The organism is Streptomyces sp. NPDC038280, from assembly GCF_055600045.1.
Genome location: NZ_JBVJYZ010000004.1, coordinates 391,151 through 445,366 on the forward strand (window position 1 = coordinate 391,151; position 54,216 = coordinate 445,366).

Here is a 54,216-nt window from a genome sequence, read left to right on the forward strand (position 1 = left end):
CGGCTTCGGAAAGCCGCTCTCCGACGACACCGCTCCGTACGACGAACTCTGGTGGATCAAGGGCAAGTTGCACCGCGAAGGAGTCTCGGTCCTGCCGCCCGCGCTCGCGCTGCGCAAGGAGGCCGAGGACGCCCGAGAGGCGGTCGCGAAGGCCACGACCGAGGCGGCCGTACGGCGCGTCCTCACCGGGGTCAACGAGAAGATCACCGCCGCGATCCACCGCCCGCCGCCGGGTCCACCGCTCAATCTCCAGCCGTTCGACGTGGACGCGATGGTCGACGCGTGGCGCGCGGCGCGGGACCGGTAGCGGCCCCCTCACTCTTCGTAGCATGCCCGGTGGTACACCTCTCACGACACCGGAGGAATGGCGATGAAGACCGCAGACCTGCTGACAGACGCGTTCGGACGCATCCAGGAAGCCGTCCACGGCGCGGTCGAGGGGCTGTCCCCGGAGGACCTCGCCGCCCGGATCGACGACGAGGCGAACTCCATCGCCTGGCTCGTCTGGCACCTGACCCGCATTCAGGACGACCATGTGGCCGGCGTCGCGGACCTCGACCAGGTCTGGCTGGCCCAGGACTGGGCGGCCCGCTTCGACCTGCCGTTCGCGAAGAAGGCGACCGGTTACGGCCACAGCAGCAAGCAGGTCGGCGAGGTCCGGGCCACCGAGGAGCTCCTGCTCGGCTACTACGACGCGGTCCACGAGCAGACCCTCGAGTACGTCGCCGGGCTCACGGACAAGGCCCTGAGCCGGGTCGTGGACGACGCGTGGGACCCGCCGGTCACCCTGGGCGTCCGACTGGTCAGCGTGATCGCGGAGGACAACCAGCACGCGGGCCAGGCGGCCTTCGTCAGAGGAATCCTGGAACGCCGCTAGCACCGAGCGGGACGGTGGCCCAGACGGTCTTCCCGACGGTCCGCGCCCTGACCCCCCAGGCGGTGGCGAGGGCGGCGACCAGCAGGAGCCCGTACCCGCCCTCGTCGGGAACCCGCGCTTCCGGCCCGCGCTCACCCCGCGCGTCGGAAAGCTCGACGCGTACGTGATCGTCCCCGAGCGCGAGCCGCACCTCGAAGTCCCGGCCGGGCACGCGACCGTGCGTGACGGCGTTACTGGCGAGCTCGGCGACGACCAGGGCGACACGCTCGATGTCGTCGGGACCCGGGACCTGCCAGGTGCGGAGCTGCTCCACGGCCAGGAGGCGGGCGAGCCGGGCGCCTCGGCGGGTGGCGGAGAGCCGCAGGGCGAACTCCCCCGTCGGAGTGGGGATTTCCGTCTTCATGTGACCGAGCGTGGCGGGTTGGTCGTACGCTGACCAGGAGCGACGCCACGACGCTGCGTAGCGGTACGACCACGCCAAGAGGGCGGTACGGATGTCGGGGAACGAGGAGGAGCGGCCGGAAAGGCCGTCCGAAGTCGATGGAACGGCGCACCTGTTCAGTGCGCTCGGAAAGCAGATCAAGGCCCTGCGGGGGAACGCGCGCCTGAGCCAGGCGGAACTGGCGACAGCCACGCACTGCAGCGAGGACCTGATCTCCTCGGTGGAGCGCGGGGTACGGACGCCCCAACCGGACTTCCTGCTGCGGGCGGACAAGGCGCTGGGGGGCAGGGGCGTACTGGCGGCGGCGGTGGACGACGTACGGGAGGCGCTGGCGAGGGCGCGGACGCGGCACCCGGACTGGTTCCGGGACTTCGCGAAGGCGGAGGGGGAGGCGGTGGCGCTGCACTATTACGCGGTTCAGGCGGTCCCGGGCATCCTCCAAACCGAGGCGTACGCGCGAGCGCTCTTTCAGCACCGCCGTCCCATGCTCGACGAGGAAACAGTCGAGAAGCGGGTGGCCGACCGCCTCGCCCGTCAGGTCATCCTCGACAAGTGGCCGGCACCGACCATCAGCTTCGTCTTAGAGGCGGCAGTGCTGCTCCGGCCCTTCGGTGGCACTGACGTTCATCGGGAGCAACTGCTACGCATCCTGGAAATCGCCATGCGGAGGACGATCGACCTTCAGGTACTGCCCCAGGACCGGCCGGAACACCCCTATCTGGATGGCACCTTCACGCTGCTGACTCCGCGCGGGCGACGAGAGGTCGCGTACACCGAGCTCTACGGGCATGCTCGACTCATCACCGACCCGGAAGAGGCGCGTACCTACGCCGAGCGCTATGGGATCATCCGGGCGCAGGCACTCACCCCTCAGGAGTCCCTGGCCTGGATCGAGAAATTGCTGGGAGAGCGATGAACACCATGGAACTGGCCTGGTTCAAGAGCAGCTACAGCAGCGGCGAGGGCGGCAACTGCATCGAAGTCGCATACAACTGGCGCAAGTCCAGCTACAGCAGCTCCGAAGGCGGCGAGTGCGTCGAGGTCGCCGCCCACCCCGCCGCCGTCCACGTCCGGGACTCCAAGAACGTCGACGGCCCCGTGCTCACCCTCACGCCCTCCACCTGGGCCGCCTTCACGAAAGCCCTGCCCAGCCACTCGGGCTGAACGGGACCGTTTCGGCCGGACAACACGGAAGGGCAGCCCCGGACTCACGTCCGGAGCTGCCCAGTGAGCCGGCCTCAGCACCTAGAGCAGGCCGCCGCCGAGAAGCCCGTTCAGGAAGCCGACTTCAGCCGACGAGTCGGCACTGGCCCCACTGGCGGCAGTGCCGTCGCCGCAGACCTGCGACACCGCCGTGGCCTGCGCCGGACCGGTGCCGAGGAGCGTGATGTTGATGTGCGACAGGTTGATGAGGCCCGAGGAGTTGTTGAGAGCCACCCGCTGGTCGCACTCGATGCCGTTGCCGCCGCCGCCCCCGGTGTTGTGGGCGTTCGTGGCGGAGGCAACGGAGGCCCCGAACATGGTGACACTTCCGACCATGGCAGCCACGAGAGCAGCCTTACGAAGCTTGTGCACTACATCTCCACTTCCGTCAGAGTCGACGTGATCCGTTGTCGAGCGATTCGTGCGAAAGTGGACGCTAGGCGCGATATGCGGCTTTCGTCCTGCAACACGCCGAGTCACTCACATCAACCCCGGCACCACCACCCGTGTGCCCCAGCCCCAGGGCAGCCGAGCCGGGTGGATGGTGCGGCCACGTAACGCCCCCGACGCCCCCTTACGCGTCCGGGTTCTGCCCCTCCGCCGTCGTCTTGATCCGGTCGATCTGGAGCTTGGCGAGCGACTGGTAGTCGGGCTCCTCCTTGAGGTCACGGCCCCGCACACGGACGACCGACGCGCCCATGCGCATGATCACCTCGGTGTCGTCCGTGCCCTTGAACGCGTCGGTCTCGTCGGCGCCCGCGTCGACCTCCACGGACTTCGGGGAGGTGCCCGCCTTACGGCGCTCCTCGACCACCAGGCTCTTCATGGCGGCCGACGCGTCCTCCGGGGTGTTGAAGGAGTAGATCATGAACTCCACCTCGCCCTCGCCGTCTGCGGGATCGATGTCCGTGCCGCCGACGGACGACAGCCCTCCGCAGTTCGACTCCGTGTGGCTCTCGCAGGCCTCCAGGGCCTCCTCGCCCACCTCGACCTCGACGTCGCTGCCCTCCCACCCCTTGGGGGTGCCGGCCTTGCTGACAAGAGCCGTGCGCACCTGGTCCGGGGCCAGGACGATCGGATCTCCGGCCCCGCACGCCGTGAGCGTCGCGAGTGCCGCCACGAGCGCCGAGCCCGCCGCCATCCCCCGTACTGCCTTGAACACCCTCAACACCTCGTACTCATAGATCAAGTTGGCGTGGACACTTAATCCCATGAGGCCTGAACCTGCCAACTGAGGATCACAGAGGGTCCGTTCACCGAGCACCCGTCGGCCGACCGCCCCCGCCGCAAAGTCGCGGCGCGCGGCACGAACGTCAGGGCACGGTCAGCGCGGGGACCAGCGCTTCCCGTCCATGAGGTTGCCCAGGCCCGCCCAGGCGAAGTTCATCAGGGTCGCGGCCGCCTCCTTGGCAGTCATGCCCGGGGTCTCGTTCGCCCACCCGGCCAGCGACTCGGCGGCCCCCACCAGCGCCTGGGCGAGGCCTGCCACATCGCGGTCGGCCAGCTCGGGCGCGCGGTCGGTGCGGTGGTGGGTCTCCTCGGCCGCCGCCCCGATCAGTACGGTCACGAACGCCACGACCTCGTCGCGCATCACCATGACCTCGGTGGTGAACGGCTCGCCGTGGGTGCGTGCCTGACGGTGCAGTACCGCCCATCCGTCCGGGTTCTCCGCCGTGTGCCGGAAGAAGGCCGCGAGCCCCGCCCACAGCTGCCGGTCGGCGGGGAGGCCGGGCTCGACGGCCCCTCGCACCGCGTCGAGGAGCGCGGCGGCCTCCCGGCGGATGCACGCGGTGAAGAGGTCCTCCTTGGAGTTCAGGTAGAGATAGACCAGCGGCTTGGAGACTCCGGCCAGTTCGGCGATCTCGTCCATCGACGCGGCCCGGTACCCCCGCTGCCCGAACGTCTGCACGGCGGCGTCCACCATCTGCCGCTCGCGCACCTCGCGCGGCATCCGCTTGGCCTTCGTCGCACTCACCTGGACTTCCCTCCACCCCCCGCAGTCCTGCTCTGCGGCCGGCGCCAGCCTACGGCGCCCCCCGCACGACTGTGCCCCCTGCCCGGCGGGGCAGGGGGCACATCCACTCACGTCGTTCAGGCGGTGGCCGGAACCTTCACGGCGCTCTCGGTGTCCCGGGCGTCGTACTCGTCAACGGGCGACGAGGAAGCGGCGTTGTACGCGTCGAGGTCGAGGATCTTCTCGCGCGAGGCGACAACGACCGGAACCAGCGCCTGGCCCGCGACGTTCGTGGCCGTGCGCATCATGTCGAGGATCGGGTCGATCGCCATCAGCAGACCCACGCCCTCCAGCGGGAGGCCCAGCGTGGAGAGGGTCAGGGTCAGCATGACGGTCGCGCCGGTCAGACCGGCGGTGGCCGCCGAGCCGACGACCGAGACGAAGGCGATCAGCAGGTAGTCGCCGATGCCGAGCTGTACGTCGAAGATCTGGGCGATGAAGATCGCGGCGAGAGCCGGGTAGATCGCGGCGCAGCCGTCCATCTTGGTCGTGGCGCCGAACGGCACCGCGAAGCTCGTGTACTCCTTCGGGACGCCGAGGCGCTCGGTGACCTTGACGGTGACCGGCATGGTGCCGACGGAGGAGCGGGAGACGAAGGCCAGCTGGATGGCGGGCCAGGCGCCCTTGAAGAACTGGATCGGGTTGACCTTGGCGACCGTGGCCAGCAGCAGCGGGTAGACGCCGAACAGGACGAGCGCGCAGCCGATGTAGACGTCGGCGGTGAAGGTCGCGTACTTGCCGATGAGGTCCCAGCCGTAGTCGGCGATGGCGTAGCCGATGAGGCCGACGGTGCCGAGCGGCGCGAGCCGGATGACCCACCACAGGGCCTTCTGGAGCAGCTCCAGGACGGACTCGCTGAGGGTGAGGATGGGCTTGGCCTTCTCACCGAGCTTCAGCGCGGCGATACCGGCGACGGCGGCCATGAAGACGATCTGCAGGACGTTCAGCTCGGTGAAGGGCGTGATGACGTCCGTCGGGATGATGCCGGTGAGGAAGTCGATCCAGGTGCCCTCGTGCTTGGGCAGCTTGCCGTCCTTGGGCGTGAGGCCGGTTCCGGCACCCGGGTCGGTGAGCAGTCCGATGACGATGCCGATGGCGACCGCGATCAGCGACGTGATCATGAACCAGAGGAGGGTCCTGGTGGCCAGCCGGGCGGCGTTGTTGACCTTCCGCAGATTGGTGATGGACACCAGGATCGCGAAGAAGACGAGCGGCGCGACGGCCAGCTTCAGGAGCTGGACGAAGATCGAGCCGATCTGCTCGAGGGTGTCCTTGAGCCAGGCGACATCCTGGCTGCGGGTGACCCATCCGAGCAGCACACCGAGCACGAGACCGGCGACGATCTGAACCCAGAACGGGATCTTCGATATGCGGAAACCGGAGCCGGACGGCTGCCCGGTGGTGGCGGACGCGGAGTTCGCGGACACGAACACACTCCATGGGTGCGTATCGGAAAAAGGGGGACGAGATGCGGCGCCCGCGCGCTCAAGGGCGACGCCGCTGCATGATGCCGGGTCAGACAGCGCGGCAACAGACCGCGGACATACAGCGGCACAGATCGACGTGCAGGCGCGCCACGAGCGGGATGCTCACGGCTTCGGGGCGGCGCACTGCTGTCTTCATGTCGACACGTTAACACTTGAACTTTGAGATGCTCAAAGCACTTCTTTGGGCAAGGGGCATGGAACACCGGCCATGGAACGCCGAAACCCCGGCGCGGTGACCGGGGTTGGGTGCGGGCGGGCGAGCGGTGTGAGGAACCTTACGCCGCGTCCTCCCGGGACTTGCTGGTCTCCAGGCGCGTCTTCGCGTGGTCGACCCTGGCGGCGATCTGCGCCGACATGGCGTCCCGCTGCTTGCGCAGCAGGACGAAGCTGAGCGGGGCGGAGATCACGACGGAGAGGACCAGGACCCACAGCAGGTTGGAGTCGCCGAGGCCCCGCGGCACCACACCGAGGTAGACCAGACCCCACAGCGCGAAGAAGCAGCCGGCGAAGACGCCGATGCGCAGGAGGGTGTACCGGAGCGTTGCGGCGCTCGTCCCGTTCTCGGACACGACGGCCCCTTTCTCTTCACTGGGTTGCCCGTCCAGTGAAGCACGGGACAAATGGATCAATTCAGGGGGCTCCGCCCCGGACATCAGTACAGCGGCAGCAGCATGGTGATGTCGTCGCGGTCGTCGCCGTCGGCGACCCGGATGGCGCCGGGCACCCGGCCGACCTCCTTGTAGCCGCAGGCGGCGTAGAAGACGTCGGCACCGGTGCCGCCCCGGCAGGTCAGCCGGATCGCGTCGATGCCGTCGAAGCCGCGGGCCGCCGCCTCGGCCGCGGCCATCAGATCGCGGCCGTAGCCCTTGCCCTGGTGACGCGGGTGGACCATGACCGTGTAGAGCCAGACCCAGTGCTTCATCAGACGGTGGGTGTTGTGCGTGAAGAACGCCGTGGCGGCCACGGCGCCCTCCTCGTCGTACCCGACCAGCAGCCGGGTGCGGCCGTCCGCCATGGCGGAGAGGTGCTTGACCCATTCGGGCCGGACGTCCTCGGCGGTGACGGGCGGCACGAACCCCACCGCGCCGCCGGCGTTGGAGACGTCCGTCCACAGGTCGACGACCCCGTCGGCCAGAGCTCGGTCGGCCGACGGGTCGAGGCGGAAGGTCAGCGGCATGGTCGCGCCCTGCCTCAGATCCGCATGGGCTGGGGCGACTCGCGCAGCCCCGCGTCCGGACCCGGGTACTCGCGGATGATCTCGTAGCGGGTGTTGCGCTCGACGGGACGGAAGCCGGCCTCGCGGATCAGGTCCAGGAGGTCGTCACGCGTCAGCTTGTTGGGCGTGCCGTAGTTGTCCGCGTCATGCGTGATCTTGTACTCGACGACCGAGCCGTCCATGTCGTCGGCGCCGTGCTGGAGCGCGAGCTGGGCGGTCTGCACGCCGTGCATCACCCAGAAGACCTTGACGTGCGGGACGTTGTCGAAGAGCAGCCGGGAGACGGCGAAGGTCTTCAGCGCCTCGGCGCCGGTCGCCATCGTGGTGCGCGCCTGGAGCCGGTTGCGGACCTTGCCGTCCTTCATGTCCACGAAGTCGTGCTGGTAGCGCAGCGGGATGAAGACCTGGAACCCGCCGGTCTCGTCCTGCAGTTCACGCAGCCGCAGCACGTGGTCGACGCGGTGGCGGGGCTCCTCGATGTGCCCGTACAGCATCGTGGAAGGGGTCTTGAGGCCCTTCTCGTGCGCCAGCCGGTGGATGCGCGACCAGTCTTCCCAGTGGGTGCGGTGGTCGACGATGTGCTGCCGGACCTCCCAGTCGAAGATCTCGGCGCCGCCGCCGGTGAGCGACTCCAGACCGGCTTCGATGAGCTCGTCGAGGATGTCCGAGGCGGACATGCCGGAGATCGTCTCGAAGTGGTGGATCTCCGTCGCCGTGAAGGCCTTCAGCGAGACGTTCGGCAGCGCCTTCTTCAGCTCGGAGAGCGAGCGCGGGTAGTAGCGCCACGGAAGGTTCGGGTGCAGGCCGTTGACGATGTGCAGCTCGGTGAGGTTCTCGCCCTCCATCGCCTTGGCGAGGCGGACGGCCTCCTCGATGCGCATCGTGTACGCGTCCTTCTCGCCCGGCTTGCGCTGGAACGAGCAGTACGCGCACGACGCGGTGCACACATTGGTCATGTTGAGGTGGCGGTTGACGTTGAAGTGGACGACGTCGCCGTTCTTCCGCGTGCGCACCTCGTGGGCGAGGCCACCGAGCCAGGCCAGGTCGTCCGACTCGTAGAGGGCGATGCCGTCCTCACGCGTCAGCCGCTCGCCGGAGCGGACCTTCTCCTCCAGCTCGCGCTTGAGCCCAGCGTCCATGTACCGGTCGCCTCCTCTATATGTCCTGCAACCCTGACCAACCGTACTCCCCCACTTTTCGGGCGCGAGGGGCGCCCGTGTGCCCGGCGGGCTAGCCCTCCTCGGGCAGCTCACCGACCCTGTTCTCCCACTTGGTGGAGAGCACGATCGTCGTGCGCGTACGGGAGACGCCCTTCGTGCCGCTCAGCCGGCGGATCGTCTTCTCCAGGCCGTCGACGTCGCTGGCCCGCACCTTGAGCATGAAGGAGTCGTCACCCGCGATGAACCAGCAGTCCTCGATCTCGGCGAGGTCCTTGAGCCGGCGTGCCACGTCCTCGTGGTCGGCGGCGTCGGAGAGCGAGATGCCGATCAGCGCGGTGACACCGAGGCCGAGCGAGGCCGCGTCGACGGTGGCGCGGTAGCCGGTGATGACCCCGGCGGCCTCCAGCCGGTTGATGCGGTCGGTGACGGAGGGCCCGGAGAGCCCGACGAGTCGGCCGAGCTCGGCGTACGAGGCCCTGCCGTTCTCCCGCAGAGCCTGGATGAGCTGCCTGTCCACGGCGTCCATATGCCTGAAGCCTTCCATTGTCCAGCGATACCGCGAGTCTAAGTGTAGAAACTAAGGCATGCAGGGCTAACACCCTGTGAATCTTTTACCTGATCAAGGGCGATCTCAGGAATGATCGCCCAGAGAGCCCAGCTCTCCCTCCCAGCGGCGGTACAGGCCGTGCGGCACCCCGGCCGCGTCCAGCACCCGTCCGGCGACGAAGTCCACCAGATCCTGGATGTGCCTCGCCCCCGCGTAGAAGGCGGGGGAGGCGGGCAGGACCACCGCGCCCGCCTCGTCCAGCGCCACCAGCTGCTTGAGCGTCTGGCCGTTCAGCGGGGTCTCCCGCACCGCGACCACCAGGGGCCGCCGCTCCTTGAGCGTCACGCTCGCCGCCCGCTGGAGCAGATCCTTCGACAGCCCGAGCGCCACGCCGGCCACGCACGCCGTCGACGCCGGCACGATGAGCATCCCCTTCACGGGGTACGACCCCGAGGACGGTCCGGCGGCCAGATCCCCCGCCGCCCAGTACCGCACCCCATCGACGTCCGGCCGGAAGGTGTCCGGCTTCCCGTCGGCTCCACGGGCCAGCCAGGCCCGAAGGTCGTCCCGCCAGTGCGCGTCGCGAAAAGCGATGCCGGTCTCGTCGAGCAGGGTGAGCCGCGAGGCCCGGCTCACGACGAGATCCACGCTCTCCCCCGCGTCGAGCAGCCCCCGCAGCACGGCGGCGGCGTACGGGGTTCCTGACGCCCCGGACACCCCGACGACCCAGGGACGACGCTGTTGCTCTACCGGCTCCACGCCGATGAGCCTATCCGGCGGCGCGCACCCACGAATGAGTCAGGTGGCGCTCGGGTCCGGTGGTACGTCGGCCTCCCTGCTTCTGCACTCGATGGCAGGCCGCAAGCTACGCGAACGGCCGGACTCGCACCCGGAGATCGAAGAAGGCGCCCACGACCGGGTCACACCGTCAGGCCGCGCACCAGGAGGTCCAGGAGGGCGCAGATGAAGAGGGAGATGCCGATGAAGCCGTTCGTCGTGAAGAAGGCGCGGTTCAGGCGGGACAGGTCGTGGGGCTTGACGACGTTGTGTTCGTAGACGAAGGCCGCCGCCACGATCGCCAGGCCCGTCCAGAAGAAGACACCCGCGTCCGTCGCCACGGCGTACCAGGTCAGCAGGGCCGTGGTCAGGACCGCCGACGCCCGGGCGCCGTACAGCGCCGCCGGGATGCCGAAGCGCGCCGGAACCGACATCACGCCGTGGGCGCGGTCGGCCTCCACGTCCTGGCAGGCGAAGATCAGGTCGAAGCCGCCGATCCAGATGCCGACGGCGAGACCGAGGATCACCGCGTCCCAGGACCAGCTGCCGGTGATCGCCAGCCAGGCGCCGATCGGGCCGATGGCCTGGGCGAGGCCCAGGATCGCGTGCGGGAAATTGGTGAACCGCTTCCCGTACGGATAGACCACCATCGGAACGACCGCGAGCGGCGCGAGGGCCAGGCAGAGCGGGTTGAGCAGCGCGGCGGCGCCGAGGAAGATCACGACGGCGACACCCGCGCCCGTCCACGCGGACTTCACCGACATCGCGCCGGTCACCAGCTCGCGGTTGGCGGTGCGCGGGTTACGGGCGTCGATCTCGCGGTCGATGATCCGGTTGCAGGCCATCGCGAAGGTGCGCAGGCCGACCATGGCGACGGTGACGAGCAGCAGCTTGATCCAGTGGACGTTCCCGTCCAGCTGGAACATCGCGCTGAGCGCGGCGATGTAGGCGAAGGGCAGCGCGAAGACCGAGTGCTCGATCATCACCAGCCGTAGGAAGGCTTTGGTACGGCCCGGCTGCGCGCCGGGCACGGCGGCCGTGGTCACAGCCCGTACTCCTTCCACCGGCGGTCGACCTTCGCCGCCGTCTCGGGGTCCGACTCGACCATGTCCGGCCAGCCGCCGTCGCGCGTGTACCCCTCCTCGGGGAGCTTCTTCGTGGCGTCGATGCCCGCCTTGCCTCCCCAGAACTGCTGGTACGAGGCGTGGTCGAGGTGGTCCACCGGACCCTCGACGACGGTCAGGTCGCGCGCGTAGTCGGTGTTCCCGAGGGCCCGCCAGGACACCTCGTGCAGATCGTGCACGTCACAGTCGGCGTCGACCACGATGATCAGCTTGGTCAGCGACATCATGTGCGCGCCCCAGATGGCGTGCATGACCTTCTGCGCGTGCTTCGGGTACTTCTTGTCGATCGAGACGATGGCGCAGTTGTGGAAGCCGCCCGACTCGGGCAGGTGGTAGTCCACGATGTCCGGGATGATGATCTTGAGCAGGGGCAGGAAGAACCGCTCGGTCGCGCGCCCCAGCGGGCCGTCCTCCGTCGGCGGCCGTCCCACCACGATCGACTGGAGCAGCGGGCGCTTGCGCATCGTCACGCAGTCGATCGTCAGCGCGGGGAACGGCTCCTGCGGGGTGTAGAAGCCCGTGTGGTCGCCGAAGGGGCCCTCGGGGAGCGTCTCGCCCGGCTCCAGCCAGCCCTCGATGACGACCTCGGCCTGCGCGGGGACCTGGAGCGGGACGGTCTTGCAGTCGACCATCTCGATCCGCTTGCCCTGGACGAAACCGGCGAACAGGTACTCGTCGATGTCACCGGGCAGCGGCGCGGTCGACGCGTACGTCACGGCGGGCGGGCAGCCGAAGGCGATGGCGACCGGCAGCCGCTCGCCGCGCTTGGCGGCCACCGCGTAGTGGTTGCGGCTGTCCTTGTGGATCTGCCAGTGCATGCCGATGGTGCGCTTGTCGTGGCGCTGGAGGCGGTAGAGACCGAGGTTCCGTACGCCGGTCTCGGGGTGCTTGGTGTGGGTGAGGCCCAGGTTGAAGAAGGACCCGCCGTCCTTGGGCCAGGTGAACAGCGCGGGCAGCTGGTCGAGATCGACGTCGTCGCCGGTGAGGACGACCTCCTGGACGGGGGCGTCCTTCACCTTCTTCGGCGGCACGTGGACCATCGAGCCGAGCTTCCCGAAGGCCTCGCGGACACCGATGAAACCCTGCGGCAGCTCCGGCTTGAGCAGCCCGCCGATCTTGTCGCTGATCTCCTCGTAGGACTTCAGGCCGAGTGCCTTGAGCAGGCGGCGATCGGTACCGAAGACGTTCATGGCGAGCGGCATGGAGGAGCCGCGCACGTTCTCGAAGAGGAGAGCGGGACCGCCGGCCTTGTTCACCCGGTCGACGATCTCCCCGACCTCCAGGTAGGGGTCGACTTCGGCCTTGATGCGCTTGAGGTCGCCCTCGCGCTCCAGCGCTCTGAGCAGCGAGCGGAGATCGTCGTAAGCCATGGGGCCCAGTATCCCTGAGGCACTCGGGCCGCTGCGCGCGCCCCGGGAGGACAGCGCCCTCACGGGCCTTGCGGGCGCCGCGCGCGGCCCGGCGCCCGACCGCTAACCTTGGGCCGTCACCGGGGCCGGTCAGTACGGTCCGCCAACGCTTCCAGGGGGCTGTTCCACATGCTCAGGGCACTGATGTACATCCTGCCGCTGGCGTTGACGATCTACGCCTTCATCGACTGCCTCAACACCCCCGAGGACGAGGCCAAGCACCTCCCGAAGGTCGCCTGGGTCTTCATCATCCTGCTCTTCTGGGTCGTCGGTCCGATCGTCTGGCTGGCCGCCGGCAAGATGCGCCACGTCCCCTCCGGCGGCCGCACCCCCTCCGAGTGGCACCGCAACCACCGCCAGGAGTGGGTGGCTCCGGACGACAACCCCGACTTCCTGAAGTCGTTGCGCGAGGAGAACAAGAAGGACGAGTCGCTCCTCAAGGACTGGGAGGCGGACCTGCGCCGCCGCGAGGAGGAGCTCAAGCGCCGCGAGCAGGACGACGACCCGAAGTCCTGACGTGGAACTCCGCCTGCTGGTGACCTTCGAGAAGGTCGCCACCGTCCTCAGCTTCACCCGGGCCGCCACCGAGCTGAAGTACGCCCAGTCCAGCGTGACCAGCCAGATCCGTTCGCTGGAGACCTCGCTGGGCGCCGAGCTCTTCGACCGGCTGGGCAGCCGCATCCGCCTCACCGCGGCCGGTGAACGGTTCCTCCCGTACGCCCGCCAGATCATCGAGCTGAGCGACGAGGCGCGGGCCGCCGTCGCGGACGCGGGAGAACCGGCCGGCTCGATCACCATCGGCACGATGGAGTCGCTCACCTCCTACCGGCTGCCGCCGCTCCTGGAGTTGTTCCACCACCGCTACCCCAAGGTGCGTCTGTCGCTCCGCCCCACGCTGGGCGACGAGACCCGGCAGGCCCTGCGCCGGGGGACCTATGACATCGGGTTCCTGATGGAGCCGGTGACCGAGCACGCCGGCCTGGAGACCGAGGTCCTGACGGCCGAGCCGCTGGTCCTGGTGAGCGCGCCCGGCCACCCACTGGCCGGCCGGCCCGGGCTGACGACCGCCGCGCTCGCGGCCGCGCAGCTGGTGGGGACCGAGCCGGGCTGTCCGTACCGCGACCTCTTCGAGGACGAGGTGCGCGAGCGTACGGGGACGCCGCCGCCGTTCATGGAGTTCGGGACGATCGAGGCGACCAAGCGCGGGGTGGCCGGCGGCCTCGGGGTGGCGCTGCTGCCTCGCGTCGCCGTGGCGGCGGAGCTGACGGCCGGGACGCTGGTGGAGCTGGACTGGGAGCCGCCGTTCACGCTCGTCACCCAGCTCGCGTGGCGGAGGGGGAAGCGGCTGCCGGCGCATGTGCGGCTGTTCGTGGAGCAGGCGCGCCGACTGGTGTCGGAGCAGGGGTCCGCGCCGGAAGCGTGACCCTGAGGCTCGCGAGCACGATCAGCGGGACGCCGAGCGCCTGGACGAGAGAGATGTGGTGGCCGTAGACCGCCCAGTCGGCGACCATCGCGACGGCCGGGTAGGTGAACGCGAGCACGGCGATCTTGGCGGTGGGCAGCTTCTGGTAGGCGGCGTACATCAGGACGTACATCAGGCCGGTGTGGATGAGGCCGAGGCCGACCAGCCACGCCCATCCGGAGCCGAGGGTGGCCGCCTCGGCGAAGTTGGCGAAGGGCAGCAGCAGCGGGATGCCGACGAGTACCTGCACCAGGGCGACCAGGTGGGGACGGACGCCGGTGACCCGCTTGGTGATCACCGTGGAGATCGCGTAGAAGACGGCGGCGAGCAGCGCGAGGCCGAGGCCCTTGAGCGAGCCGGTGTCTCCGGGGCGGATGCCGGAGACCAGGATCAGGCCCGCGAAGGCGACGACCAGCCAGCCGAGCCGACGGGCGGTGAGCCGCTCCCGCAGGAGCACCGCGCCGAGCAGCACCACGTAGAACGGCTGTGTGTGGTAGACGACGGTGGCGAAGGAGATCGAGGTCGCTTCGTACGCCTCGAAGAGGAACGCCCAGTTGAAGACGATGAAGACACCGCCGAGCGCGGCGAGGGCGAACTTTCGCGGGGTGAGGCCGTGGTCGGTGAAGTAGCCGCGGGCGAGGCTGTACGCGCCGAGGGCGAGCGCCCCGAACAGGCACCGGAAGAACACCACGTTGAAGGGCGACGCCCCGGATTCGACGACGAAGACGCCGAGGGTGCCGGAGAGCACCATGGCGAGGGTGAGTTCGATGCTTCCCCTGGTCTCGTTTCTCATGACGCCGACGCTACGGACGGAGGCCTGGGCCGGTCCACGGGCCACTGGGGCGTCCTGCCGATGGGTCCATCGGCGCAGCCGATGGGGGACGGCGGCGCGTCGTGGGTGATGTCGCCGTCCCTCCGGGGAAGGGTCGTGGCATGGATCTGGAAGAGGCACGGCGCTGGCTGGGGACCGCGCTCGCGGAGGCCCGTGCCGGGCTCGCGGAGGGCGGGATTCCGATCGGGGCGGCGCTGTACGGCCCCGACGGCACCGTCCTCGGGCGCGGGCACAACCGGCGCGTCCAGGACGGGGATCCGTCCCTGCACGCGGAGACCGCCGCGTTCCGGGACGCCGGGCGGCAGCGCTCGTACCGGGGGACGACGATGGTGACGACACTGTCGCCCTGCTGGTACTGCAGCGGTCTGGTCCGGCAGTTCGGGATCTCCCGGGTCGTCGTCGGCGAGGCCGAGACCTTCCACGGCGGGCACGACTGGCTGGCGGAGCACGGGGTCGGGATCGTGGTGCTGGACGACCCGGAGTGCACCGCGCTGATGCGGGACTTCATCGAGGAACATCCGGCCCTGTGGAACGAGGACATCGGCCATGGCTGAGACGCGCATTCCGACCATCGACCTCTCCGGGGCGCCCGAGGCGGCGGCCGGGACCATCGACCACGCGCTGCGGACCGCCGGATTCCTGCTGGTCACCGGGCATGGAGTGGATCCCGCGCTGCGGCACGAGATCCGGGAGACGGCCCGGGGCTTCTTCCGGCTGCCCGCCGCCGCCAAGGAGCCGTACGCCGTGAAGGTCGGCGGGCGCGGCTGGCTCGGGCCGGGCGCCGAGGCCAACGGGTACGCGGAGGGGACGGCGACCCCGCCCGATCTGAAGGAGTCGCTGTCGTTCGCGGCGGACGAGCCGACCGGGGAACGGGCGGTGGACGAGGAGTGGTTCCTGCCCAACACCTGGCCGGCCGAAGTACCCGGCCTGAAGCCGCTGGTGACGACCTACCTCGCGCAGATGCGCGTCCTCTCCGACCGGGTCCTGGAGCTCCTCGGGACGGTTCTCGGGGAGGGCGAGGACTTCTTCACCCGGCACACCGGCCACCCCACCTGGGGATTCAACATCAACTGGTATCCGGGCCGTGAGGTGACCGGCGAGCCGCGGCCGGGCCAGTTCCGGATCGGCCCGCACACCGACTTCGGTACGGTCACCGTCCTGGACCGGCAGGCGGGCAGGGGCGGGCTCCAGGTCTTCACCGACGAGGGCGGCTGGGAGGACGCGCCGTACGATCCGGCCGCCTTCACCCTCAACATCGGCGACCTGATGGCCCATTGGACCGGCGGACGCTGGCGCTCCGGCCGCCACCGGGTGCTGCCCCCGCCGGCCGACGCGCCGTCGGAGGAGCTGATGTCCCTGGTCTACTTCTACGAGTGCGATCCGGGCACCACCGTGCGCGGAATCGAATCCCACACCTATCTGCGCGCCCAGCTCGACGCGATCACCGCGAACTGACGGATCGCGCGACCTTCGTCGCAATCCTTGACCATGAGGCAACTCCCTGTGGTTATCGTTGATGTGACGCTGTGACAGGAACTGTCTCGTGACACTGGGGGGTGGCGGTGGACAGAGAGCTGCACGGCCGCGAGGCGGTCTTCGACGGGACCGGTCTCGCCGCGCGCCTCATCGGCCTGGCCCCGTACAGCTTCACCCGCGTCGAGTACGAACACGGCGACGATCCGCCCGTCACCGTCTTCACCGGCGGCCGCGGCATGGGCAAGACCGCGCTGCTCAAGCAGATACGCAACGCCTACCGTGGCGGCACCCCGCTCGCGCTGATCGACTGCGCACACATCGAGCCGCCCGCCGACCACGGGCCCGGCTGGAATCCGCTCACCGGCGCCCTCGCCGAACTGGCCGTCCAACTGGCGCCCAGGATCCACACGGCCAAGCCCGTGCAGTTCCCCCGGCTGTCGCTCGGGCTGGTCGCCGTCGCGAGCATCAGCTGGTCCCACGAGGACGACGAGCGGGCCCGGCGCGATCTGCAGCGGCTCGGACCCGTCCTCGCCACGGTCGACGCGACCAAGGGCGCGGCCGCGAACTGGGTCACCAAGGTCCTCGCCAAGATGGCGGCCAACGCGGCGGAGACGACGGCCCCGATGGCCGGGCTGCTCGCCGAGGCCACCGTCGAGACGGTCCTGGAGGAAGTGTTCGGCCGCTTCCAGCAGAAGTCCGACAGCTGGTACGGCGCCTACCGCAACGCGGGCGGCCGCGGAAAGGCCGGACTCCAGCAGCTCGCCATGGACTTCGAACAGGGCGGCCGCCGCCGCGTCGAGGCCGAGGACTTCCTCGTCGGCGCGCTCGTGGAGGACGTCTGCCGCGCCTACACGGGCCTGACCCGGCGCGGCACCCGCCGGGGCCGCCCACTCGTCCTCCTCGACAACGCCCATCTCCCGCTCGGCCGACGTCTCGTCGAACCGATTCTGCGCGAGCGCGCCGGCGGCCGCCGCGACCAGGTCGTGGTGATGGCCTCCTCCCGGGTCCGCGACCACACCGGACTGCGGCACGCCACTCGGCTGCGGCTGCCGGAGACCGCGCACCGGGCGCCGAGTCCGCGCGGGACGGACATCACCTCCGGGATCCTCGCGGTGGAGCTGACCCCGCTGAGCCCGACCCAGACACAGACCGCCTTCGACCGGTTCGACCCGGCCGGCCGTACCCCGTCCGACCTGGCCCGCGGGGTGCACCGGCTGACCGGCGGACGGCCGCTCGGGGTCGCCCTGCTGGGCCGGGCGGCGGGCGAGGCCCCGGCCTCGATCCGGTCCACTCTCACCCCTGGCGCGCTGCTCGATCTCACGGTGGAGCTGCGCGAGGACAGCCCCCCGGTGCCGGTCGCCGCGACCCTGCTCGGCGAACTGCTCCCGGGCCTGCGCCCCGAGCCGCTCGCCGTCCTCGCCGCCGCCCACGGCGAGGAGTCGGCGCGCACCCTCGCCAGGACCCGGCTGCGCGGCGAGTCCCTGGACGGCGACATGGCCCTGCGCGTGCGGGACATGCTGCGCGCCGACGACTGGCCGGGCGGCGCCGAGCACTTCGTCGGCGACCCGCTGCTGCGGGCCCTGCTGCTGCACCGGCTGCGCTTCCACGACGCCGACCACCCCGCGTACACGGCCTGGCGCGCCGTGTACGAGACGCTGAGCGGCTTCTACGGCCCCGAACCCGGCCCGTACCGCCTCCACCAGGAACTCGCCCTCGGCCGGACCGAGGAGGCCGTGGCCCGGCTGCGGCTGACCTTCCCCGAGCCGGACGTGGTGGGCTGGCTGGGGCGGCTGCGGTTCATCGCCTCGGCGCCGTACCCCCGCGAGCCGCGGGCCACCGGGCCCGATCCGCGCCGCGCGGTGGCGCTGGGGCAGGAAGCGGCGGCGCTCCCCGACGGACTCGACGGCGACGCGGCCGAACTCCACCTCTGTCTGCGGCGGCTGCTGCACGCCGTGTGGCTGCTGACCGATCCGCTCGCCCTGCCCGACGACACGGTCGTCGACAAGATGGCGCACGAGCTGCGCCAGCTGTCCGGACGGCACCGGACAGGCAACAGTCCGCTGTGGGACGCGGCCACCCACTGGCCGAAGGACATCCGCGCCTGGCAGGAGCTCTCGCTGCCGCCGGGCCGGGAGGACGGAGCCTGACGAGCGTGCCCAACCGTTTGCGCTACCGCGTCTTCTACACCACCCGCCAGAAGATCATCACCTCCGTCCTGGTGCTGGCCCTGGTCATCGCCGGTGCCGTCTATGCCATCAACACCGTCACCGCCCCGGAGGACCGTTCCTGCGCGAGCGGTGTCGCCCGCCCGCAGGGCAGTACCGAATGCGTCGGCGTCAACGGCGACGGACATGACTTCGGTGTCCCGGCGCTGACCCAGGTCGCGCGCGCGATCGGCCGGGAGAACGCGACCCTCAAGACGGGCGACTACGCCACGGTCGCCGTGCTGCTCCCGCTGACCTCGCCCGACACCGGAATGCGGGACAAGGTCCTGCACGAGGTGCAGGGGGCGTTCGCCCAGCAGTACCGGGCCAATCACGAGTCCAACGACCAGATGCCCCGCATCCGCCTCGTCCTCGCCAACACCGGCAAGGGCAACGCCCACTGGCGTGCGACGGTGGCCATGCTCAAGGGGATGACCGGCGCGCCGCACCAGCTGCGGGCGGTCTCAGGGGTCGCCACCAGCTCCACCGAGATGCGCGGCGCGGTCACCGAGCTGACCGCCGCGCGCATCGCGGTCGTCGGCACCACCATCACCGCGGACGACATCGCCAACGGTCCGGGCCGCAACCCGTATCCGGGTCTGGCCCGGGTCTCCCCCACCAACACCGACGAGGCACGGGCCCTGGCCCACTTCGGCAAGGTGAACGGCGCGAAGGCCCTCCTCGTGCAGGACACCCGCACCGGCGACCACTACACCGACACCCTCAAGAACGCGTTCGCCGCTTCGCTGAAGGGCGCTCCGTACGAGCCACAGCTCTTCACCTCCCCGGCGGACCCCACCGAGGAGGGCACCACCGCCAATACCTTCCGGCAGATCACCCATCTCATCTGCGACACCGACGCCGAGACGGTGTTCTTCGCCGGACGCCACACCCAGCTGCGGCAGTTCATCAACGCGCTCGGCGCCCGGGGCTGCACCCGGCGTGCCTTCACCGTGCTCACCGGTGACGAGGCCTCCTATCTCGGCGGTGACGCCAAGCTCAAGCGGGAGGCGCTGCGCGCGAAGCTGACGGTGCGGTACGCCTCGCTGGCCCACCCGGACGCCTGGAAGCCCGCTGAGGACCGGCCGGTCCCGGCGACGGGCGGCTCGACGGCCTCGTACGACGCGTTCCTGGCGACGATGAACCGGGCGGCGGCCGGCCCGGTCGGCCCCATGGGCGAGGTCGAGCTCGCCGACGGCCAGTCGATCGTCGCGTACGACGCGATGGCGATGGCCGTGCACGCCGTCCGGCAGGCGACCGTGGACGGCCGGAAGCTGCCGGCGCTGCCCGACGTCGGGGCCCAGTGGCCCCAGGTGAAGGGGTCGCTGCGGGTGGAGGGTGCGAGCGGCTGGATCTGCCTGGACAACTACGGGAATCCGTACAACAAGGCGGTGCCGGTGGTGGAGCTGGCGGGGGACGGGAGTCAGCGGTTCGTGCAGATCGCCTGGCCGGAGGGCAAGCCGCCCGCCGGGAACTGTCTGCCGCCCGCGGCCGGCTGAGCTTCGCCCTACGGCTCCCAGCGCGGCCAGCGCTGCTCGTCGCGTGCGTAGCCGTCCCGCAGCTGCTGCCAGCGGTCCGGGGTCCAGGACTCCCAGTCCGTCATGGGACCGCCCTCCAGGGCGTCGATCAGCAGCTCGAAGTGGTGGTGCCAGCCGGCGAGGCAGTCCAGCCGCAGCTCGTCGGTGCCCTGGAACTCGTTGGTGAAGCGCAGGACGGTCCCGCCGTCACGGGCCGGCTCCAGGTGGAAGCGGATCCGGCCGTGCGGGGCGCCGACGGTGTACTCGGCGACGTACTCCGGGTCCCAGGCCGTCACCCGGCCGGAGACGGTCGTGTGGTGGCCCTCGCTGTCCGTGTTGAGCCAGCGCAGGGTGACCGCCCCGCCGAGGCGGGGCTCCAATGGATCGGCCGCCGCGAGCCACCCCGGAAGACCCTCCGGTGTGGCCACGGCGGCCCAGACTCGTACGACGGGGTACGGCAGGCTCAGCACGTACCGCAGCACGTGCGTATCGCCATGGGTCTCACTCGCTCCCCGGGTGATCGCATCTGCCATGCCTCCAGCGTCACGCGCGGGCGCGCCCGGCGCGAGCCAGGCGGACCGCGCCGGGGAGTCAGACCCCGGCGTAGGAGTGCTTGCTGTTCACGAAGATGTTCACGCCGTAATAGTTGAAGAGGAAGCAGCCGAAGGCGATCAGCGCGATGTACGCGGCCTTGCGGCCCTTCCAGCCGGCCGTCGCCCGGGCGTGCAGATACGCCGCGTAGCCGACCCATGTGATGAAGGACCAGACCTCCTTGGCGTCCCAGCCCCAGTAGCGGCCCCACGCGTCGCCCGCCCAGATCGCGCCCGCGATGATCGTGAAGGTCCACAGCGGGAAGACGGCCGCGTTGACCCGGTAGGAGAACTTGTCGAGGCTCGCCGCGGACGGCAGGCGCTCCAGGACGGAGCGGGCGAAGGAGCCCGGGTTGCCACCGCCCGCGAGCTTGTTCTCGTAGGAGTCGCGGAAGAGGTACAGCAGCGTGGCGACCGCGCCGAGGTAGAAGACCGCGCCGCAGAAGATGGCGGTGGAGACATGGATCCACAGCCAGTACGAGTCCAGCGCCGGAACCAGCTGGTCGCTGTCGGTGTAGAGCCATGTGGTGGCCATGCCCAGGTCGAGCAGGACGGTGGTGACCAGCGGGAGTCCGATCCAGCGGACGTTCTTCCTCGCGACGAGGAAGCCGAGGTACGCGCCGGTCGCCACCGTGGAGAAGGTGATCGAGAACTCGTACATGTTGCCCCAGGGGGCGCGCTGCACCGAGACCGCGCGCGCCACCACGCCCGCGGCCTCGATCAGGAACGCGAGCGCGGTGAGTGAGACAGCGATACGGCCGTACAGGTCGCCCTTCACGTCTCCGCCGGCGGCCCCGGGGCCGTCCGGCACGTCCCGCGTGCCGGCGGCGGACCGGGTGATCACCCGCGGCCGGTCCATGACGGTGGTCCCGCCCGCCTTATTGACCTGGACCTTCACGGCGGGGGCGGCGGAGGCGGTCAGCGCGGCGGCCGTGCGGCCGACCTTGCTGCGGCTGCCGAGGACCCACTCGGCGATATGGGCCAGGAAGGCCAGCGTGTAGACGGCCATCGAGGAGTAGACGAGCACGTTGCTCATCTGCGCCAGGCTCTCGTTGGTCGCGGCGGCGAGCGTCACTTCTCAGCCCCTTCGGCTTCGGCGGGTCCTGCTGCGTGGTCCGGCGCGGTCGGCGCCTGTGTGGTGAGCGTGACCGCCAGATCGGCCAGCTCCTCGGGAAGCTTCGCGGACTCGCTGCGGCCGAGGCCCGCCATCTCGACGACGGTCGTGCCGTCCTCTTCCCGTACGGCGCGGACCCAGATCCTGCGCCGCTGGATGAACAGCGAGCCGGTCAGACCGGCGATCGCGGCGACGGCTCCCCCGAGGGCGAGCCCGTTGCCGGGCTGCTGGGAGATCTGGAAGCTGGCCCATTCCCTGATGTCCTTCTCGAAGGTGATCGAGCCGGCACCGTCGGGCAGGGTCATCGACTCACCGGGCAGCAGCCGCTGCGCCAGCTTGTTGCCGTTCTTGTCGGTGAACTGGGTCATCTTGTTCTTGTTCAGCTGGTACACGTTCTGCGGCAGGCCGGAGTCGACGCCCAGATCGCCCTTGTAGCCGGTGAGCGCCATGACCGGGAAGTCCAGGGCCGGGAACTGCGAGAACATGCTGCCCTGGCCGGCGCCCGCGAAGGTCGGCACGAAGAAGGCCTGGAAGCCGAGCTGGGTCTTCCTGCCCGTCTTCGCGTCGCGGTAGCCGTCCATCACCTTGATCGCGCCGGTCGAGGTGACGTTGTTGTCGATCGGCAGCAGAGGTACGGCTCCGTTGTAGACGACCTTGCCCTTGCCGTCCCTGACGGTGACGACCGGCGCGTACCCGTGGGCGATCAGATAGACCTTGGAGCCGCCGACCTTCAGCGGCTCGTTGACCCGGATGACGGCCTTCTTGTCGGCGCCGCCGTTCTCGGAGTAGGTCACGGCCGCCTCGAAGGTGCGGGGAGTGCCGCGCTGGGGGCCGTTCTTCTCGTACGTCCCGGTGAAGGTGTCCAGCTTGAAGCTGAACGGCTCCAGCTCGTCCGTGCTGAACAGCGACCCGGACTTGAAGTCGTCGTACTGCGTGAGCGTGTTGGAGAAGCCGTCGCCGCTTCCCTCGACGATCAGCTTGCCGCCCTCGGACTTGAAGAGCTGTCCGGTGGCGAACGCCACCAGCATCACGATCAGCGCGATGTGGAAGAGCAGATTGCCCGCCTCGCGCAGATACCCCTTCTCCGCGGCGACGGCGTCGCCGACCGCGTGGGCACGGAAACGGCGGTCCCTCAGCAGCACGAGCGCGGCCTCGCGGACCTGCTCCGGTTCGGCCTCCGTGCGCCAGGTCGTGTAGGCGGGCAGCCGGTCCAGCCGCTTGGGCGCGCCCGGCGGCCGGCCGCGGAGCTGGCCGACGAACTGCCAGCTGCGGGGCACGATGCAGCCGATGAGGGAGACGAACAGCAGGATGTAGATCGCGGAGAACCACACCGAGCCGTAGACGTCGAAGAGCTGGAGCTTGTCGTAGAGCGGCGCCAGCGTCTCGTGGGCCTGCTTGAAGGTGCGTACCTTCACCTCGTCCACGCTGTTCTGCGGGATGAGAGAGCCCGGGATCGACCCGAGGGACAGCAGGAAGAGAAGGATCAGGGCGACCCGCATGGAGGTCAGCTGCCGCCAGAACCAGCGGATCCAGCCGACCACGCCGAGGGTGGGCCCGCCGATGGCGGTCTCTTCCCTGGGCGCGGTGGAGAGCTGGGACCCCGCGGCGCCGAGCTCCCGCTGGTCGTTCTGCTCGCCCGGGTCGCCCGGACCGCTCCGGTCGCTCTGGTTGGTCGTTTCGGTCGTGCCCATGGAACTCAGATCCCCACCTGGAAGCCGTCGGTCCAGCCCTGCATCTGCTGGACGATGCCGTCCCACGCGCCCGTGAGCAGCAGCAGACCGGTCGCGATCATCATGCCGCCACCGATCCGCATGACCCAGGCGTAGTGCCGCTTGACCCATCCGAACGCGCCGAGCGCCTTGCGGAAGGCGACCGCGGCGAGGATGAACGGCACGCCGAGGCCGAGGCAGTACGCGACGGTCAGTATCGCCCCTCGGCCCGCGCTGGCCTCCTGCGCCGCGAGCGCGTTGACCGAGGCGAGCGTGGGGCCGATGCACGGCGTCCAGCCGATGCCGAAGAGCGCGCCCAGCACGGGCGCCCCCAGCAGTCCGGTCACCGGGCGCTTGTGGAAGCGGAATTCCCGCTGGGTGAACCAGGGCATCAGGCCGAGGAAGAAGATCCCCATCACGATCATCAGCACCCCGAGGACGGTGGTGAGGATCTCGCGGTGTGCCTGGAGGGTCCAGCCGAAGTATCCGAAGAGCGCCCCGCCGGAGACGAACACGGCGGAGAAGCCGAGCACGAACAGCGCGGCACCGGCGGTCATCCGGCCGCGCCGGGCCTCGGCAAGGTCGGTTCCGGTGACCCCGGTGACGTACGAGAGATAGCCCGGGACCAACGGAAGGACGCAGGGCGAGAAGAAGGAGACGAGACCCCCGAGCAGGGCGAGGGGCAGAGCGAGCAGCAGCGCCCCGCTGAATACCGTCTGGTTCATCACTTCTCCGCGACCAGCGGGTCGATCATGGAGCGGAGCTTCTTGTCGTCCACGGCCATCAGAGCGCGCGCCGCGATCTTTCCGTCCTTGTCGAGAACGATCGTGGACGGAATGCCGGACGGATTCAGGCTGCCCTTGGGGAAGCCATTGACGATCAGCTTCCCGGTCGGGTCGTACAGACTCGGATAGCCGAGGCCGTAATCCTCCTCGAACGCCAGGGCGGGCTGCTTGTTGGCGTCGCGGGTATTGATCCCGACGAACTCCACGCCCTGGGCCTTGAGCTCCTTGGAGACCTTGGCGAAATGCTTCGCCTCGGCGCGGCACGGCGGGCACCACGAGCCCCAGAGGTTCATGACGACGACCTTGCCCTTGAGATCGGCGACATCGAGCTGCTCGCCGTCGAGCGTCGCGCCCGCCAGCTTCTTGGGAGCCACGCGCTCGCCCTTCGCGACCGTGTCGATACCGCCCGTACTGCTCACGAAGTTGGTGTCTCCGCCACCGCCGGACTTGCCGTTGGTGTCCGAGCTGCAGGCCGTCAGGACAAGGGCGGCCGAGAGGGCTCCGACGGCCAGCAGGGTGCGTCGGGGGGCGCGGCTAAGGCTCATGTGAAAAGTTTCGCATGGACGTTCCACGGATCTTGGGCGCCCCCCTCGGTGCCCGTAAAGCCCCTTGTCAAGCGGCCTTAAAGAAAGAGTTCCAGCCACCGGTCGGCGATTGACCGACATCGAGGGTGCGGAGCTTGTCGAGGACCTTCGGGTCCTGGACGTCCAGCCAGTCCACGAACTGCCTGAAGGAGACGAGGCGCACGTCCTTCTTGGCGGCCATGCCCTTCAGGGCCTCCTCGACGGCGTCCATGTAGATGCCGCCGTTCCACTGTTCGAAGTGGTTGCCTATGAAGAAGGGGGCGCGATTGGACTCGTACGCACGCGTGAATCCGGCGAGATACGCCTCGGTGGCCTGCTTGCGCCAGCCCGGATAACGCGAGGGCATGCCCTTGGTCGAATTCTTCGACTGATTGGCGAGCATGTTGTAGTCCATCGAGAGCACCTCGAAGGAATGACCGGGGAAGGGCACGGCCTGCAGGGGCAGGTCCCAGATGCCCTGGCGCTTCTCGGGCCAGCGCTGGCGGCCGCCGGGGGAGCTGGCGTCGTAGCGCCAGCCGAGCTGCTTGGCGACGGGCAGCAGCTTGTCCTGCCCGAGGAGGCAGGGGGTGCGACCGCCGACGAGCTCCTTGCGGTAGTCGAAGGGCAGCGGGTCGAGGTCGGTCCAGCCGCTGTGGGTCTTCCACTCGGTGACGAACTTCACCGCCTGGTCGATCTCACTGCGCCAGTCCGCGGACGACCAGTTGCCGACGGATCCGGAGCCGCCGCAGAAGTGGCCGTTGAAGTGGGTGCCTATCTCGTGTCCGTCGAGCCAGGCCTGACGGATGTTCTTCAGCGTCTCCTTGATGTGGTCGTCGGTGAGGTAGCCGATGTCGGAGGCGCCGATGCCGTTGTTCGGCGGGCGGTAGAGGGACTTCTTCGACTCGGGGAGGAGGTAGATCCCGGAGAGGAAGAAGGTCATCGCCGCGTCGTGGTCCCTGGCGAGCTCGAGGAAGCGCGGGAAGAGACCGTTGCCGACCTCCCCGGCGCCGTCCCAGGAGAAGATCACGAACTGCGGGGGCGTCTGGCCGGGTTCGAGCGGGACCGGCCGCCCGGGCTGGTGGGGCTGCTTTCCGGTGTCGGAGGTGGAACCGTCACCGATGGGACGGCCCTCTTGCTTACTGGGAGAGGCACTTGGCCGACCATCGTGACCGGCCTGTCCGCCTTTGCCCTGATCTGCCCACCCGGGCGACCCCGGGTCCGTACCGCATCCGGCGATTCCGATCGCAGCCGCGGCCCCAACTCCCGCTCCGAGCAATCCCCTTCGACTGATCCCGCGCATATCGTCCCCATCCGCGCTCGCGTATTACCGGATAAGTAATTCAAACCGGCAATGAGTGAGATGCAGGAACGAAGGCGGAGGTTCCGGGAATTAGTACAAATTTTCAGGGGCGGCCGGATGACGTGTCGTCAACCAGCCGCCCCCGCAGTGTGCCCCGGGCGTCAGGTGTTGAACCTCCGGCGCCGGGTCCGGCGCCGGGTCTCAGGCACCGAAGGCCTTCGACTTCCCCTTCACCGGCTTCGCGCCGGCGAGCAGATGCGCCGGCACCAGATCGCGGGCCGGCTCGCTGTAGCCGACCGAGACGATCTTGTCGCCCTGGTAGGTGAAGGTGGTCAGCGAGGCGAGCGTGCACTGCCGGCGGCGCGGGTCGTGCCACAGCCGGCGGCGCTCCACGAAGCTGCGGACGATCCAGATCGGCAGCTGATGGCTGACGCAGACCGCCTCGTGCCCGCGCGCCGCGTCCTTCGCCGCGTCCAGGGCGCCCATCATCCGGACGACCTGCTCGACGTACGGCTCGCCCCAGGACGGCTGGAACGGATTGGTGAGGTGCTTCCAGTTGCCCGGCTTGCGCAGCGCGCCGTCGCCCACGCCGAAGGTCTTGCCCTCGAAGACGTTGGCGGCCTCGATCAGCCGCTCGTCGGTGTCGAGCGTCAGACCGTGCGTCTTGGCGATGGGCGCCGCGGTCTCCTGGGCGCGCTCCAGCGGAGACGCCACGACATGCGTGATGTCCCGCCCGGCCAGGTGCTCGGCGACCCGGTCGGCCATTTGCCGGCCCAGCTCGGACAGGTGGTAGCCGGCCCGGCGGCCGTAGAGGACACCGTCCGGGTTGTGCACCTCGCCGTGACGCATGAGGTGGACGACGGTGAAGTCGTCGCCGCTGTTCTCGGGGCTCATGCGGTCGCCTCCGCGGCGGCGCGGGCGGCGGCGGGCAGCGCGGCGGCGATCCGCTCGACCGCCTGCGCGTCATGGGCCGTGGACACGAACCAGGACTCGAAGGCCGACGGCGGCAGGTAGACGCCCTGCGCCAGCATCGAGTGGAAGAACGCGGTGAAGCGGAAGGATTCCTGCCGCTTGGCGTCCTCGTAGTTCACGACCTCGTCCGGCGTGAAGAAGACCGAGAACATGTTGCTCGCCGTCTGGAGCCGGTGGGCGACGCCCTCCTTGGTGAGCGCGCCGGTGACCAGGCCCTGGATCTCCTCGGAGACCGCGTCGACCTTCGCGTACGCGGCGTCGTCGAGGAGCCGCAGCTGGGCGAGACCGGCGGCGGTGGCGATCGGGTTACCGGAGAGCGTGCCCGCCTGGTACACCGGGCCGGCCGGCGCGAGGTGCGCCATGACATCGGCGCGGCCGCCGAAGGCCGCCGCCGGGAAGCCGCCGCCCATGACCTTGCCGAAGGTCATCAGGTCGGGCTTCACCCCGTCGACGCCGTACCAGCCCGCCTTCGACGTACGGAAACCGGTCATGACCTCGTCGGAGATGTACAGCGCGCCGTTCTCGGCACAGATCTCCTTGAGACCGGCGTTGAAGCCGTCCTTCGGCGGGACGACGCCCATGTTGCCGGGCGAGGCCTCGGTGATCACACAGGCGATCTCACCGGGGTGCGCGGCGAACGCGGCGCGCACCGCCTCCAGGTCGTTGTACGGCAGCACGACCGTGTCACCGGCCTGCGCACCGGTGACCCCGGGGGTGTCCGGCAGCGCGAAGGTCGCGAGACCGGAGCCGGCCGCGGCCAGCAGCGCGTCCACGTGCCCGTGGTAGCAGCCGGCGAACTTGACGACCTTCGCCCGGCCGGTGAACCCGCGGGCCAGCCGGATCGCCGACATGGTCGCCTCGGTGCCGGACGACACCAGTCGTACCTGCTCGACGGGCTCGATCCGGGCGACGATCTCCTCGGCGAGCTCGACCTCGCCCACCCCCGGCGTACCGAAGGAGGTGCCGCGCGCGACCGCGTCCTGAACCGCCGCGATCACCTCGGGGTGAGAATGGCCGAGGATCATCGGCCCCCACGAGCAGACGAGGTCGACATAGTCCCGTCCGTCCGCGTCGGTGAGATACGGACCGGTACCGGACACCATGAACCGGGGCGTACCACCCACGGCCCGGAAGGCACGCACCGGAGAGTTCACGCCGCCGGGCGTCACGAGGGACGCGCGGTCGAAAAGCGTCTGTGAGACTGGGGCTTCGTATGAATACGGCACTTTGGTCCTGACCTGCGAGTACGGAGAGACGGCTGACGATCGACGGCGTGGGCCCCCGGGATCACGACGGATTGTTTCCCCTCCGCGTCTGCGAAACTGGGGCGTCATAGGGAAAGCTCACGAATCCATGGTGTCAGAGGCCAGGACGTTCTTGCGGACAGGTGTTTCACCGCACGAGCGTGGGGGAGGTCACTGTCACGATGATCGGGTTGCGCGGCGGGGGCTGTGTTGCCTAAAAAGCAGTCGGGTGGAGATATGCATCGCGGTGGCGGACTGGGCGAGGGGACCGACGATCTGGGTCCCGAGCCTGCCCGGCGGGGGAAGCACCGGCGACACGAACGGGACGAACCCACGGGAAGCAGGAGTGGCCGAGTGGGGGTGACCTACAAGTACTTCGGCGCACCCGACGGCGCGACGGCCGCCCGCGTGCCCATTTCCATGCGCCCCGAGGAGCTCGGCGGCGACGAGCTCGGCATGGGTGGCATGTTCACCAAGATCAAGCCGGAGACGATAGCCGCGATGGTCCTCACCGGCATCCAGGGCATGCCCCTGCACAAGGTGCCCCCGCTGGAGCTCGTGGTCCTGCATCCCGACTACGCCGTGGTGAAGCTGCCCATGACCGTGGTCGACCCGCTGCGCGGCATCGGCGAGGAGTCGGTGGGCGCGGCGGCCTTCATCTGGTCGACGGTCCCCGACCGCGGGGGCCCGCGCGACGCGTTCAACGTCTACCAGCTGCTCCACGAGTGGCAGGACTTCTCGGTCCGCCTCCACGAGGCGGGACACCAGCCGTACTGTCTGGTCTGGCCCTGACCCGGGCCGACACGCTCGCGCGGTGATCCGGGCCGAGCCCGCCCGCACGGCACGCCCCAGGGCCGACGCGCTCCCACGGTGACGCGGCCGACGCGCCACACGGTGCTTCCGGGCCCGTTCCGGGAAAATGGTCATGGAATTTCCTCCGAGGCGCGTCGAGAACGCGCCATCGGCTCCGACGTCCCCTGTGAGAGCCGCCCCCGTCGCCCACAAGGGGCCAGGGCGCATCCAGAAGGAGCGAGACCATGAAGTACCTGGTGATGGTGCAGGGAACGCAGGCGGACTACGACGCGATGAACGGCAAGCCGTCCACGCACAGCCCCGCCTGGAGCGAGAAGGACCTGCAGGCGATGTTCGCCTTCATGAACCAGATCAACGACGACCTCGCCGAGTCCGGTGAGCTCGTCGACGCGCAGGGGCTCGTGGAACCGGCGCGGACCCGGCTGGTGACCGCCGACGCCGACGGCCGTCCGGTGATCACGGACGGGCCCTACGGGGAGACCAAGGAGCTGCTGGCCGGCTACTGGGTCCTCGACTGCGAGAGCCTGGACCGGGTCACCGAGATCGCGGCGCGGGTCGCGCAGTGCCCGGTCCCCGAGGGCGTCACGGACTACCCGGTGGTCATCCGGCCCATCCAGGACGGCGGCGGAGGCGATGTCGTCTGACAGCGACCGGGTCGTGGACCTGCTGCGCCGGCACGCGCCGCAGGTCCTCGGCGCGCTGGTGCGCCGGTACGGTCACTTCGACCCGGCCGAGGACGCCGTCCAGGAGGCCCTCATCGCCGCCGCCGAGCAGTGGCCCCGGACCGGCGTCCCGGACAATCCGCGCGGCTGGCTCATCAAGGTCGCCTCGCGCCGGCTGACCGACCGGCTCCGCGCCGACGAGGCCCGGCGCCGCCGGGAGGAGACGGCCGCGCGGCTCCAGCCCCGTGACGCCTCCACCGCGCCCCCACCGGGTGAGAGCCGCGCCCCGGCCGACGACGACACCCTCACCCTGCTCTTCCTCTGCTGCCACCCCGAACTGACCCCGCCCGCCCAGGTGGCGCTCACCCTGCGCGCGGTCGGCGGTCTGACCACGGCCGAGATCGCCCGCGCGCATCTGGTCCCGGAAGCGACCATGGCGCAGCGGATCAGCCGCGCGAAGGCGAAGGTCAAAGGCGCCCCCTTCCGCCAGCCGGCGACCGAGGACCGCGATCAGCGGCTCGCCGTCGTCCTCCAGGTGCTGTACCTGATCTTCAACGAGGGCTACACCGCGACGTCCGGCAGCTCGCTGCACCGCGCCGACCTGGCCCGCGAGGCGATCCGGCTGACCCGCGCCGTGCGCCGCCTGCTGCCGAGGGAGGGCGCGGTGACCGGGCTGCTGGCGCTGATGCTGCTCACCGACGCCCGCAGCGCGGCGCGCACGGGACCCGGCGGCGAGCTGATCCCGCTCGACGAGCAGGACCGCGCCCGCTGGGACCGGCACGCCATCGCCGAGGGCACCGACCTGGTCGAGGAGGCCCTGTCCGAGGGCCCGGCCGGCGCCTACCAGCTCCAGGCCGCCATTGCCGCCCTGCACGACGAGGCGAAGCGCCCCGAGGACACCGACTGGCCCCAGATCCTCGCCCTGTACGACCTGCTGGTGACCCGTGCGCCCGAGCCGATGGCCGAGCTCGGCCGGGCGGTGGCCGTCGCCATGGTGCACGGCCCCCGGGCGGGCCTCGACGAGGTCGCGCGCCTGGAGGGCCGGCTGGCGGGCCACCACCGCCTGGACGCCGTACGCGCGCATCTGCTGGAGAAGGCGGGAGACGCCCCGGCCGCGCGTGACGCCTACCGGCTGGCGGCGGGGCGCACGCTGAGCCTGCCCGAGGCGCGGTATCTGCGCGGCCGGGCGGCGCGGCTCGCCTGACCAGCCGCCCGGGACGACCCGAAGCCGACACCGAAGCGCCCGCGAGACAGGGCGTGGCGCGTGACTGCCAGGGCGGCGGCGTTGGGCATCATGACCGTACGGACATAGGACATAAGGGATGTACGTACGAAAAGAGGGTCGGTTGCTGTGATCATCGAGCACACGCAGGTCTCCGAGCACATGCAGATCGGCGAAGTCGCCGCACGGACCGCGCTGTCGCTGCGCACCATCCGCCAGTACGAGGACAGCGGCCTGGTCATCCCCTCGGCCCGCACCCAGGGTGGATTCCGGCTCTACACGGAGACCGATGTCGTCCGGCTGAAGGTGATCCACCGCCTCAAGCCGCTCGGTTTCACGCTCGACGAGACACGCGAGCTGCTGGCCGCCACGGACCGGCTGGACTCCGGCGAGATGCTGGAGCCGGGCGAGCGGCAGGCACTCCTCGCCCGGGTCGAGGGCTTCGAGCGGGCCGCCGCGCGCCGGGTCGCGGACCTTCGCACACAGCTGGCCCGGGCCGAGGAGCTGGCGAACGCCCTCCGCGATCGCCTCCTCGGCCCGGCCGGTCACTTCAGGGGCTGAGCGTCAGGCGGTGCCCCCCAGGCCGCCCAGCGCCTGGGCCACGGCGCGGAAGAAGCGCCCGTACGCGGCAGGGCTCGGCGGAGTCTCCGGGTTCCACGGCTCCACGCGCGCATGGGCGGTGAGCGCGCTCCACGCCGGGTACGCGGCCGACACGGCGGGCTGCACGGCGTTGGCGCGGCTGTCGACGAGCACCAGGTCGGGGTGGAGCGCGGCGACCCGGTCCCAGTCGGCGGTCAGCCAGTTCGCCCCGGCACCGGGCCCGGGCTCGATGAGCGGAACACCCAGCGTCAGCAGATGAGCCAACTCGGGCCACGCCTGGGGACGGGCGAGGTGGACCTGGTCGGGCCCCGCCCCTGAGAGGGCGAGGACACGGAGAGGCGGGGTCCCCCCGGGATCTGTCGCCGGGCCGGGGTCGCCCGGCGTGCGGGGTTCCTCGGTCGTCGCCGTGCGCGCCCTGCGTACCGCCTCCACCACCGCCGTGCGCACCGCCTGCTCCGCCGCCGCGAAGTCGTGGTCCGTGGGGACGGTCGCGGCGCCCCCACCGCCGAGCCCGCTCAGCCCTCCGCCCATCCCTCCGCCCATCCCTCCGCCCTGTCCTCCGCCCAGCGCGCGGCTCAGCTCCGCGAAACGGCCCAGGATCGCCCCCAGGGACAGTTCGCTGCCGACCGAGAGGGCCAGGAGCGGGACACCGAGCCGGTCCGCGACCGCCTCGTCGAGCGCGTACGGGCTCTTCCCGTCGTAGGTCACCTCCACGACGAGGTCCGGCCCCACCGCCCGCAGCGCCTCGTCGTCCAGTGTCCTGCCCGGCCCGAGGTACGCGACCCCGGCGTCGCCGAGCGCCCCCGCCTTGACCGGGTCGAGCACGTCCCCGTCGTGCCCCGATCCGTACACCGCGACCGGCGTCATTCCGGCGTCCTGGAGCGCCGCCCCGGCGCGTATGTAGGCCACCACTCGTTCCGGCCTGCGCGGCAGCCGTAAGACCGCGCCTCTGTCGTCGGTGAATTCCCATGCCCCGGCGTTCGTCACGCGCTGCTCCCTCCCGGCGGGACCTCTCCTTTTCGGACACCTTGAGGGGGATCAACGGACCGCACAAGGGCGCAGGCGTGCGCCCCCCACGGACCCGCCCCGCCCCGGGCCCCGGATTGGTCAGCGCTTCCCCCTGCCGCGAGCCCCTGAGCTGGTGTTAACTGGCCGAGTCGGGAGGAAGCAGCAGGAATCGCCCATGCCGCTGTACGGCCTCTGGCAGGGCCCGCGTAGCGGCCGTCGCGCCCCGGAGACCGCCATGTCCGACCACTTCACCGACCCCCGTGTCGTCGTTCTCTGTCTGCTCGGCCTGTCGGCCGTCGCCTGGCTCGCACTGGGTGCCCGTGGTCGGCGTGCGGCCGGCCGGGCGCGCGCCGTTCCGCTGGAGCGCGTGTGGCATCCGCAGGAGACGGTGACACTCACACCCGCCGAGGAACAGGCGTTCCGGCAGGTCGTCGCGCACGTCAGGCTCCGCTCCGAGGGCCGCAGCCGCTGACGGGGCGGGTGCGGGCTGTGGGACCTCCGCCCGGTCGGCCCGCTCGGCTCAGCCGGCCCACACGCGCGGATCGCGCCCCGTCAGGGCCAGCAGCCGGTCGAACGCCGACGCCCCCTCCGGCAGGGTCACCGCGTCCCCGAACACGTCCATCTGGCGCGCCATGGGCGCCATCGCCTCCACCGCCGCGTACAGCCCGTCCACCACCTCGGCGTCGGGTTCGAAGTGCTGCCCGGTGGCCTTGGCCAGGTCCCACGCGTGCACGGTCAGGTCCAGCAGCACCATTGAGGCGACCGTCCGGGCCGGCATGTCCATCGAACCCGTGGTGCCCTCCTCGGCACCCGGGCGCGCCCACGCCTCCACCAGCTTCCGCACCTCCTCCTCGAAGGCCTTCCGCCAGTCGCCGTGGAGTCGGTCGGGGATGTCGCCGTACGGGGACTGCTCCTTCGCCGCGAGCGCCTGGAAGTGCACGACCACCTCGAAGAGGTGGTTCACCAGCTCCCGTACGTCATAGGCCGAGCAGGGGGTCAGGGACGGAAACTGGGTGTCCCGGATGCCGCGCACGACGGGCACGGCGTGCGCGGCCGCCTTCTCGAGGAGTTCACTGATGCGGTACGTCATACGGCGAAGGTACGAGGGAAGGTCCACCCGGTCTTGAACAAACACGACACCGGATCCGGTCCGCGCCGCGACACCCGGGGCATCGTCGACGCCGACGAGCTCTTCGCCCGCGTCCGTTTCCGCCGCCATGAACCGGCGCCCGCGCTGCGGCCGTATCTGGAGCACTACTGGCTCATCGACTGGGATCTGACCGAGCCGTACGCCAGCCATGTCGTGCCGCACCCGTCGGTCAACGTGGTCTTCCAGCGGTACGGCGACGAGCGGTCCGTGCACGCGTCCGCCGAGGTCTCCGGCATCGGCCTGGAGCTGTTCACGCAGAAGCTGACGGGTGCGGGCCGGGTGTGCGGGGTGCAGTTCCGGCCCGGGGGCTTCCATCCGTTCGCACCGGACCGGCCGGTCTCGGAGTGGACCGGCCGGAGGGTCCCGCTCGCGGAGGCCTTCCCGGCGGCCGCGTCCCCCGAGGCGGTGGACGCCGTCCTCACGCCCGGGACGGAGCACGCGCGCGTGGCGGCCCTCGACGCCTTCCTGCTGTCCCTCGAACCGCGGCCGGACCCCCAGGCGGACCGGGCGATGGCCCTCGTCGACCTGGCGCGCACGGACCGCTCGGTCCGCAAGGTCTCCGAACTCGCCCGCGCCGAAGGGGTGTCGGTGCGCTCGCTCCAACGGCTCTTCGCCACCTATGTGGGCGTCGGACCGAAGTGGGTCATCCTCCGCTACCGCATCCACGAGGCCCTGGAGCGCGCCGAGAACGAATCCCACGGCCCGGAGGAGCACCACCCCCGCGCCCTGGACTGGGCGCGGCTCGCGACCGAGCTCGGATACAGCGACCAGGCCCATCTCGTACGGGACTTCACGGCGACGGTGGGTGTGCCGCCGACGGCCTATGCCACTGTCAGACCCCCGATCTAGAGTGCGGCCATGGAGATCACCGTGTCGCCCGTACGCATAGAGCCGTGGTCGGACGAGGACTTCGAACTGCTCCGCGCCCTGAACGCACCGGAGTTGATGGGCCATCTCGGTGGCCCCGAGACGGAGGAGAAACTCGCCGACCGGCACCGCAGATATGTGAATCTGAGTGCGGACCGCGCGGGGACGGGCCGGATGTACCGCGTGGTGCTGCTCCCGGAGGAAGCCGTGGTCGGCAGCATCGGGTTCTGGGAGCAGACCTTGGACGGGGAGCGGGTCTACGAGACGGGCTGGACCGTGCTGGCCGGGTTCCAGGGGAGGGGCGTCGCGACAGCGGCGACCCGGGCCGTGATCGAGGCGGCCCGGGCCGAGGGCAGGCACCGCTGGCTGCACGCCTTCCCGTCCGTGGACAACACCGCGTCGAACGCGGTGTGCCGGAAGGCCGGGTTCGAACTCCTGGGCGAGCGCGCCTTCGAGTACCCGCCGGGGAACCCGCTGCAGAGCAACGACTGGCGCATGGACCTGGGGTCTTGAGAGGGGTCGTCAGGTCTGGAGGGCGTCCCGGGGTCTTGGGCGAGAGCCCTGAGCACGCGCCTCAGACGAGGGTCCTGTCGAAGTTGAACGCCACGATGTCGAGCCGCTCCCGCAGGTAGAAGCGGTGCGCGCTGGTCCGGTGCGTGCCGGAGTCCAGGTTGAGGTGGTGGCAGCCGGCCGCGCGGGCGCGCCCCTCCAGATGGGCCAGGAGGTGGTGGCCGACGCCGGTGGAGCGGGCGTGTTCGGCGGTCACCAGGTCGTCGACGTAGAGCTTGCGGATCTGACTGGTGTTGTCGACGATCCGCCAGCCCGCCGCGCCCACGCACGCACCGTCGTCCGCGTAGGCGGCGGTGAAGCGCAGGCCCTGCGCGTACCCCTTCTCGTAGATGTCGCGGAACAGGTCCTCGGTCAGATGGGGACGCAGCTCGCGCAGAACAGGCAGCAGGTCGGCGTTCAGACGGGCGTCGCCGGGCTCAAGGTCGATGATCTTCATGCCGTGCACGTTATCCCCCGCTGAAAAGAGTTGACGGGAGGGCCGGTCTCTTACATATTTATCTGCGTGACGCAGATTCTGCATCTCGCACTCGATTCTGAAGGGACCACCCCATGACTGTTCTCGTGACCGGAAGCCGCGGCCGCGTCGGCTCCGCCCTCATCCAGCTGCTCCACGACGCGCGGATCGACGTACGGGCCGCCTCCAAGAGCCCCGAGGACCTCACTCCCCCGCCCGGCGTCCCGACCGTCCGCTGCGACCTCGGCGACCCGGCCACCTTCGCGGCCGCCCTCGACGGCATCGACTCCGTCTTCCTCTACGCCGAGGCCTCGCACATCGACGCGTTCATCGACGCCGCGCAGTCCGCCGGTGTCGAGCACATCGCGCTGCTCTCCTCCAGCTCGGTCCTCTACCCCGGCGCCGCCGACAACCCGATCGCCGCGCCGCACCTCGCCGCCGAGCGCGCGCTCGAAGCGGCCGCCGCCCGTGGCGCCTTCGACGTCACCCACCTCCAGCCCGGCGCCTTCGCCGGCAATGCCCGCCCCTGGTCGTGGTCGGTGAAATCCACGGGGTCGGTCGACCTCCCGTACCCCCACTCCTACGGCGACCCGATCCACGAGACCGACCTCGCCGAGGCCGCCTTCGCGATCCTGACCGACGCGCGTCTGCGCGGCTCGTCGTACCTGCTCACGGGCCCCGAAGCGCTGACCTTCACCGAGCAGATCGCGATCCTGGAGAAGGCCTCGGGACGCGAGATCACCATCAACGCCGTCACGCCCGCGGAGTGGAAGGCCTCGGTCGCGCAGTTCATACCGGACCTGTTCGCGGACGCGCTGCTCGACTACTGGGCCATGCACGACGGCAAGCCGGGGACCCTCACCCGTACCGTCGAGGAGCTGACCGGCCACCCGGCCCGTACGTTCGCCGACTGGGCCGCCGCGCACGCGGACCTCTTCCGCGCCTGACCCGTCCGCTCCTCAGGCACTTCCCCCTCGCGCGCCTCTCTGCTTCACACCCCTTCCCACTCTCCGGCCCGGCATCGAAATGCCTGGCTGACGCGGCACCGGCGATGACATGCTGGCCGGGTGAACGGACCGGAGATCCACATCAGCTTCGCCCCCGGCCTGCGCCTCTTCGTGCCCCCGGACCGCCGCGAGGGGCGCACGATCCTGATGACCGACGGGGCGTCGACGCTCGGCCATGTCGTCGAATCCCTCGGCGTTCCGCTCACGGAGACCGGCCGGATCCTGGTGGACGGCCGCCCCGTCCCGGTCTCGCACATCCCCGCCGCCGGCGAGATCGTCGAGGTGCGGGGCATCGAGCGCCCGCAGCCGGTGCCCGGCGCCCCTCTCCGCTTCCTGCTCGACGTCCATCTGGGGACGCTGGCCAGGCGGTTGCGCCTGCTCGGCGTCGACGCGGCGTACGAGAGCGAGGACCTGGGCGACCCGGCGCTGGCCGCCCTCTCGGCCAAGGAGCGCCGGGTGATGCTCTCCCGGGACCGCGGGCTGCTGCGCCGCCGGGAACTGTGGGCCGGGGCGTACGTGTACAGCGACCGGCCCGAGGACCAACTCCGCGACGTCCTCGAACGCTTCGCGCCCCCTCTGGCCCCGTGGACCCGCTGCACCGCCTGCAACGGCGAGCTCACCGACGCGGACAAGGACTCGGTGCGGGGCAGGCTGGAGCACGGCACCGAGCGCACGTACGACGTGTTCGCGCAGTGCACCGCCTGCGAGCGCGTCTACTGGCGGGGCGCCCACCACGCCCGCCTGGAGGCGATCGTCGACAGCGCCCTGCGCGAATTCGGCGGTGCGCGGGCCTGACGGGAGCGGCCTGGCGCCATGGGCGCCGGGGCGTCACCCCCCGCCGAGGTCTCCCCGCCGCAGCCGGTCGACCTGAGCGGCGCTCACCTCCACCGTCCGCCGCATGTGCCTGGTGAGCAGCGCGATCTCCTCGTTGCTGTACGCGTCGAACATCGCCGCCCAGTCCTGCCGCAGCGCGCCCCAGACCTCGCCCAGTCGTTCCATCCGCTCGGGCACGGTCGCCACGAGGACCTTGCGCCGGTCCTCCGTGTCGCGCTGCCGGGTGACGTACCCGGCCCGCTCCAGCCTGTCGACGAGACGGGTCGCCGACCCGGTGGTGAGCCCGGTGAGCTCGGCGATCCGGCCCGTGGTGACCGGCGCGGCCTCCAGACTCAGCAGGTTGAGACACTGCACGTCGGTGGGGTGCAGCCGCAGATGGTCGGCGACGGCCTGGTTGAACAGCGCGTACGCGGCCATGTAGCGGCGCGACTCCCCGATCAGCTCACCCATCAGCTGACCGCGCGCGGAGGAATTCTTCTGCGTCATGCAGATATTGTAGGGACAACTGACGCTCAGGGCGCCGAGGGAACCGCAGGGATCACCCGGACCGCTCGGCCGTCAGATAGCGCTGCACGGTGGGCGCCAGCCAGGCGATCACCTCGTCGCGGGTCATCTCGGCAGCCGGTGGGAGGCACAGCACATAGCGGGCGAGCGCCATGCCGAGGATCTGGGAGGCGGCCAGAGCGGCCCGCCGGGGGGCCTCGGCCGGATCGGGGCAGACGCCCGCCGCTATCGGACCCAGCTGAGTCCTGAAGATCTCCCGTACGCGTTCCGCCCCGGCGGTGTTCGTGACGGCGACGCGCAGCAGAGCGGTGAGCACCTCGTCCGACTCCCACCGGTCGAGGAAATGCGAGACGAGAACGGCGCCGATGTGCTTCGCCGGCAGCGCGCCGACCTCGGGGAGCCGCAAATCGAACGCGGACGCCGCGGCGAACAGCCCCTCCTTGTTGCCGTAGTAGCGCATCACCATCGAGGGGTCGATCCCGGCGTCCCGGGCGATGGCCCGGATGGTGGCGCGCTCATAGCCGTCCTGGGCGAACCGCTCGCGGGCGGCATCGAGGATCGCGGCGCGGGTGGCGTCCGAACGGCGAGGGGCTGTCGTCATGCCAACAACTGTAGGCCAACAACCGTTGACACGCCAGACCGTCGGCTCTACATTTGCCTACGAGCGTTGGCCACAAGCGTTGACATCAACGATTGGCCTCAGGGAGGCAGTCAATGAGCGGCAAGCCGAACGACACCACCCCCACTCCGAACCCCGCGCCCAGCCCCACGGACGCCGACGTCCTCGTCGTGGGCGCGGGCCCCACCGGAATGCTGCTCGCCGGCGATCTCGCCGCCGCCGGCCTCAGGGTCACGGTCGTCGAGCGCCGGCCTCACGAGACCAGCAACATGACGCGGGCCTTCGCCGTCCACGCCCGGACGCTGGAGCTTCTCGACGCCCGGGGCCTCGCCGACGAACTGGTGAAAAAGGGCAAGCCCCTCACGCGACTGCGCCTCTTCCGTTCGCTCTCGCTCGACCTGTCACGCCTCCCCTCCCGCTTCCCGTACCTCCTGATCACCCCGCAGTACGAGATCGAGCACCTGCTGGAGCGCCGGGCCCTGTCGGCGGGCGTGGACTTCAGGTACGGAACGGAACTGCGGGACCTGCGCCAGGACGGCGACACGGTCACCACCGAGCTGACCGGCCCCACAGGATCCGCTCCCACAGGGAGCGACGCCACGCCCCGCACGCTGACCGCCCACTACCTCGTCGGCGCCGACGGCGTCCGCAGCGCCGTGCGCCGATCACTCGGCCTGCCCTTCCCGGGCGCCTCCGTGATCCGTTCCATCGTTCTCGCCGACGTCAAACTGACCGACACCCCCAAGGAAGTGCTCACGGCCAACGGAGTGGGCGACGCCTTCGCCTTCATCGCCCCCTTCGGCGACGGCTGGTACCGCGTCATGGGCTGGAACCGCGACCGCCAGGTCGCCGACAGCGAGCCCGTCGACCTCGACGAGCTGCGCGAGATCACCCGCCGCGCGCTCGGCACGGACCACGGCATGCACGACGCCCGCTGGATCTCCCGCTTCCACAGCGACGAACGCCAGGTCGCGAACTACCGGTCGGGCCGCGTCTTCCTCGCCGGAGACGCCGCCCACGTCCACTCCCCCGCCGGCGGCCAGGGCATGAACACCGGCCTGCAGGACGCGGCGAACCTCTCCTGGAAACTCACGGCCGTCCTGCGCGGCGACAAGGCCGCCGCCCCCGACCCCGAGGCCCTCCTCGACAGCTACGACTCCGAACGGCACCCGGTGGGCGCGATGGTGCTCCGCACCAGTGGCGGCATGCTCCGCCTCGCCATGGCCCGCACCCCGCTCCAGCGCGCCGCCCGCTCTCTGGCGGCCCGCTTCCTCACCAGCGTGCGCCCGGCGTCCGCCAAGGCCCTGGGCATGGTCAGCGGAATCGGCATCGCGTACGGCGCGGGGCACGGCGCGCACCGCCTCACCGGACGGCGCGCGCCGGACGTCCGACTGGCACAGGGCCGGCTCTACGAGCTCCTGCGCGAAGGCGAGTTCGTGCTGATCACCCCGCAGAGCCCGACCGGGCCGCACACCACCCCGAACACTCCGCTTCCCCCGGCCGTCCCGGAGCGCGCGGTCCGCGCCCACTGGGCGAACCCGGACCGCCGGGCCTCGCTGCTCGTACGGCCCGACGGATACGTGGCATGGGCCGGCCGATGAACCCCCGGCGGCCCGAAACCCGACCGGACGCCCCAGCGATCAGAAGACGTACGCGTCGCCCGTCGCGGGGACCAGCACCCGGTGCTCGTTGTTCTGCGGGTTCCGGTCCGTCGCACCGCCGTTCCAGAGGGTTGTGACCTTCACGGTCACCTCATTCGGGGAGCCGGTGACCTTCAGATCGAGAGCGGTCTCCTGCCGGGCGCCGTCCGCCCTCAGCGCGCCCGTCGCACAGAGCACCACCCGGTCACCGGCCCACAGACAGCCCAGCGGCAACTCCTGCGCGGTCGCCGGCGGCTCGGACAACTCCACCCGCACGGTCGCCTGCGAAATGCTCGACGGTCCGTGGTTCTCGCTCACCAGCCAGACCCCGAGCCGCCCGCCCCAGAGCGAGACATGCCCGTGGTGCGCCACGTCCGCCTCGGGAGCGATCACGTCACGGGTGCCGGCACCGGCGTCCGTACCCGCAGCCACCACCGTCGCCACCGCGAGCGACACCACCACCAGTGCATTGCGCATGACCCTCATGAAGGGAAGATACCCACCGCCATCCGATTCTTCCGCTATATCCTGATTATCCGTCAGCACGGCGCGCCGCTCCCCACGCGTACCGCCCACGCCACCCTGGCGTCATGGTCATCGCCCGCTCCGCCGCTCTCTTCCTGCTCGCCGCACTCTTCGAGATCGGAGGCGCCTGGCTCGTCCGGCAGGGGGTCCGCGAGCACCGCGGCTGGATCTGGATCGGCGCCGGAGTCGTCGCACTCGGGGCGTACGGCTTCGTCGCCACCCTCCAGCCGGACGCCGACTTCGGCCGGATCCTCGCCGCGTACGGAGGCGTCTTCGTCGCCGGATCCCTCGCCTGGGGCATGATCGCCGACGGATACCGCCCAGACCGCTGGGACGTCACCGGCGCGCTGATCTGCCTGACCGGCATGGTGGTGATCATGTACGCCCCGCGCGCCCGATGACCCCCCGGCGCGCCTATCCTGACCCCATCTTCGATCACATGCTCGACCACACGCGCGAGGAGCACGTCATGACTGCCGCCGGGTCCCGGATCGCCGTCGTCACCGGAGCGAGCAGCGGCATCGGCGCCGCGACAGCCCGGCAACTCGCCGCCGCCGGCTACCGCGTGGTGCTGACCGCCCGCCGTAAGGACCGCATCGAGGCCCTGGCCGCGGAGATCAACGAGGCCGGCCACCAGGCCACCGCCTACGCCCTCGACGTCACCGACCGCGAGGCAGTCCAGACCTTCGCCACCGCGTTCCGCAGCATCAACGTCCTCGTCAACAACGCGGGCGGCGCCCTGGGCGCCGACCCCGTGGCCACCGGCGACCCCGACGACTGGCGCCAGATGTACGAGGTCAACGTCATCGGCACCCTCAACATCACCCAGGCACTGCTCCCGGCCCTCACCGCGAGCGGCGACGGCACCGTGGTCGTCCTCTCCTCCACCGCGGGCCACTCCACCTACGAAGGCGGAGCCGGCTACGTCGCCGCCAAGAACGGCGCCCGGGTCATCGCCGAAACCCTCCGCCTGGAGATCGTCGGAACCCCGGTCCGCGTGATCGAGATCGCCCCCGGCATGGTCAAGACCGACGAGTTCGCGACCACCCGCTTCCGCGGCGACACCGAGAAGGCGGCCAAGGTCTACGCCGGCGTCCCCGACCCGCTGAGCGCCGACGACGTGGCCGACACGATCACCTGGGCGGTCACCCGCCCCGCCCACGTCAACATCGACCTCCTGGTGGTCCGCCCCCGCGCCCAGGCCTCCAACACCAAGGTCCACCGCGAGCCGCGATAGCACCTCACCCGTACAGGTGAACGATCCGGATCACCCACTCGCCGCAGGGAAGGGCGACCTAGGCTCGCGAACAACTCCACAAGCGGAACGGCCCTCGGACAGGACTGCAATCCCGACCGAGGGCCTCACCACCAAGGAAGAGAGGCTTCCTCGTGGCTGAACAGGACACTAGCGCGCCCGCGCTCTTCGACCTCAGCGCCCTCCCGACCGCTTCGACGCCCTTCATGGACCTCAAAGATCCCCGCTACGCGTACATGTTCGGCTTTCTGCAAGCCGACGGCCATCTCGCTGCAGGGGCAGGCCAAAAGGGAAGGCTCTCCGTCGAGATCAGCATTCGGGACATCGCCGTCCTACGCGAGTTCAAGAGTCTGACGCCGTACAACAGCACCATCACCGAGCGCATTCGACCCACAAACTTCTCAGCGAGTCACCACTCCGCCACCTGGACCGTGTGCTCGCTCGAAGCGCGTACGAAGCTTGCCGAGCTCGGGCTTCCCTACGGACGCAAGTCGTCTCGCATCACGCCGCCGCGGACCCCGTTCTCACCAGCTGACTACCTCCGAGGCATCATCGACGCCGACGGCTCGGTGGGTTTCACCTCCGAAGGCCTTCCGTTCGTCAGCCTGACAACGGCCAGTACCGCTCTCGCCGCCTATTTGTGCCATTACGTGAAGCGAACGCTCGGCATCCAGCGTCTAGCCGGACGCAACGCCCGGGACAACGTGTACACCGTGATGTACATGCGGGAAGCCGGGGTGGCTGTGGCGCAACACCTCTACACACCGCAAGGTTTGGCACTGGAACGCAAAAGCTCGGCAGCAGCCAGGATCAGCGCCTGGGTACGCACCGCGGACATGGGGCCTGCCCATTCGCGACGCACCTGGACCGCGATAGAGGACGCCATTCTGCTGAATGCTCCACACCTCCAAGAGGCCGCCACGCAGCTGAACCGGTCCTACCAATCCTGCCAACTCCGCCGTTGACGCCTGAGGCGACAGGCCCCTTCCAACTGACGCTTCGCGCGGACGGGGGTCCTGGGACAATCCCCTGGGCCCCCGTTCGCTCTCTGGCGTCAGCCCTTCACGCAGATGACCTGCTTCAGCTTCGCCACGACCTCCACCAGGTCCCGCTGCTGATCGATGACCTTCTCGATCGGCTTGTAGGCGCCCGGGATCTCGTCCACGACGCCGGAGTCCTTACGGCACTCCACGCCCCGCGTCTGCTCCTCCAGGTCCTGTGTCGAGAACGTCCGCTTCGCCGCGGACCGGCTCATCTTCCGGCCGGCTCCGTGCGAGGCGGAGTTGAACGACTTCGCGTTGCCGAGGCCCTTCACGATGTACGAGCCGGTGCCCATCGAGCCCGGGATGATCCCGAAGTCGCCGGACCCGGCGCGGATCGCTCCCTTCCGGGTCACCAGCAGGTCCATACCGTCGTACCGCTCCTCCGCCACGTAATTGTGGTGGCAGGAGATGACCTGCTCGAAGGTCACCTTCGCCTTCTTGAACGCCCGGCGAATCACGTCCTGAGAGAGCGCCATCATGATCGCGCGGTTGTACTTCGCGTACTCCTGCGCCCAGAACAGGTCGTTCCGGTACGCCGCCATCTGCGGGGTGTCCGCGACGAAGACCGCCAGGTCACGGTCGACGAGCCCCTGGTTGTGCGGCAGCTTCTGCGCCTGCCCGATGTGGAAGTCGGCCAGCTCCTTGCCGATGTTCCGCGATCCGGAGTGCAACATGATCCACACCGAATTGTCGGAATCGACACAAAGCTCCCAAAAATGGTTTCCGCTGCCCAGCGTTCCCATCTGCTTCGTGGCGCGGTCCTGACGGAATTTGACCGCATCCGCCACCCCCTCGAACCGCCCCCAGAAGCCGTCCCACCCCGACGCCGAGAACCCGTGCAGCCGTCGCGGGTCCACCGCCTCGTCGTGCATCCCCCGGCCCACCGGGATCGCCTGCTCGATCTTCGACCGGAGTCGCGACAGGTCCCCCGGCAGGTCGTTCGCCGTCAGTGAGGTCTTCACCGCCGACATCCCGCAGCCGATGTCCACCCCGACCGCCGCCGGGCAGACCGCCCCGTGCATCGCGATCACAGAGCCGACCGTCGCGCCCTTGCCGTAATGCACGTCCGGCATCACGGCCAGGCCCTTGATCCACGGCAGCGTGGAGACGTTTCGCAGCTGCTGCATCGCGCCGCCCTCGACCGTGGAGGGGTCGGCCCACATGCGGATGGGCACGTTCGCGCCCGGTACCTCTACGTACGACATACTTCCTCGATTCCCCCGAAAAGCCATATAACGCAAAAACCGGCGCCAAGGCCCGTATAGGTGATGAGGGACCGGCATCGACGGCAGCGCGTGCGATACACATTGTGTCCACCGGCCGACATCGGGCGGCAACCAGTTTTTGGGCAGAAGGGAGCCTGGGACCGTGCAGCGAAAGGCGTACGTACCCGGCCTGGCGGCGCTCGTGGCGGCGCTCGCCGCCGGCGTCACCGGCTGCACCGCCGGCGGCGGTACCGACGGTTCCACCGTCGACGCGAAGGCCGGCCCCGCCACCTCCGCGGTGCCGCCCGGCAAGTACCGCACGCTCTTCGAGCCCTGCGGATCCGTCCAGCTCGCCACGCTCAAGGACCTGCTGCCAGGTGGCGCCGAGCTGCCGGAGGACCAGCAGGAACGCGTCTACCAGGGCGCGGCCTCCGTCACGTACGACACCGACCGCCGTGTCGGCTGCACCTGGAAGACCGACTCGGCGGAGGCGACCCACGAGCTGACGCTCGACTTCGAGCGGGTCGTCTCGTACGACACCGCCGTGAGTGACGACTCCAGGGCGCAGGAGGTCTACGCCCGCAAGCAGGTCGCGGCGGCGCTGCCCGCCCCGGTGAACACGATGACCGGCACGCCCGGCGCGCCGAGCACCGCCGCTTCGTCCGGCAGGCCGGGCGTGGCGGCCCCGAGCGCACCGGCGGGCAAGCCGTCCACCGGCGCCCCGTCGGGAACGCCGTCGGGGAAGCCGTCGGGGACGCCGTCCGGCCCCGGCTCGAGCCCGGGCTCGAGCCCGGGCTCGATTACCGGCTCCGCCTCCGGTCTGGAGCCCCGCGTGCTGGAGGGTCTCGGCGACGCCGCGTTCCTGAACGACGTGCTGACGGGGGCCGGCACGGCCGCCCAGCAGCGCACCGTGAGCGTGGTCTTCCGCACATCCAATGTGATCGTGACGATCCAGTACGCGGAGCAGCCGGCGGGGGTGGCCGTGGTGCCCGACAGCAAGGAACTGCAGGAAAAGGCGCAGGGGCTGGCGCGGAATCTGGCCGAGCGTTTCAACGAGTAGGCCCGTCGTGCGGTGCCCCCGGGCGTCCGGGCCGGAGGCGGCCGGCGCCCGTTGCCGCGTACGGTGTCGGCGTACCGTGACCGGACGGACCGTACGCCGTGTGACCGAGCACCCGAGTGATGACTGAAGGAACCATGCACCGATCAGCCCCGCGTCTCACCCGCATACTCGCCTGCGCCGCCGTCCCGGTGATGCTCGTCGTCGCCGGCTGCTCGTCGGACTCCGACGGCAAGGACGCCGCGGCGAAGGACCCGTCGGGTTCGTCGTCGTCCGCCCCGGGCGGCCAGGAGTCGAAGCCGGTCGTGGCGCCGGCGAAGTACTCCAAGCTGCCGGTTCCGTGCAAGGCGATCGTCGCGAAGTCGATCGACGAGCTGGTGCCGAAGGCGAAGACGAAGTCCGGTACGCCGGGCAAGTCCAGCGACACCGCGAACCGCGGCGGCTGCTCGTGGAACGGCCTGGACGACAAGGGTCTGAAGGGCTCGCAGTACCGCTGGCTCGACGTCTCCTTCTTCCGCTACGGCTCCGACGAGGTTCTCGGCAGCGGGGAGAAGCGCGCCAAGGACGGTGCCGCCAAGGAGACCTCCAAGGTCCAGGCGACGGAGGGTGCGAAGAACGTCGTCACGAAGCCCGCCACCGGCATCGGCAGTGAGGCGAGCTCCATCGCGTACTCGCTGCGCAAGACCGGCGAGGACTTCTCGCACGCGACGATCGTGGCGCGTACGGAGAACGTGGTCATCGTGGTCGATTACAACGGCACGGGCTACGGGGGCGCCGGGGCGCCGGCCGAGAAGGCGATGATGGACGGCGCGACGAAGGCCGCGAAGGAAGCGGTGGCCGCGGTCGCCGCCGCCAACAAGTAGCAGTACACAGCGGGCATTTGCGGAGTCCGGCCCTCCCCCGGGGGCCGGGCTCCGTACGCGTGTGCCACGCTGTGCGCGCCGGATGGTGACTACGGGAGGGAACGAGGGTGGCCGCGACGCAGCTGACACGCACGCACCGGATCTTGATCGGTGTCGTGGTCGCGGGGGCGCTGGTGATCGCCGCGATCGGTTTCGCGGGGTCGTACTCGGCCGTGCGCGCGCTCGCGGTGCAGAAGGGCTTCGGCGACTTCTCGCTCGTCTTCCCGATCGGTATCGACGCCGGTATCTGTGTGCTGCTGGCCCTGGACCTGCTGCTGACGTGGATGCGGATACCGTTCCCGCTGCTGCGTCAGACGGCCTGGCTGCTGACGGCGGCGACGATCGCGTTCAACGGCGCTGCCGCGTGGCCGGACCCGCTCGGGGTCGGGATGCATGCCGTGATCCCGGTTCTCTTCGTGGTGTCGGTGGAGGCGGCCCGGCACGCGGTCGGCCGGATCGCCGACATCACGGCCGACAAGCACATGGAGGGCGTGCGGCTGACGCGGTGGCTGCTCTCTCCGGTTCCCACGTTCAAGCTGTGGCGGCGGATGAAGCTGTGGGAGATCCGCAGCTATGAAGAGGTCATCAAGCTGGAGCAGGACCGGCTGATCTATCAGGCGCGGTTGCAGGCCCGTTTCGGTCGGGCGTGGCGGCGCAAGGCGCCGGTCGAGTCGCTGATGCCGCTGCGGCTTGCGCGGTACGGGGTGCCGCTCGCCGACACGGCGGCGGCGGGACTCGCGGCGGCGGGCATCGAGCCCATGCTGCTTCCGCCGGACCCGACGCGTCAGGCGGTTCAGTCGGCCGAGGTGGAGGCTCCGGTGCACGCGCGGGCCCCTGAGCTGCCTCGGGGCCCTCAGGCGCATCCCCAGAACCACCCGCAGCAGGACCGGGAGCACCAGGAGTCGTTCCCCGGCTGGCACGAGGAGCCTCCCGCCGACCCGTACCCGGAGCCGGAGTCCGACCAGCATCCCAGTCCCTGGTTCGACGCCCCCCGGCTCCCGCAGGCGGCGTACGAGGGGTCCTACGACCCCGCTTACGTGGAGGGTCTGGAGCCGACCCCGGTGATGGTTCCCCAGGGGCCGGACGGTGTTCCCATCCCCGGCCCCCGCGCCGAGGCCACGCCGCTGCCGGAGCAGCCCGCCGAGCCGCAGGAGCAGCAGTACGAGGGGCCGGACGCCGATGAGTTCGCCGAGCTGGCCTACCCGGTGTACCGGGCGTACGTCGACGAGAACGGCGTGTTCCCGAGCAATGAGCAGCTCGACATAATCCTCACGGACGTGCACGGCATCCGGCACCCGCTGAGCTCCACCCTGCTGCGGCGTCTGACGCCCATGTTCCGGCACAAGTACCAGGCGGAGCTGGAGGAGAACCACATCGCCTGAGGCGGGCCGGGGTTCAGGTCCTGGCGCGGTGCTTGGCCGTTTCGCCGTAGATCGCGAGAGCCGCGCCGGCGACGGCCAGGGTGAGATAGACGGGCGTGGGGACGTCCCACCACTTCTGGAGCAGTCCCCAGGGACCGTCTCCGAAGATCCGTCCGGCGGGGCCGAGCGCGCCCTGGATTCCGATGAGCCAGCCCAGGGCCGCGATGAGTTCGTTCTTCATGCCTCCACGGTCTCCCGCGGGGCGCCTGGTTTTCGTCGTGCGCACGTCGGAATGCCCGGTAGTCCGAAGGATGCAGTCCGTACGGCGGGGCTGCCGTCCGGCAGCCCCGGCGCGGGACGCGAGGGCACGTCACGGCTGCCGTGCGGGAGCCGGCGCGGTACGGCGAAGGGCCGCCACCGCGAGGTGACGGCCCTTCTCGATCAGTCCGAGGGCTACGCGCCGAGCAGCTTCCTGACCCGGTCCGCGCCCACCGCCAGCAGCAGCGTGGGCAGCCGCGGCCCCGTCTCCCGGCTCACCAGGAGCTTGTAGAGCAGGGCGAAGAAGGACCGCTGGGCGACCTTCAGCTCCGGCGTGGGCTTGGCGTCGGGCTCGAGCCCGGCCATCACCTTCGGGACGCCGTAGACCAGCGTGGTCAGGCCGTCGAGGGACCAGTGGCTGTCCAGGCCTTCGAGGAGCAGCCGCAGCGACTCGCGGCCCTCGTCGTCGAGCGAGCCCAGGAGTTCCTTGTCGGGCTCGTCGCGGACGATGGTGCGCTGGTCGGCCGGGACCTGGGTGGTGATCCAGTTCTCGGCGCGGTCCAGGCGCGGGCGGACCTCGTCCAGCGACAGGACCGGCTTGTCCGGGTCCAGCTCGGTCAGGATGCGCAGGGTCTGCTCGTCGTGTCCGGCCGTGATGTCCATGACCGAGGCGAGCGTCCGGTACGGCAGCGGGCGCGGCGTGCGCGGCAGCTCGCCGGCCGCCGTGCGCACGGCCCGGGAGTACGCGGCGGCGTCCGCCGGCAGCACGCTCGCGTCCTGGACCTTGCTCTCCAGCTTGTCCCACTCGTCGTAGAGCCGCTGGATCTCCTGGTCGAAGGCGATCTTGAAGGACTGGTTGGGGCGGCGCCTGGCGTAGAGCCAGCGCAGCAGCGGCGCCTCCATGATCTTCAGCGCGTCGGCCGGGGTGGGCACGCCGCCGCGCGAGGACGACATCTTCGCCATGCCGCTGATGCCGACGAACGCGTACATCGGGCCGATCGGCTGCGTTCCGCCGAAGACGTCCCGCACGATCTGGCCGCCGACGACGAAGGAGGATCCCGGGGAGGAGTGGTCGACGCCGGACGGCTCGAAGATCACGCCTTCGTACGCCCAGCGCATCGGCCAGTCGACCTTCCAGACCAGCTTGCCGCGGTTGAACTCGGTCAGCCGGACGGTCTCGCCGAAGCCGCACGCCGTGCAGACGTAGGAGAGCTCGGTGGTCTCGTCGTCGTACGACTGGACCGTGGTCAGGTCCTTGCCGCACTGCCCGCAGTACGGCTTGTACGGGAAGTACCCGCCGGCGCCGCCGGAGCCGTCGTCCTCGTCGGCCGCGCCGGAGCCCTCGGCGGCCTCCACCTCGGCCTCGTCGAGGGGCTTCTGCGACTTCTTCGCCGGTGCCTTCTTGGTGCGGTACTGGTCGAGGATCGCGTCGATGTCGCCGCGGTGCTTCATGGCGTGCAGGATCTGCTCGCGGTAGGCACCGGCGGTGTACTGCTCGGTCTGGCTGATGCCGTCGTACTCGACGCCCAGCTCGGCGAGCGACTCGACCATGGCGGCCTTGAAGTGCTCGGCCCAGTTGGGGTGCGCGGAGCCGACCGGGGCCGGGACCGAGGTCAGCGGCTTGCCGATGTGCTCGGCCCAGGAGTCGTCGACGCCCTCGACGCCGTTCGGCACCTTGCGGTAGCGGTCGTAGTCGTCCCAGGAGATCAGGTGCCGGACCTCGTGCCCCCGGCGCCGGATCTCGTCGGCGACCAGGTGTGGGGTCATGACCTCGCGGAGGTTGCCGAGGTGGATGGGGCCGGAGGGGGAGAGTCCGGACGCGACGACGACCGGTTTGCCAGGCGCACGTCGCTCCGACTCGGCGATGACCTCGTCCGCGAAACGGGAGACCCAGTCGGTCTCGGTGCTGCTCTGAGCCACGGTCGGCACGTCCTTGATGCTTGATCTTGAATCTGTCGGTTGCTGGCGTCAGCCATTCTCCCAGACGAAACAACCCTCCCGATGGTTGTCCACAGGGTCAGGGTTGTCGGTTGCCGGTTGTCCACAGACGGTGGCCGCCGGGAGAAACAGGTTGCTCACCCATGGTCGCTGTACACGACGTTCTACGACCAGTGCCCGGTCGTGAAGCCCGCCCCGCCGCAGGAGATCGCGGAGAACCGGCTGTTCCTCTGCGACCTGACCGCGCGCACGCTCCACCGGGGCATGGCACTGCTCGGGATCCGTACGCCCGAGCGCCTCTGAGGTAGTTCACCCCGCGCCACCGGGAGCGATCCCCGGTGGCGCGGCTACACCCCGGCAGAGGGACCCGTCAGATGGGCCCCCGGCAGGTCAACGGCCGCCGGGGGGCCGGTCGTTGACGGCGACCGCCTGGGTGATCCTGCGCAGCGACGCGCTCCGCCGCGGGGCCGGCCGGTTCGCGATCTCCGTCCCTCCGGTGCGGGTCACCTCAGGGGGTGCGACGTCCGTCCCGACGCCTCGTCGATCTCGTTGTGGGCCTTCTGGAGCAGTTGGGAGGCCAGGTCCATGAGGGCGCGGGCGCCGGCGATCTCCTCCCCGACTCTCAGCTGTTCCGGGTCGGACGGGTGACGGTTGGCGTTGCCCTGGGCGCGGAATTCCGTGCCGTCACCGAGCCTCACCAGCGCCGCCGCCCGCGTCCGGTCGCCCTCTTCCTTGAATTCCATCTCGATGTGCCATCCGACGAGTGTCTGCATGATGGATCACCTCCAGCGGTACTTCTTCCAGGGTGCGCCGCCGGACCGCTGATCACCACACGTCACCGGCTTCTTTACTTACCAAAAGGTGAGTACCTCACTAATTAGTCGGTACTTGTCGCCCTCGGCGCTCCGGTCGAGGATCGACGCATGCCCACGCGCACCAGCCCCACCCCGGTCTCCGCTGTCTCCGTCCTCGGCCTCGGCCTGATGGGCACCGCCCTCGCCTCCGCATTGATCAAGGCCGGCCATCAGGTCACCGTCTGGAACCGTTCGCCCGCGAAGACGGGTCCCTTGGTCGCCCAGGGCGCGACCCCGGCCGGGACACCCGCCGAGGCGATCGCCGCGAGCCCGCTGGTCATCGTCTGCCTCACCACCAACGACGACGTCCTCGAGGCCCTCAACGGCCTCGACCTCACCGGCAAGACCCTGGCCAACCTCACCAACGGCACGCCTGCCCAGGCACGTTCCCTCGCCGAGTGGGCCACGAAGGCGGGCGCGTCGTACATCGACGGCGGCATCATGGCCGTGCCCCAGATGATCGGCGGCCCGGCCGCGTACGTGCTCTACAGCGGCGACGAGGAGGCGTACCGGGCCCATCAGCCTGCCCTGGCGGCCTTCGGCGGTACGAGGTGGGTCGGCACGGACCCGGGCCGCGCCGCCCTCCACGACCTGGCGCTGCTCACCGGCATGTACGGGATGCTGGTCGGCGTGACCCAGGCCTTCGCCCTGGTCCGTACGGAGAACATCACGGCCACCGAGTTCGCCGAGCCGCTGCACGCCTGGATCTCCGCGATGCTCGGCAGCGTCGTCCCGGGCGTGGCGGCGGCGGTCGACTCGGGCCGGCACCTGACCGACGTGTCGAGCCTCGCCGTCAACCAGGCGGCCTTCCCCAACCTCCTGGACACCTTCGAGAGCCAGGGCGTGCGCCCCGACCTCTTCGTACCCTTCCAGAAGCTGCTGGACCGGTCGGTCCAGGAGGGCCACGCGGCGGACGGCCTGTCCCGCCTGGTGGAACTCCTCAGGGCCTGACCCGCGACTGTCGCAAAAGCCCCACGACAACCCCTTCGCCGGAGGAGCAGACTCGGGCCCGTGGTCCGCGACTGTGGGGAAACAGGGGGCTCCATGCTGCGCTACGCGTGTCCCGAGGGGACCTGGGAATCGGTCTTCTCCTTACCCGACCGGCGCCTGTGGCCCGGGGTCCGCTGCTATCGGGGCTTCCGTTTCGCGCTGGACCGCCCCCGTCGCAGACTGGAGGTGCCCAACGCGTCCGTGACCCTCATGCTCGGCTTCGGGGACCGTCTGAAGCTCCATGGGGGCGGGGCGACACACGCGTACACCTCACTGCTCGCCGGCTTGCGCACCGGCCCGGTCATCGGGGAGCACGAAGGCCGCCTCCACGGCGTGGAGATCATCCTCTCGCCATGGGCGGCCTTCTCGCTGTTCGGGACGGGACTGGACGAGCTGGCCGGGACCACCGCCGACCCCGTGGACGTCCTCGGCCCCCGCGCGCGGCGGCTCACCGAGAAGCTGGCCGGCGCCGGCACCTGGGACGAGCGGTTCGCGCTGCTCGACGCGACGCTGCTGCGGTGGGCGTGCGCCGGCCGCCCGTACGCCCCGCAAGTGGCCTCCGCCTGGGACGAGTTGCGACGGACGTCGGGCACCGTTCCCCTGGCGGACCTGGCCGCCGGCTCGGGCTGGAGCAAGCGGCAGTTCCACCATCATTTCGTGGAGCAGATCGGTACGGCTCCGAAGACGGCCGCCCGGATCCACCGGCTCGGCCGGGTCCTGCGGATGCTCGCCGCTGACCGCCCCCACGCCCAGATCGCGGCGGCCTGCGGCTTCTTCGACCAGTCGCACCTGATCAGGGAGTTCTCGGCGATGACCGGCCTGACCCCTCGCCGCTTCCGTGCCGAGCGGACCTCCGGCGCCGGCGCCCCCTACTCGGGCGACCGGCTGCAGGGGGAGGTCACCAGCGTGCTCTTCCCACCGCCCGGCCGCCCCCGCCCGGCCCCGGCCCAGCCCGTCCCGCCGCGGCCCGTCTGACCCACCGGCCGCAGTTTTCTCCAATCCGCCGTCCCCACCCCCATGGCACGCTGCCCACGAACGACCGACCGCATCACAGGGGGACCCATTGCGCTTCCGTGTGCTCGGACCCGTCACCGTCCACGACGGGCCGCATCGCATCGCACTGCGCGGCGGCAAGCAGCACGCCCTGCTCGCGGCGCTCCTCAGCCGCCCCAACTCCGTACTGTCGAGAGATCTGCTCGTCGACGCCCTGTGGGGCTCCGAGCCTCCGCCCTCGGCCGCCGACATGCTCCGCTGGCACGTCCACAAGCTGCGCAGGACCGTGGGCGGCTCGCGCGTCCTCACCTCGCCGACCGGCTACACCCTCACCGCGGACCCGGAGGACATCGACGCCCAGCACTTCGAATCCGCCTGCGCCGACGCCCGCCGCCTCCTCGGTCACGACACCCGCGTGGCCGCGGCCCGCGCCGGTACGGTCCTCCAGGAAGCGCTGGCCCTCTGGCACGGCCCCGCCTACGGCGACCTCGATGTCCCCCTGGTCCGTACGGAGGCCGTCCGCCTCCAGGAGCTGCACCTCGCTGCCTGCGAACTCCTCGCCCAGGCCGATCTCCTCACCGGACAGGACACCACCGCCGCCGCCCGGCTGCGCCCCCTCGTCGCCGATCACCCCTTCCGCGAACGGTTCCGCGCCCAGCTCATGCTGGCGCTCTACCGCTCGGGCCGCCGCGCCGAGGCGCTCGACGTCTTCCATGACGGCCGCCGCCTCCTCGACGAGGAACTGGGACTGCTGCCGGGTCCCGAACTCCAGCGCCTCCAGCACTCGATCCTCGTCGGCGAAAGCGTCCAGGCCGCCACCTGAGCCGGTGACGGCCTGACGCTCACCTCGGCTCGGCTAGCAGTTGCGCACCTTGTAGACCGGGGTCCAGCTGCCGGACGTGTCGTAGCTGCGGGCGCCGGGCGTCGTGTAGATCAGCGATCCGGACGAGTTGTACATCCGGGCCCTGGTTCCCGACGACTGGTTGTTGTCCCATGAACCGTTGCCCGTCCAGGGGATGTTGTAGCTTCCGCAGGTGTACATGGTGATCTGGCTGCCGGTGAAGTTGGTGCCGCTGTACGCGCAGAAGCGCAGGTAGGCGCAGGCGGCCATGGTCCCGACCGGGGCGCTGAGGTCACGCGCGTACTTCTCGCCCGGCACGACGACCGTCAGCTCGGCGCCGGGGCCCAGCTTGATCTTGTTCGGCGCGATCTGCACCCCGCCCGTGCGGTGCTTGAACCCGTCGACCTTCGCCTGGAGACCCTGGGCCTGGTCGGCGCTGAGCCCGGCGCTCCGGGCCTGAGCCGTGAAGTCGGCGGCGGAGGCGGCACCGGCGGCGCCGAGCCCCGCCACCAGGACGACGAGGATCCCTGCGAGTGCGGTGACGATCCGAGCGATCCCCCGGAAAGTGCGGTGGTCAGTCACAGAACTGCCTTCCCTCTCTCGACGTACGGAACGAACGAACGAACGAGGGAACGCTCTCAGCCGCGCGTTGTGCGGCCGTTGTCATCCTGTTGTGCCACCGGGCGGGATCAGGCCTGCCGCAGGTTCTGCGCGACCTCGGTCGCCCAGTACGTGAGGATCATCTGGGCACCCGCCCGCCGGATCCCGGTGAGGGTCTCCAGGATCGCTCGGTCCCGGTCGATCCAGCCCTTCTCGGCGGCGGCCTCGATCATCGCGTACTCACCGCTGATCTGGTACGCGGCGACCGGCACGTCCACGGCCTCGGCGACCTTGGCGAGGACGTCCAGGTACGGTCCGGCCGGCTTGACCATGACCATGTCGGCGCCCTCGTCGAGGTCCAGCGCCAGCTCCCGCATGGACTCCCGGAGGTTGGCCGGGTCCTGCTGGTACGTCTTGCGG

General features: G+C 70.3%; 62 protein-coding genes and 1 pseudogene (2 of these 63 only partly in view). 30 read left to right on the forward strand and 33 right to left on the reverse strand.

The annotated features are described in order from the left end of the window. Together ACZ7J0_RS12705 and ACZ7J0_RS12710 are read left to right on the forward strand one after the other, a co-directional pair. Positions 1–307, forward strand: partial view of a DnaJ family domain-containing protein gene (locus tag ACZ7J0_RS12705; RefSeq protein ID WP_470886613.1) — the 3' portion only. It extends 95 nt beyond the left edge of the window; 307 of the gene's 402 nt are visible here — the last part of the coding sequence; the start codon falls outside the window, past its left edge; its stop codon occupies positions 305–307. A 63-nt stretch (positions 308–370) separates the two neighbouring features. Continuing rightward, the gene (locus ACZ7J0_RS12710) at positions 371–877 is read left to right on the forward strand and encodes a mycothiol transferase (protein ID WP_470886615.1); all 507 of its coding nucleotides are present in this window, start codon (positions 371–373) and stop codon (positions 875–877) included. On the opposite strand, the gene ACZ7J0_RS12715 is transcribed toward ACZ7J0_RS12710, so the two are convergent. Next, positions 852–1,280: an ATP-binding protein gene (locus ACZ7J0_RS12715; RefSeq protein ID WP_470886617.1), complete on the reverse strand. Its 429-nt coding sequence runs from the start codon at positions 1,278–1,280 to the stop codon at positions 852–854. The two genes, ACZ7J0_RS12710 and ACZ7J0_RS12715, sit on opposite strands and share 26 nt — an antisense overlap. 91 nt (positions 1,281–1,371) lie before the next feature. On the opposite strand from ACZ7J0_RS12715, the gene ACZ7J0_RS12720 reads away from it, so the two are divergent. Both ACZ7J0_RS12720 and ACZ7J0_RS12725 read left to right on the forward strand, forming a co-directional pair. Then, the gene (locus ACZ7J0_RS12720; protein WP_470886619.1) at positions 1,372–2,235 is read left to right on the forward strand and encodes a helix-turn-helix domain-containing protein; all 864 of its coding nucleotides are present in this window, start codon (positions 1,372–1,374) and stop codon (positions 2,233–2,235) included. Continuing rightward, positions 2,232–2,483 (forward strand): DUF397 domain-containing protein, encoded by a 252-nt coding sequence (locus tag ACZ7J0_RS12725; RefSeq protein ID WP_470886621.1) that lies wholly within the window; start codon positions 2,232–2,234, stop codon positions 2,481–2,483. The genes ACZ7J0_RS12720 and ACZ7J0_RS12725 overlap by 4 nt, the downstream gene beginning before the upstream one ends. A gap of 81 nt (positions 2,484–2,564) precedes the next feature. Here ACZ7J0_RS12725 and ACZ7J0_RS12730 read toward each other — a convergent pair whose 3' ends face one another. The 11 genes from ACZ7J0_RS12730 to ACZ7J0_RS12780 all read right to left on the reverse strand — a co-directional run bounded on the left by ACZ7J0_RS12730 (position 2,565) and on the right by ACZ7J0_RS12780 (position 12,217). Next, a complete protein-coding gene (locus tag ACZ7J0_RS12730) occupies positions 2,565–2,867 on the reverse strand; it encodes a hypothetical protein (RefSeq protein WP_470886623.1) in 303 nt (100 codons plus the stop codon). 229 nt (positions 2,868–3,096) lie between these two features. Then, positions 3,097–3,684, reverse strand: a complete 588-nt coding sequence (locus ACZ7J0_RS12735) for a hypothetical protein (RefSeq protein WP_470886625.1) — start codon at positions 3,682–3,684, stop codon at positions 3,097–3,099. Between the two features lie 162 nt (positions 3,685–3,846). Beyond that, positions 3,847–4,473: a TetR/AcrR family transcriptional regulator gene (locus ACZ7J0_RS12740; protein ID WP_470886775.1), complete on the reverse strand. Its 627-nt coding sequence runs from the start codon at positions 4,471–4,473 to the stop codon at positions 3,847–3,849. Positions 4,474–4,613: 140 nt separating this feature from the next. Continuing rightward, positions 4,614–5,963, reverse strand: a complete 1,350-nt coding sequence (locus tag ACZ7J0_RS12745; protein WP_470886627.1) for a dicarboxylate/amino acid:cation symporter — start codon at positions 5,961–5,963, stop codon at positions 4,614–4,616. Positions 5,964–6,298: 335 nt separating this feature from the next. Beyond that, positions 6,299–6,592, reverse strand: a complete 294-nt coding sequence (locus ACZ7J0_RS12750; protein ID WP_470886629.1) for a DUF4229 domain-containing protein — start codon at positions 6,590–6,592, stop codon at positions 6,299–6,301. A gap of 83 nt (positions 6,593–6,675) precedes the next feature. Then, positions 6,676–7,200: a GNAT family N-acetyltransferase gene (locus tag ACZ7J0_RS12755; protein ID WP_470886631.1), complete on the reverse strand. Its 525-nt coding sequence runs from the start codon at positions 7,198–7,200 to the stop codon at positions 6,676–6,678. Between the two features lie 14 nt (positions 7,201–7,214). Then, a complete protein-coding gene (mqnE, locus tag ACZ7J0_RS12760) occupies positions 7,215–8,378 on the reverse strand; it encodes an aminofutalosine synthase MqnE (RefSeq protein ID WP_468708557.1) in 1,164 nt (387 codons plus the stop codon). 91 nt (positions 8,379–8,469) lie between these two features. Continuing rightward, positions 8,470–8,925, reverse strand: a complete 456-nt coding sequence (locus ACZ7J0_RS12765; RefSeq protein WP_015034327.1) for an Lrp/AsnC family transcriptional regulator — start codon at positions 8,923–8,925, stop codon at positions 8,470–8,472. 105 nt (positions 8,926–9,030) lie between these two features. After that, positions 9,031–9,705: a UbiX family flavin prenyltransferase gene (locus ACZ7J0_RS12770; protein ID WP_470886633.1), complete on the reverse strand. Its 675-nt coding sequence runs from the start codon at positions 9,703–9,705 to the stop codon at positions 9,031–9,033. 161 nt (positions 9,706–9,866) lie between these two features. Then, a complete protein-coding gene (gene mqnP, locus ACZ7J0_RS12775) occupies positions 9,867–10,769 on the reverse strand; it encodes a menaquinone biosynthesis prenyltransferase MqnP (RefSeq protein ID WP_470886635.1) in 903 nt (300 codons plus the stop codon). Continuing rightward, positions 10,766–12,217, reverse strand: a complete 1,452-nt coding sequence (locus tag ACZ7J0_RS12780; protein ID WP_470886637.1) for a menaquinone biosynthesis decarboxylase — start codon at positions 12,215–12,217, stop codon at positions 10,766–10,768. The genes mqnP and ACZ7J0_RS12780 overlap by 4 nt, the downstream gene beginning before the upstream one ends. A gap of 168 nt (positions 12,218–12,385) precedes the next feature. Between ACZ7J0_RS12780 and ACZ7J0_RS12785 the strand changes: the two genes are divergently transcribed. After that, on the forward strand, positions 12,386–12,772 hold the full coding sequence (locus ACZ7J0_RS12785; protein ID WP_470886639.1) for a PLD nuclease N-terminal domain-containing protein: 387 nt from the start codon (positions 12,386–12,388) through the stop codon (positions 12,770–12,772). A 1-nt stretch (position 12,773) separates the two neighbouring features. Beyond that, the gene (locus ACZ7J0_RS12790; protein WP_470886641.1) at positions 12,774–13,679 is read left to right on the forward strand and encodes a LysR family transcriptional regulator; all 906 of its coding nucleotides are present in this window, start codon (positions 12,774–12,776) and stop codon (positions 13,677–13,679) included. Here the strand turns inward: ACZ7J0_RS12790 and ACZ7J0_RS12795 are convergent. After that, on the reverse strand, positions 13,570–14,511 hold the full coding sequence (locus ACZ7J0_RS12795) for a DMT family transporter (protein ID WP_470886643.1): 942 nt from the start codon (positions 14,509–14,511) through the stop codon (positions 13,570–13,572). The two genes, ACZ7J0_RS12790 and ACZ7J0_RS12795, sit on opposite strands and share 110 nt — an antisense overlap. Positions 14,512–14,651: 140 nt before the next feature. On the opposite strand from ACZ7J0_RS12795, the gene ACZ7J0_RS12800 reads away from it, so the two are divergent. The 4 genes from ACZ7J0_RS12800 to ACZ7J0_RS12815 all read left to right on the forward strand — a co-directional run bounded on the left by ACZ7J0_RS12800 (position 14,652) and on the right by ACZ7J0_RS12815 (position 19,729). After that, entirely contained in the window at positions 14,652–15,104 is a 453-nt protein-coding gene (locus ACZ7J0_RS12800) for a nucleoside deaminase (protein ID WP_470886645.1), read from the forward strand. Then, positions 15,097–16,005 carry an isopenicillin N synthase family dioxygenase gene (locus tag ACZ7J0_RS12805; RefSeq protein ID WP_470886647.1) on the forward strand — a complete coding sequence of 303 codons (909 nt, stop codon included), beginning with the start codon at positions 15,097–15,099 and terminating at the stop codon, positions 16,003–16,005. The genes ACZ7J0_RS12800 and ACZ7J0_RS12805 overlap by 8 nt, the downstream gene beginning before the upstream one ends. A 107-nt stretch (positions 16,006–16,112) precedes the next feature. Further along, the gene (locus ACZ7J0_RS12810) at positions 16,113–18,173 is read left to right on the forward strand and encodes a hypothetical protein (protein WP_470886649.1); all 2,061 of its coding nucleotides are present in this window, start codon (positions 16,113–16,115) and stop codon (positions 18,171–18,173) included. Between the two features lie 5 nt (positions 18,174–18,178). Then, entirely contained in the window at positions 18,179–19,729 is a 1,551-nt protein-coding gene (locus ACZ7J0_RS12815) for a hypothetical protein (protein WP_470886651.1), read from the forward strand. An 8-nt stretch (positions 19,730–19,737) separates the two neighbouring features. Here ACZ7J0_RS12815 and ACZ7J0_RS12820 read toward each other — a convergent pair whose 3' ends face one another. From ACZ7J0_RS12820 to hemL, 8 genes are all read right to left on the reverse strand, one after another. Next, on the reverse strand, positions 19,738–20,280 hold the full coding sequence (locus tag ACZ7J0_RS12820) for an SRPBCC domain-containing protein (protein WP_470886653.1): 543 nt from the start codon (positions 20,278–20,280) through the stop codon (positions 19,738–19,740). Positions 20,281–20,338: 58 nt separating this feature from the next. Further along, positions 20,339–21,412: a c-type cytochrome biogenesis protein CcsB gene (ccsB, locus tag ACZ7J0_RS12825; RefSeq protein ID WP_470886655.1), complete on the reverse strand. Its 1,074-nt coding sequence runs from the start codon at positions 21,410–21,412 to the stop codon at positions 20,339–20,341. Then, on the reverse strand, positions 21,409–23,151 hold the full coding sequence (gene resB / locus ACZ7J0_RS12830; protein ID WP_470886777.1) for a cytochrome c biogenesis protein ResB: 1,743 nt from the start codon (positions 23,149–23,151) through the stop codon (positions 21,409–21,411). Before resB ends, ccsB begins: the two co-directional genes overlap by 4 nt. Further along, positions 23,148–23,885, reverse strand: a complete 738-nt coding sequence (locus tag ACZ7J0_RS12835) for a cytochrome c biogenesis CcdA family protein (protein ID WP_469122186.1) — start codon at positions 23,883–23,885, stop codon at positions 23,148–23,150. Before ACZ7J0_RS12835 ends, resB begins: the two co-directional genes overlap by 4 nt. Next, the gene (locus ACZ7J0_RS12840) at positions 23,885–24,490 is read right to left on the reverse strand and encodes a TlpA family protein disulfide reductase (protein WP_470886657.1); all 606 of its coding nucleotides are present in this window, start codon (positions 24,488–24,490) and stop codon (positions 23,885–23,887) included. Before ACZ7J0_RS12840 ends, ACZ7J0_RS12835 begins: the two co-directional genes overlap by 1 nt. Before the next feature lie 67 nt (positions 24,491–24,557). Further along, positions 24,558–25,808 carry a polysaccharide deacetylase family protein gene (locus ACZ7J0_RS12845; RefSeq protein WP_470886659.1) on the reverse strand — a complete coding sequence of 417 codons (1,251 nt, stop codon included), beginning with the start codon at positions 25,806–25,808 and terminating at the stop codon, positions 24,558–24,560. Between the two features lie 201 nt (positions 25,809–26,009). After that, complete coding sequence (locus tag ACZ7J0_RS12850; RefSeq protein ID WP_470886661.1) at positions 26,010–26,702, reverse strand: histidine phosphatase family protein; 693 nt, start codon at positions 26,700–26,702, stop codon at positions 26,010–26,012. After that, entirely contained in the window at positions 26,699–28,006 is a 1,308-nt protein-coding gene (hemL, locus tag ACZ7J0_RS12855; protein WP_468708587.1) for a glutamate-1-semialdehyde 2,1-aminomutase, read from the reverse strand. Before hemL ends, ACZ7J0_RS12850 begins: the two co-directional genes overlap by 4 nt. A gap of 255 nt (positions 28,007–28,261) precedes the next feature. Here hemL and ACZ7J0_RS12860 point away from each other — a divergent pair, with 255 nt between their 5' ends. The 4 genes from ACZ7J0_RS12860 (at position 28,262) to ACZ7J0_RS12875 (ending at position 31,282) form a co-directional block, all read left to right on the forward strand. Beyond that, positions 28,262–28,816, forward strand: coding sequence for a hypothetical protein (locus ACZ7J0_RS12860; RefSeq protein WP_468708588.1), 555 nt, complete (start codon positions 28,262–28,264; stop codon positions 28,814–28,816). A 245-nt stretch (positions 28,817–29,061) separates the two neighbouring features. Next, complete coding sequence (locus tag ACZ7J0_RS12865) at positions 29,062–29,481, forward strand: YciI family protein (RefSeq protein WP_470886663.1); 420 nt, start codon at positions 29,062–29,064, stop codon at positions 29,479–29,481. Next, the gene (locus ACZ7J0_RS12870; protein ID WP_470886665.1) at positions 29,471–30,703 is read left to right on the forward strand and encodes an RNA polymerase sigma factor; all 1,233 of its coding nucleotides are present in this window, start codon (positions 29,471–29,473) and stop codon (positions 30,701–30,703) included. The genes ACZ7J0_RS12865 and ACZ7J0_RS12870 overlap by 11 nt, the downstream gene beginning before the upstream one ends. A 180-nt stretch (positions 30,704–30,883) precedes the next feature. Continuing rightward, positions 30,884–31,282, forward strand: a complete 399-nt coding sequence (locus tag ACZ7J0_RS12875; protein WP_470886779.1) for a MerR family transcriptional regulator — start codon at positions 30,884–30,886, stop codon at positions 31,280–31,282. Between the two features lie 3 nt (positions 31,283–31,285). On the opposite strand, the gene ACZ7J0_RS12880 is transcribed toward ACZ7J0_RS12875, so the two are convergent. Next, the gene (locus ACZ7J0_RS12880; protein ID WP_470886667.1) at positions 31,286–32,308 is read right to left on the reverse strand and encodes an ABC transporter substrate-binding protein; all 1,023 of its coding nucleotides are present in this window, start codon (positions 32,306–32,308) and stop codon (positions 31,286–31,288) included. A gap of 196 nt (positions 32,309–32,504) precedes the next feature. Here ACZ7J0_RS12880 and ACZ7J0_RS12885 point away from each other — a divergent pair, with 196 nt between their 5' ends. Next, positions 32,505–32,801, forward strand: a complete 297-nt coding sequence (locus ACZ7J0_RS12885; RefSeq protein ID WP_470886669.1) for a hypothetical protein — start codon at positions 32,505–32,507, stop codon at positions 32,799–32,801. A 48-nt stretch (positions 32,802–32,849) separates the two neighbouring features. Here ACZ7J0_RS12885 and ACZ7J0_RS12890 read toward each other — a convergent pair whose 3' ends face one another. Continuing rightward, positions 32,850–33,419, reverse strand: a complete 570-nt coding sequence (locus tag ACZ7J0_RS12890; protein ID WP_470886671.1) for a TIGR03086 family metal-binding protein — start codon at positions 33,417–33,419, stop codon at positions 32,850–32,852. Between the two features lie 33 nt (positions 33,420–33,452). Between ACZ7J0_RS12890 and ACZ7J0_RS12895 the strand changes: the two genes are divergently transcribed. Together ACZ7J0_RS12895 and ACZ7J0_RS12900 are read left to right on the forward strand one after the other, a co-directional pair. After that, positions 33,453–34,328, forward strand: a complete 876-nt coding sequence (locus ACZ7J0_RS12895; RefSeq protein ID WP_470886673.1) for a DUF6597 domain-containing transcriptional factor — start codon at positions 33,453–33,455, stop codon at positions 34,326–34,328. A gap of 9 nt (positions 34,329–34,337) precedes the next feature. Next, entirely contained in the window at positions 34,338–34,859 is a 522-nt protein-coding gene (locus ACZ7J0_RS12900; RefSeq protein WP_470886675.1) for a GNAT family N-acetyltransferase, read from the forward strand. Positions 34,860–34,920: 61 nt separating this feature from the next. Here the strand turns inward: ACZ7J0_RS12900 and ACZ7J0_RS12905 are convergent, their stop codons facing one another. After that, a complete protein-coding gene (locus ACZ7J0_RS12905; protein WP_470886677.1) occupies positions 34,921–35,352 on the reverse strand; it encodes a GNAT family N-acetyltransferase in 432 nt (143 codons plus the stop codon). Between the two features lie 113 nt (positions 35,353–35,465). On the opposite strand from ACZ7J0_RS12905, the gene ACZ7J0_RS12910 reads away from it, so the two are divergent. Both ACZ7J0_RS12910 and ACZ7J0_RS12915 read left to right on the forward strand, forming a co-directional pair. Further along, a complete protein-coding gene (locus tag ACZ7J0_RS12910) occupies positions 35,466–36,317 on the forward strand; it encodes an NAD(P)H-binding protein (RefSeq protein WP_470886679.1) in 852 nt (283 codons plus the stop codon). A 120-nt stretch (positions 36,318–36,437) separates the two neighbouring features. After that, a complete protein-coding gene (locus tag ACZ7J0_RS12915; protein ID WP_470886681.1) occupies positions 36,438–37,172 on the forward strand; it encodes a Mut7-C RNAse domain-containing protein in 735 nt (244 codons plus the stop codon). 33 nt (positions 37,173–37,205) lie between these two features. Here ACZ7J0_RS12915 and ACZ7J0_RS12920 read toward each other — a convergent pair whose 3' ends face one another. Together ACZ7J0_RS12920 and ACZ7J0_RS12925 are read right to left on the reverse strand one after the other, a co-directional pair. Then, positions 37,206–37,697 (reverse strand): MarR family winged helix-turn-helix transcriptional regulator, encoded by a 492-nt coding sequence (locus ACZ7J0_RS12920; RefSeq protein WP_470886683.1) that lies wholly within the window; start codon positions 37,695–37,697, stop codon positions 37,206–37,208. A gap of 52 nt (positions 37,698–37,749) precedes the next feature. After that, positions 37,750–38,316, reverse strand: a complete 567-nt coding sequence (locus ACZ7J0_RS12925) for a TetR/AcrR family transcriptional regulator (protein WP_470886685.1) — start codon at positions 38,314–38,316, stop codon at positions 37,750–37,752. A gap of 113 nt (positions 38,317–38,429) precedes the next feature. Between ACZ7J0_RS12925 and ACZ7J0_RS12930 the strand changes: the two genes are divergently transcribed. After that, a complete protein-coding gene (locus ACZ7J0_RS12930) occupies positions 38,430–39,935 on the forward strand; it encodes an FAD-dependent monooxygenase (RefSeq protein WP_470886687.1) in 1,506 nt (501 codons plus the stop codon). A 39-nt stretch (positions 39,936–39,974) separates the two neighbouring features. On the opposite strand, the gene ACZ7J0_RS12935 is transcribed toward ACZ7J0_RS12930, so the two are convergent. Then, positions 39,975–40,451 (reverse strand): hypothetical protein, encoded by a 477-nt coding sequence (locus ACZ7J0_RS12935; protein ID WP_470886689.1) that lies wholly within the window; start codon positions 40,449–40,451, stop codon positions 39,975–39,977. A 113-nt stretch (positions 40,452–40,564) separates the two neighbouring features. On the opposite strand from ACZ7J0_RS12935, the gene ACZ7J0_RS12940 reads away from it, so the two are divergent. The 3 genes from ACZ7J0_RS12940 to ACZ7J0_RS12950 all read left to right on the forward strand — a co-directional run bounded on the left by ACZ7J0_RS12940 (position 40,565) and on the right by ACZ7J0_RS12950 (position 42,719). Next, entirely contained in the window at positions 40,565–40,900 is a 336-nt protein-coding gene (locus tag ACZ7J0_RS12940; protein ID WP_470886691.1) for a YnfA family protein, read from the forward strand. Between the two features lie 68 nt (positions 40,901–40,968). After that, positions 40,969–41,736 carry an SDR family NAD(P)-dependent oxidoreductase gene (locus ACZ7J0_RS12945; protein WP_470886780.1) on the forward strand — a complete coding sequence of 256 codons (768 nt, stop codon included), beginning with the start codon at positions 40,969–40,971 and terminating at the stop codon, positions 41,734–41,736. Between the two features lie 152 nt (positions 41,737–41,888). Beyond that, positions 41,889–42,719 (forward strand): LAGLIDADG family homing endonuclease, encoded by an 831-nt coding sequence (locus ACZ7J0_RS12950; RefSeq protein ID WP_470886693.1) that lies wholly within the window; start codon positions 41,889–41,891, stop codon positions 42,717–42,719. 89 nt (positions 42,720–42,808) lie between these two features. Here ACZ7J0_RS12950 and ACZ7J0_RS12955 read toward each other — a convergent pair whose 3' ends face one another. Further along, positions 42,809–44,002 carry an RtcB family protein gene (locus tag ACZ7J0_RS12955; protein WP_470886694.1) on the reverse strand — a complete coding sequence of 398 codons (1,194 nt, stop codon included), beginning with the start codon at positions 44,000–44,002 and terminating at the stop codon, positions 42,809–42,811. Positions 44,003–44,165: 163 nt separating this feature from the next. Here ACZ7J0_RS12955 and ACZ7J0_RS12960 point away from each other — a divergent pair, with 163 nt between their 5' ends. The 3 genes from ACZ7J0_RS12960 (at position 44,166) to ACZ7J0_RS12970 (ending at position 47,343) form a co-directional block, all read left to right on the forward strand. Further along, positions 44,166–45,062 carry a DUF3558 domain-containing protein gene (locus tag ACZ7J0_RS12960; protein ID WP_470886695.1) on the forward strand — a complete coding sequence of 299 codons (897 nt, stop codon included), beginning with the start codon at positions 44,166–44,168 and terminating at the stop codon, positions 45,060–45,062. Positions 45,063–45,196: 134 nt separating this feature from the next. Beyond that, positions 45,197–45,922, forward strand: a complete 726-nt coding sequence (locus ACZ7J0_RS12965) for a DUF3558 family protein (protein WP_470886697.1) — start codon at positions 45,197–45,199, stop codon at positions 45,920–45,922. A gap of 107 nt (positions 45,923–46,029) precedes the next feature. Then, complete coding sequence (locus ACZ7J0_RS12970; RefSeq protein ID WP_470886698.1) at positions 46,030–47,343, forward strand: DUF2637 domain-containing protein; 1,314 nt, start codon at positions 46,030–46,032, stop codon at positions 47,341–47,343. 13 nt (positions 47,344–47,356) lie between these two features. Here the strand turns inward: ACZ7J0_RS12970 and ACZ7J0_RS12975 are convergent, their stop codons facing one another. Next, entirely contained in the window at positions 47,357–47,563 is a 207-nt protein-coding gene (locus tag ACZ7J0_RS12975; protein WP_470886700.1) for a hypothetical protein, read from the reverse strand. Positions 47,564–47,775: 212 nt separating this feature from the next. Beyond that, positions 47,776–49,509, reverse strand: a complete 1,734-nt coding sequence (lysS, locus tag ACZ7J0_RS12980) for a lysine--tRNA ligase (RefSeq protein WP_470886702.1) — start codon at positions 49,507–49,509, stop codon at positions 47,776–47,778. A 156-nt stretch (positions 49,510–49,665) separates the two neighbouring features. Between lysS and ACZ7J0_RS12985 the strand changes: the two are divergent. Continuing rightward, positions 49,666–49,821, forward strand: a pseudogene (locus tag ACZ7J0_RS12985) (DALR anticodon-binding domain-containing protein); the annotation flags it as partial. 200 nt (positions 49,822–50,021) lie between these two features. Here the strand turns inward: ACZ7J0_RS12985 and ACZ7J0_RS12990 are convergent. Continuing rightward, positions 50,022–50,291, reverse strand: coding sequence for a DUF1876 domain-containing protein (locus ACZ7J0_RS12990; RefSeq protein WP_470886704.1), 270 nt, complete (start codon positions 50,289–50,291; stop codon positions 50,022–50,024). Between the two features lie 150 nt (positions 50,292–50,441). Between ACZ7J0_RS12990 and ACZ7J0_RS12995 the strand changes: the two genes are divergently transcribed. From ACZ7J0_RS12995 to ACZ7J0_RS13005, 3 genes are all read left to right on the forward strand, one after another. Further along, positions 50,442–51,323: an NAD(P)-dependent oxidoreductase gene (locus ACZ7J0_RS12995; RefSeq protein WP_470886705.1), complete on the forward strand. Its 882-nt coding sequence runs from the start codon at positions 50,442–50,444 to the stop codon at positions 51,321–51,323. Between the two features lie 93 nt (positions 51,324–51,416). Further along, positions 51,417–52,337: a helix-turn-helix domain-containing protein gene (locus tag ACZ7J0_RS13000; protein WP_470886707.1), complete on the forward strand. Its 921-nt coding sequence runs from the start codon at positions 51,417–51,419 to the stop codon at positions 52,335–52,337. Between the two features lie 88 nt (positions 52,338–52,425). Next, positions 52,426–53,178, forward strand: coding sequence for an AfsR/SARP family transcriptional regulator (locus ACZ7J0_RS13005; protein ID WP_470886709.1), 753 nt, complete (start codon positions 52,426–52,428; stop codon positions 53,176–53,178). Positions 53,179–53,211: 33 nt separating this feature from the next. Here ACZ7J0_RS13005 and ACZ7J0_RS13010 read toward each other — a convergent pair whose 3' ends face one another. Both ACZ7J0_RS13010 and hemB read right to left on the reverse strand, forming a co-directional pair. Continuing rightward, positions 53,212–53,778, reverse strand: coding sequence for a peptidase inhibitor family I36 protein (locus tag ACZ7J0_RS13010; protein ID WP_470886711.1), 567 nt, complete (start codon positions 53,776–53,778; stop codon positions 53,212–53,214). Between the two features lie 107 nt (positions 53,779–53,885). Further along, a protein-coding gene (gene hemB / locus ACZ7J0_RS13015) for a porphobilinogen synthase (protein ID WP_470886713.1) crosses the window boundary here: on the reverse strand, positions 53,886–54,216 show its 3' end. It continues 668 nt past the right edge of the window; the window shows 331 of its 999 coding nt (coding positions 669–999); the start codon falls outside the window, past its right edge; it ends in the stop codon at positions 53,886–53,888.

Bases quoted from the DNA above. Each gene is read 5' to 3' on its own strand.
- ACZ7J0_RS12710 (WP_470886615.1), top strand. From the start codon at position 371: ATGAAGACCGCAGACCTGCTGACAGACGCGTTCGGACGCATCCAGGAA.
- ACZ7J0_RS12715 (WP_470886617.1), bottom strand. From the start codon at position 1,280: ATGAAGACGGAAATCCCCACTCCGACGGGGGAGTTCGCCCTGCGGCTC.
- ACZ7J0_RS12720 (WP_470886619.1), top strand. From the start codon at position 1,372: ATGTCGGGGAACGAGGAGGAGCGGCCGGAAAGGCCGTCCGAAGTCGAT.
- ACZ7J0_RS12725 (WP_470886621.1), top strand. From the start codon at position 2,232: ATGAACACCATGGAACTGGCCTGGTTCAAGAGCAGCTACAGCAGCGGC.
- ACZ7J0_RS12740 (WP_470886775.1), bottom strand. From the start codon at position 4,473: ATGCCGCGCGAGGTGCGCGAGCGGCAGATGGTGGACGCCGCCGTGCAG.
- ACZ7J0_RS12755 (WP_470886631.1), bottom strand. From the start codon at position 7,200: ATGCCGCTGACCTTCCGCCTCGACCCGTCGGCCGACCGAGCTCTGGCC.
- mqnE (WP_468708557.1), bottom strand. From the start codon at position 8,378: ATGGACGCTGGGCTCAAGCGCGAGCTGGAGGAGAAGGTCCGCTCCGGC.
- ACZ7J0_RS12765 (WP_015034327.1), bottom strand. From the start codon at position 8,925: ATGGACGCCGTGGACAGGCAGCTCATCCAGGCTCTGCGGGAGAACGGC.
- ACZ7J0_RS12780 (WP_470886637.1), bottom strand. From the start codon at position 12,217: ATGGCTTACGACGATCTCCGCTCGCTGCTCAGAGCGCTGGAGCGCGAG.
- ACZ7J0_RS12785 (WP_470886639.1), top strand. From the start codon at position 12,386: ATGCTCAGGGCACTGATGTACATCCTGCCGCTGGCGTTGACGATCTAC.
- ACZ7J0_RS12795 (WP_470886643.1), bottom strand. From the start codon at position 14,511: ATGAGAAACGAGACCAGGGGAAGCATCGAACTCACCCTCGCCATGGTG.
- ACZ7J0_RS12800 (WP_470886645.1), top strand. From the start codon at position 14,652: ATGGATCTGGAAGAGGCACGGCGCTGGCTGGGGACCGCGCTCGCGGAG.
- ACZ7J0_RS12805 (WP_470886647.1), top strand. From the start codon at position 15,097: ATGGCTGAGACGCGCATTCCGACCATCGACCTCTCCGGGGCGCCCGAG.
- ACZ7J0_RS12820 (WP_470886653.1), bottom strand. From the start codon at position 20,280: ATGGCAGATGCGATCACCCGGGGAGCGAGTGAGACCCATGGCGATACG.
- ACZ7J0_RS12835 (WP_469122186.1), bottom strand. From the start codon at position 23,885: ATGAACCAGACGGTATTCAGCGGGGCGCTGCTGCTCGCTCTGCCCCTC.
- ACZ7J0_RS12840 (WP_470886657.1), bottom strand. From the start codon at position 24,490: ATGAGCCTTAGCCGCGCCCCCCGACGCACCCTGCTGGCCGTCGGAGCC.
- ACZ7J0_RS12845 (WP_470886659.1), bottom strand. From the start codon at position 25,808: ATGCGCGGGATCAGTCGAAGGGGATTGCTCGGAGCGGGAGTTGGGGCC.
- ACZ7J0_RS12850 (WP_470886661.1), bottom strand. From the start codon at position 26,702: ATGAGCCCCGAGAACAGCGGCGACGACTTCACCGTCGTCCACCTCATG.
- ACZ7J0_RS12860 (WP_468708588.1), top strand. From the start codon at position 28,262: ATGCATCGCGGTGGCGGACTGGGCGAGGGGACCGACGATCTGGGTCCC.
- ACZ7J0_RS12865 (WP_470886663.1), top strand. From the start codon at position 29,062: ATGAAGTACCTGGTGATGGTGCAGGGAACGCAGGCGGACTACGACGCG.
- ACZ7J0_RS12870 (WP_470886665.1), top strand. From the start codon at position 29,471: ATGTCGTCTGACAGCGACCGGGTCGTGGACCTGCTGCGCCGGCACGCG.
- ACZ7J0_RS12875 (WP_470886779.1), top strand. From the start codon at position 30,884: ATGCAGATCGGCGAAGTCGCCGCACGGACCGCGCTGTCGCTGCGCACC.
- ACZ7J0_RS12885 (WP_470886669.1), top strand. From the start codon at position 32,505: ATGCCGCTGTACGGCCTCTGGCAGGGCCCGCGTAGCGGCCGTCGCGCC.
- ACZ7J0_RS12890 (WP_470886671.1), bottom strand. From the start codon at position 33,419: ATGACGTACCGCATCAGTGAACTCCTCGAGAAGGCGGCCGCGCACGCC.
- ACZ7J0_RS12900 (WP_470886675.1), top strand. From the start codon at position 34,338: ATGGAGATCACCGTGTCGCCCGTACGCATAGAGCCGTGGTCGGACGAG.
- ACZ7J0_RS12905 (WP_470886677.1), bottom strand. From the start codon at position 35,352: ATGAAGATCATCGACCTTGAGCCCGGCGACGCCCGTCTGAACGCCGAC.
- ACZ7J0_RS12910 (WP_470886679.1), top strand. From the start codon at position 35,466: ATGACTGTTCTCGTGACCGGAAGCCGCGGCCGCGTCGGCTCCGCCCTC.
- ACZ7J0_RS12920 (WP_470886683.1), bottom strand. From the start codon at position 37,697: ATGACGCAGAAGAATTCCTCCGCGCGCGGTCAGCTGATGGGTGAGCTG.
- ACZ7J0_RS12925 (WP_470886685.1), bottom strand. From the start codon at position 38,316: ATGACGACAGCCCCTCGCCGTTCGGACGCCACCCGCGCCGCGATCCTC.
- ACZ7J0_RS12930 (WP_470886687.1), top strand. From the start codon at position 38,430: ATGAGCGGCAAGCCGAACGACACCACCCCCACTCCGAACCCCGCGCCC.
- ACZ7J0_RS12935 (WP_470886689.1), bottom strand. From the start codon at position 40,451: ATGCGCAATGCACTGGTGGTGGTGTCGCTCGCGGTGGCGACGGTGGTG.
- ACZ7J0_RS12940 (WP_470886691.1), top strand. From the start codon at position 40,565: ATGGTCATCGCCCGCTCCGCCGCTCTCTTCCTGCTCGCCGCACTCTTC.
- ACZ7J0_RS12945 (WP_470886780.1), top strand. From the start codon at position 40,969: ATGACTGCCGCCGGGTCCCGGATCGCCGTCGTCACCGGAGCGAGCAGC.
- ACZ7J0_RS12955 (WP_470886694.1), bottom strand. From the start codon at position 44,002: ATGTCGTACGTAGAGGTACCGGGCGCGAACGTGCCCATCCGCATGTGG.
- ACZ7J0_RS12965 (WP_470886697.1), top strand. From the start codon at position 45,197: ATGCACCGATCAGCCCCGCGTCTCACCCGCATACTCGCCTGCGCCGCC.
- ACZ7J0_RS12975 (WP_470886700.1), bottom strand. From the start codon at position 47,563: ATGAAGAACGAACTCATCGCGGCCCTGGGCTGGCTCATCGGAATCCAG.
- ACZ7J0_RS12990 (WP_470886704.1), bottom strand. From the start codon at position 50,291: ATGCAGACACTCGTCGGATGGCACATCGAGATGGAATTCAAGGAAGAG.
- ACZ7J0_RS12995 (WP_470886705.1), top strand. From the start codon at position 50,442: ATGCCCACGCGCACCAGCCCCACCCCGGTCTCCGCTGTCTCCGTCCTC.
- ACZ7J0_RS13000 (WP_470886707.1), top strand. From the start codon at position 51,417: ATGCTGCGCTACGCGTGTCCCGAGGGGACCTGGGAATCGGTCTTCTCC.